The sequence below is a fragment of the Bradyrhizobium sp. NBAIM14 genome (assembly GCF_020193895.1).
Classification (GTDB): Bacteria; Pseudomonadota; Alphaproteobacteria; order Rhizobiales; family Xanthobacteraceae; genus Bradyrhizobium; species Bradyrhizobium yuanmingense.
The window spans coordinates 221,693-277,371 of record NZ_JADYVQ010000003.1; the positions used below are offsets into that span (position 1 = coordinate 221,693).

Annotated in this window: 56 protein-coding genes and 1 tRNA gene (2 of these 57 running past the window's edge); 25 read left to right on the forward strand and 32 right to left on the reverse strand. The window is 64.8% G+C overall.

Annotated elements, in window-relative coordinates:
* Positions 1-923, reverse strand: partial view of an ABC transporter permease gene (locus tag I6F28_RS09965; RefSeq protein WP_036029753.1) — the 5' portion only. Its footprint begins 19 nt before the window's first position; the window shows 923 of its 942 coding nt (coding positions 1-923); the start codon lies at positions 921-923; its stop codon lies beyond the left edge, outside the window.
* Between the two features lie 221 nt (positions 924-1,144).
* Positions 1,145-2,275, reverse strand: coding sequence for a M20/M25/M40 family metallo-hydrolase (locus tag I6F28_RS09970; protein ID WP_036015323.1), 1,131 nt, complete (start codon positions 2,273-2,275; stop codon positions 1,145-1,147).
* A gap of 267 nt (positions 2,276-2,542) precedes the next feature.
* Here I6F28_RS09970 and I6F28_RS09975 point away from each other — a divergent pair, with 267 nt between their 5' ends.
* Complete coding sequence (locus tag I6F28_RS09975) at positions 2,543-4,150, forward strand: ABC transporter substrate-binding protein (RefSeq protein ID WP_036015319.1); 1,608 nt, start codon at positions 2,543-2,545, stop codon at positions 4,148-4,150.
* A 383-nt stretch (positions 4,151-4,533) separates the two neighbouring features.
* Here I6F28_RS09975 and I6F28_RS09980 read toward each other — a convergent pair whose 3' ends face one another.
* Positions 4,534-5,784: a multidrug effflux MFS transporter gene (locus I6F28_RS09980; RefSeq protein WP_225139810.1), complete on the reverse strand. Its 1,251-nt coding sequence runs from the start codon at positions 5,782-5,784 to the stop codon at positions 4,534-4,536.
* Positions 5,785-6,109: 325 nt separating this feature from the next.
* Here I6F28_RS09980 and I6F28_RS09985 point away from each other — a divergent pair, with 325 nt between their 5' ends.
* The gene (locus I6F28_RS09985; RefSeq protein ID WP_225139811.1) at positions 6,110-7,420 is read left to right on the forward strand and encodes a hypothetical protein; all 1,311 of its coding nucleotides are present in this window, start codon (positions 6,110-6,112) and stop codon (positions 7,418-7,420) included.
* Between the two features lie 10 nt (positions 7,421-7,430).
* Here I6F28_RS09985 and I6F28_RS09990 read toward each other — a convergent pair.
* Positions 7,431-7,519, reverse strand: a tRNA-Leu gene (locus tag I6F28_RS09990).
* A 173-nt stretch (positions 7,520-7,692) separates the two neighbouring features.
* Between I6F28_RS09990 and I6F28_RS09995 the strand changes: the two genes are divergently transcribed.
* Positions 7,693-8,115 (forward strand): twin-arginine translocation pathway signal, encoded by a 423-nt coding sequence (locus I6F28_RS09995; protein ID WP_225139812.1) that lies wholly within the window; start codon positions 7,693-7,695, stop codon positions 8,113-8,115.
* 25 nt (positions 8,116-8,140) lie between these two features.
* Here the strand turns inward: I6F28_RS09995 and I6F28_RS10000 are convergent, their stop codons facing one another.
* Positions 8,141-9,343 (reverse strand): FAD-dependent monooxygenase, encoded by a 1,203-nt coding sequence (locus I6F28_RS10000; RefSeq protein ID WP_225139813.1) that lies wholly within the window; start codon positions 9,341-9,343, stop codon positions 8,141-8,143.
* A gap of 20 nt (positions 9,344-9,363) precedes the next feature.
* Positions 9,364-9,609 carry a zinc-finger domain-containing protein gene (locus tag I6F28_RS10005; RefSeq protein WP_008562814.1) on the reverse strand — a complete coding sequence of 82 codons (246 nt, stop codon included), beginning with the start codon at positions 9,607-9,609 and terminating at the stop codon, positions 9,364-9,366.
* A 307-nt stretch (positions 9,610-9,916) separates the two neighbouring features.
* Between I6F28_RS10005 and I6F28_RS10010 the strand changes: the two genes are divergently transcribed.
* A complete protein-coding gene (locus tag I6F28_RS10010) occupies positions 9,917-11,053 on the forward strand; it encodes a hypothetical protein (protein ID WP_225139814.1) in 1,137 nt (378 codons plus the stop codon).
* Between the two features lie 117 nt (positions 11,054-11,170).
* Positions 11,171-11,926 carry an alpha/beta fold hydrolase gene (locus I6F28_RS10015; RefSeq protein WP_036015305.1) on the forward strand — a complete coding sequence of 252 codons (756 nt, stop codon included), beginning with the start codon at positions 11,171-11,173 and terminating at the stop codon, positions 11,924-11,926.
* A gap of 16 nt (positions 11,927-11,942) precedes the next feature.
* Here I6F28_RS10015 and I6F28_RS10020 read toward each other — a convergent pair whose 3' ends face one another.
* The gene (locus I6F28_RS10020; protein ID WP_141697681.1) at positions 11,943-12,497 is read right to left on the reverse strand and encodes a protein-tyrosine phosphatase family protein; all 555 of its coding nucleotides are present in this window, start codon (positions 12,495-12,497) and stop codon (positions 11,943-11,945) included.
* 67 nt (positions 12,498-12,564) lie between these two features.
* Complete coding sequence (locus I6F28_RS10025; protein ID WP_225139951.1) at positions 12,565-13,500, reverse strand: LysR family transcriptional regulator; 936 nt, start codon at positions 13,498-13,500, stop codon at positions 12,565-12,567.
* 107 nt (positions 13,501-13,607) lie between these two features.
* Between I6F28_RS10025 and I6F28_RS10030 the strand changes: the two genes are divergently transcribed.
* A complete protein-coding gene (locus I6F28_RS10030; RefSeq protein WP_225139815.1) occupies positions 13,608-14,021 on the forward strand; it encodes a hypothetical protein in 414 nt (137 codons plus the stop codon).
* 55 nt (positions 14,022-14,076) lie between these two features.
* Here I6F28_RS10030 and I6F28_RS10035 read toward each other — a convergent pair whose 3' ends face one another.
* The 3 genes from I6F28_RS10035 to I6F28_RS10045 form a co-directional block, all read right to left on the reverse strand.
* Positions 14,077-14,304 carry a hypothetical protein gene (locus I6F28_RS10035; protein WP_146207712.1) on the reverse strand — a complete coding sequence of 76 codons (228 nt, stop codon included), beginning with the start codon at positions 14,302-14,304 and terminating at the stop codon, positions 14,077-14,079.
* A gap of 148 nt (positions 14,305-14,452) precedes the next feature.
* The gene (locus I6F28_RS10040) at positions 14,453-14,608 is read right to left on the reverse strand and encodes a hypothetical protein (RefSeq protein ID WP_156447197.1); all 156 of its coding nucleotides are present in this window, start codon (positions 14,606-14,608) and stop codon (positions 14,453-14,455) included.
* Positions 14,609-14,617: 9 nt separating this feature from the next.
* Positions 14,618-16,072, reverse strand: a complete 1,455-nt coding sequence (locus I6F28_RS10045; protein ID WP_225139816.1) for a hypothetical protein — start codon at positions 16,070-16,072, stop codon at positions 14,618-14,620.
* A 274-nt stretch (positions 16,073-16,346) separates the two neighbouring features.
* On the opposite strand from I6F28_RS10045, the gene cysE reads away from it, so the two are divergent.
* Both cysE and I6F28_RS10055 read left to right on the forward strand, forming a co-directional pair.
* Positions 16,347-17,171: a serine O-acetyltransferase gene (gene cysE / locus I6F28_RS10050; protein WP_036015299.1), complete on the forward strand. Its 825-nt coding sequence runs from the start codon at positions 16,347-16,349 to the stop codon at positions 17,169-17,171.
* Positions 17,172-17,303: 132 nt separating this feature from the next.
* Positions 17,304-17,522, forward strand: a complete 219-nt coding sequence (locus I6F28_RS10055; protein ID WP_007602550.1) for a DUF3126 family protein — start codon at positions 17,304-17,306, stop codon at positions 17,520-17,522.
* A gap of 314 nt (positions 17,523-17,836) precedes the next feature.
* Here I6F28_RS10055 and I6F28_RS10060 read toward each other — a convergent pair whose 3' ends face one another.
* Both I6F28_RS10060 and I6F28_RS10065 read right to left on the reverse strand, forming a co-directional pair.
* Positions 17,837-19,651 (reverse strand): caspase family protein, encoded by a 1,815-nt coding sequence (locus tag I6F28_RS10060; protein ID WP_225139817.1) that lies wholly within the window; start codon positions 19,649-19,651, stop codon positions 17,837-17,839.
* 266 nt (positions 19,652-19,917) lie between these two features.
* A complete protein-coding gene (locus tag I6F28_RS10065) occupies positions 19,918-20,625 on the reverse strand; it encodes a hypothetical protein (protein ID WP_225139818.1) in 708 nt (235 codons plus the stop codon).
* Positions 20,626-20,847: 222 nt separating this feature from the next.
* Between I6F28_RS10065 and I6F28_RS10070 the strand changes: the two genes are divergently transcribed.
* The 4 genes from I6F28_RS10070 to I6F28_RS10085 all read left to right on the forward strand — a co-directional run bounded on the left by I6F28_RS10070 (position 20,848) and on the right by I6F28_RS10085 (position 24,136).
* Positions 20,848-21,177 carry a DUF6949 family protein gene (locus tag I6F28_RS10070; protein ID WP_036015295.1) on the forward strand — a complete coding sequence of 110 codons (330 nt, stop codon included), beginning with the start codon at positions 20,848-20,850 and terminating at the stop codon, positions 21,175-21,177.
* An 85-nt stretch (positions 21,178-21,262) separates the two neighbouring features.
* Positions 21,263-21,793 carry a gamma carbonic anhydrase family protein gene (locus tag I6F28_RS10075; RefSeq protein ID WP_036044000.1) on the forward strand — a complete coding sequence of 177 codons (531 nt, stop codon included), beginning with the start codon at positions 21,263-21,265 and terminating at the stop codon, positions 21,791-21,793.
* A 132-nt stretch (positions 21,794-21,925) separates the two neighbouring features.
* Positions 21,926-23,620: a PAS-domain containing protein gene (locus I6F28_RS10080; RefSeq protein ID WP_225139819.1), complete on the forward strand. Its 1,695-nt coding sequence runs from the start codon at positions 21,926-21,928 to the stop codon at positions 23,618-23,620.
* Between the two features lie 141 nt (positions 23,621-23,761).
* Positions 23,762-24,136 (forward strand): hypothetical protein, encoded by a 375-nt coding sequence (locus I6F28_RS10085; protein ID WP_225139820.1) that lies wholly within the window; start codon positions 23,762-23,764, stop codon positions 24,134-24,136.
* A gap of 180 nt (positions 24,137-24,316) precedes the next feature.
* Here I6F28_RS10085 and I6F28_RS10090 read toward each other — a convergent pair whose 3' ends face one another.
* The 6 genes from I6F28_RS10090 to I6F28_RS10115 all read right to left on the reverse strand — a co-directional run bounded on the left by I6F28_RS10090 (position 24,317) and on the right by I6F28_RS10115 (position 29,901).
* Entirely contained in the window at positions 24,317-24,808 is a 492-nt protein-coding gene (locus I6F28_RS10090) for a hypothetical protein (RefSeq protein WP_057029563.1), read from the reverse strand.
* Positions 24,809-24,988: 180 nt separating this feature from the next.
* Positions 24,989-25,720, reverse strand: a complete 732-nt coding sequence (locus I6F28_RS10095) for an aspartate/glutamate racemase family protein (RefSeq protein WP_225139821.1) — start codon at positions 25,718-25,720, stop codon at positions 24,989-24,991.
* A gap of 21 nt (positions 25,721-25,741) precedes the next feature.
* A complete protein-coding gene (locus I6F28_RS10100) occupies positions 25,742-26,620 on the reverse strand; it encodes an ABC transporter permease (protein WP_025037151.1) in 879 nt (292 codons plus the stop codon).
* Positions 26,621-26,623: 3 nt separating this feature from the next.
* On the reverse strand, positions 26,624-27,577 hold the full coding sequence (locus I6F28_RS10105; RefSeq protein WP_036015279.1) for an ABC transporter permease: 954 nt from the start codon (positions 27,575-27,577) through the stop codon (positions 26,624-26,626).
* A gap of 5 nt (positions 27,578-27,582) precedes the next feature.
* Positions 27,583-28,872, reverse strand: coding sequence for an ABC transporter substrate-binding protein (locus I6F28_RS10110; protein WP_036044006.1), 1,290 nt, complete (start codon positions 28,870-28,872; stop codon positions 27,583-27,585).
* Positions 28,873-28,914: 42 nt separating this feature from the next.
* Positions 28,915-29,901: an ABC transporter ATP-binding protein gene (locus tag I6F28_RS10115; protein ID WP_036015276.1), complete on the reverse strand. Its 987-nt coding sequence runs from the start codon at positions 29,899-29,901 to the stop codon at positions 28,915-28,917.
* 256 nt (positions 29,902-30,157) lie between these two features.
* On the opposite strand from I6F28_RS10115, the gene I6F28_RS10120 reads away from it, so the two are divergent.
* Positions 30,158-30,865 carry a GntR family transcriptional regulator gene (locus I6F28_RS10120; protein ID WP_225124835.1) on the forward strand — a complete coding sequence of 236 codons (708 nt, stop codon included), beginning with the start codon at positions 30,158-30,160 and terminating at the stop codon, positions 30,863-30,865.
* Positions 30,866-30,905: 40 nt separating this feature from the next.
* On the opposite strand, the gene I6F28_RS10125 is transcribed toward I6F28_RS10120, so the two are convergent.
* The 3 genes from I6F28_RS10125 to I6F28_RS10135 form a co-directional block, all read right to left on the reverse strand.
* Complete coding sequence (locus I6F28_RS10125) at positions 30,906-31,883, reverse strand: Bug family tripartite tricarboxylate transporter substrate binding protein (RefSeq protein WP_036029677.1); 978 nt, start codon at positions 31,881-31,883, stop codon at positions 30,906-30,908.
* Between the two features lie 104 nt (positions 31,884-31,987).
* Positions 31,988-32,803, reverse strand: coding sequence for a helix-turn-helix domain-containing protein (locus I6F28_RS10130; protein WP_225139822.1), 816 nt, complete (start codon positions 32,801-32,803; stop codon positions 31,988-31,990).
* A 104-nt stretch (positions 32,804-32,907) separates the two neighbouring features.
* Complete coding sequence (locus I6F28_RS10135; RefSeq protein ID WP_225130870.1) at positions 32,908-33,114, reverse strand: hypothetical protein; 207 nt, start codon at positions 33,112-33,114, stop codon at positions 32,908-32,910.
* A 147-nt stretch (positions 33,115-33,261) separates the two neighbouring features.
* On the opposite strand from I6F28_RS10135, the gene I6F28_RS10140 reads away from it, so the two are divergent.
* Both I6F28_RS10140 and I6F28_RS10145 read left to right on the forward strand, forming a co-directional pair.
* On the forward strand, positions 33,262-34,809 hold the full coding sequence (locus tag I6F28_RS10140) for an FAD-dependent oxidoreductase (protein ID WP_192893165.1): 1,548 nt from the start codon (positions 33,262-33,264) through the stop codon (positions 34,807-34,809).
* 165 nt (positions 34,810-34,974) lie between these two features.
* Positions 34,975-36,735: a CYTH and CHAD domain-containing protein gene (locus I6F28_RS10145; RefSeq protein WP_225139823.1), complete on the forward strand. Its 1,761-nt coding sequence runs from the start codon at positions 34,975-34,977 to the stop codon at positions 36,733-36,735.
* Between the two features lie 122 nt (positions 36,736-36,857).
* Here I6F28_RS10145 and I6F28_RS10150 read toward each other — a convergent pair whose 3' ends face one another.
* The 5 genes from I6F28_RS10150 to I6F28_RS10170 form a co-directional block, all read right to left on the reverse strand.
* Positions 36,858-37,481, reverse strand: coding sequence for a transglutaminase-like cysteine peptidase (locus I6F28_RS10150; protein WP_036029667.1), 624 nt, complete (start codon positions 37,479-37,481; stop codon positions 36,858-36,860).
* Between the two features lie 330 nt (positions 37,482-37,811).
* On the reverse strand, positions 37,812-38,423 hold the full coding sequence (locus I6F28_RS10155; protein ID WP_026312634.1) for a PilZ domain-containing protein: 612 nt from the start codon (positions 38,421-38,423) through the stop codon (positions 37,812-37,814).
* A 124-nt stretch (positions 38,424-38,547) separates the two neighbouring features.
* A complete protein-coding gene (locus I6F28_RS10160; protein ID WP_346656735.1) occupies positions 38,548-39,798 on the reverse strand; it encodes an MFS transporter in 1,251 nt (416 codons plus the stop codon).
* A gap of 308 nt (positions 39,799-40,106) precedes the next feature.
* Entirely contained in the window at positions 40,107-40,283 is a 177-nt protein-coding gene (locus I6F28_RS10165) for a hypothetical protein (protein WP_225139825.1), read from the reverse strand.
* A gap of 5 nt (positions 40,284-40,288) precedes the next feature.
* Positions 40,289-41,200: a fatty acid desaturase family protein gene (locus I6F28_RS10170; RefSeq protein ID WP_225139826.1), complete on the reverse strand. Its 912-nt coding sequence runs from the start codon at positions 41,198-41,200 to the stop codon at positions 40,289-40,291.
* Between I6F28_RS10170 and I6F28_RS10175 the strand changes: the two genes are divergently transcribed.
* Entirely contained in the window at positions 41,199-42,350 is a 1,152-nt protein-coding gene (locus I6F28_RS10175) for a zinc-binding dehydrogenase (RefSeq protein ID WP_225139827.1), read from the forward strand. The genes I6F28_RS10170 and I6F28_RS10175 overlap by 2 nt on opposite strands.
* 25 nt (positions 42,351-42,375) lie before the next feature.
* Positions 42,376-42,798, forward strand: coding sequence for a VOC family protein (locus I6F28_RS10180; protein WP_225139828.1), 423 nt, complete (start codon positions 42,376-42,378; stop codon positions 42,796-42,798).
* A gap of 6 nt (positions 42,799-42,804) precedes the next feature.
* On the opposite strand, the gene I6F28_RS10185 is transcribed toward I6F28_RS10180, so the two are convergent.
* On the reverse strand, positions 42,805-43,545 hold the full coding sequence (locus I6F28_RS10185) for a metallophosphoesterase family protein (RefSeq protein WP_225139829.1): 741 nt from the start codon (positions 43,543-43,545) through the stop codon (positions 42,805-42,807).
* Positions 43,546-43,816: 271 nt separating this feature from the next.
* On the opposite strand from I6F28_RS10185, the gene I6F28_RS10190 reads away from it, so the two are divergent.
* From I6F28_RS10190 to I6F28_RS10200, 3 genes are all read left to right on the forward strand, one after another.
* Positions 43,817-45,742, forward strand: a complete 1,926-nt coding sequence (locus tag I6F28_RS10190; protein WP_225139830.1) for a DEAD/DEAH box helicase — start codon at positions 43,817-43,819, stop codon at positions 45,740-45,742.
* 394 nt (positions 45,743-46,136) lie between these two features.
* Positions 46,137-46,622 (forward strand): phasin, encoded by a 486-nt coding sequence (locus tag I6F28_RS10195; protein ID WP_225124845.1) that lies wholly within the window; start codon positions 46,137-46,139, stop codon positions 46,620-46,622.
* Between the two features lie 115 nt (positions 46,623-46,737).
* A complete protein-coding gene (locus I6F28_RS10200; protein ID WP_225115087.1) occupies positions 46,738-46,965 on the forward strand; it encodes a hypothetical protein in 228 nt (75 codons plus the stop codon).
* Between the two features lie 45 nt (positions 46,966-47,010).
* Here the strand turns inward: I6F28_RS10200 and I6F28_RS10205 are convergent, their stop codons facing one another.
* The 3 genes from I6F28_RS10205 to I6F28_RS10215 form a co-directional block, all read right to left on the reverse strand.
* Positions 47,011-47,517, reverse strand: coding sequence for a GNAT family N-acetyltransferase (locus tag I6F28_RS10205; protein ID WP_036015246.1), 507 nt, complete (start codon positions 47,515-47,517; stop codon positions 47,011-47,013).
* 79 nt (positions 47,518-47,596) lie between these two features.
* Positions 47,597-48,730: a DJ-1/PfpI family protein gene (locus I6F28_RS10210; protein WP_036015286.1), complete on the reverse strand. Its 1,134-nt coding sequence runs from the start codon at positions 48,728-48,730 to the stop codon at positions 47,597-47,599.
* A 135-nt stretch (positions 48,731-48,865) separates the two neighbouring features.
* A complete protein-coding gene (locus I6F28_RS10215; RefSeq protein WP_036029643.1) occupies positions 48,866-49,420 on the reverse strand; it encodes a PAS domain-containing protein in 555 nt (184 codons plus the stop codon).
* A gap of 449 nt (positions 49,421-49,869) precedes the next feature.
* On the opposite strand from I6F28_RS10215, the gene I6F28_RS10220 reads away from it, so the two are divergent.
* Together I6F28_RS10220 and I6F28_RS10225 are read left to right on the forward strand one after the other, a co-directional pair.
* Entirely contained in the window at positions 49,870-50,688 is an 819-nt protein-coding gene (locus I6F28_RS10220; RefSeq protein ID WP_036015285.1) for a rhomboid family intramembrane serine protease, read from the forward strand.
* A 188-nt stretch (positions 50,689-50,876) separates the two neighbouring features.
* Positions 50,877-51,305: a CBS domain-containing protein gene (locus tag I6F28_RS10225; protein ID WP_036015240.1), complete on the forward strand. Its 429-nt coding sequence runs from the start codon at positions 50,877-50,879 to the stop codon at positions 51,303-51,305.
* Here I6F28_RS10225 and I6F28_RS10230 read toward each other — a convergent pair whose 3' ends face one another.
* Complete coding sequence (locus I6F28_RS10230) at positions 51,306-52,379, reverse strand: patatin-like phospholipase family protein (RefSeq protein WP_225139831.1); 1,074 nt, start codon at positions 52,377-52,379, stop codon at positions 51,306-51,308.
* A 247-nt stretch (positions 52,380-52,626) separates the two neighbouring features.
* On the opposite strand from I6F28_RS10230, the gene I6F28_RS10235 reads away from it, so the two are divergent.
* The 3 genes from I6F28_RS10235 to I6F28_RS10245 all read left to right on the forward strand — a co-directional run.
* Positions 52,627-53,700: an RgsD C-terminal domain-containing protein gene (locus tag I6F28_RS10235; RefSeq protein WP_036029640.1), complete on the forward strand. Its 1,074-nt coding sequence runs from the start codon at positions 52,627-52,629 to the stop codon at positions 53,698-53,700.
* A gap of 317 nt (positions 53,701-54,017) precedes the next feature.
* Positions 54,018-54,257 (forward strand): hypothetical protein, encoded by a 240-nt coding sequence (locus I6F28_RS10240; protein WP_225115011.1) that lies wholly within the window; start codon positions 54,018-54,020, stop codon positions 54,255-54,257.
* A gap of 980 nt (positions 54,258-55,237) precedes the next feature.
* Positions 55,238-55,679, forward strand: the 5' portion of a protein-coding gene (locus I6F28_RS10245) for a putative bifunctional diguanylate cyclase/phosphodiesterase (protein WP_225139832.1). The gene runs 2,021 nt beyond the window's last position; 442 of the gene's 2,463 nt are visible here — the first part of the coding sequence; it begins with the start codon at positions 55,238-55,240; the stop codon falls past the right edge of the window.

Genomic DNA, 55,679 nt, shown 5'->3' on the forward strand with positions numbered 1-55,679 from the left:
TCGAGCAGGGTGTAGGCGACGTCGATGAGAAGATTGACGACGACGTAGATCAGCGAGGTCAGCAGGATCATCGCCTGGATCACCGGATAGTCGCGCGCCAGCACCGCATCGACGGTGAGACGCCCGATGCCGGGGATGTTGAACACGCTCTCGGTGACGACGACGCCGGAGATCAAGAGCGCAAAGCCGGTGCCGATCACGGTGATCACGGGCACGGCGGCGTTGCGCAGAGCATGGCGCATCATCACCGCAACCTCGTTGATGCCCTTCGCGCGCGCCGTTCGCACGTAGTCTTCGCCGAGCACGTCGAGCATCGCCGCACGCGTCATGCGCGCGATCAGTGCGACGTAGATGAAGGACAGCGCGCAGGTCGGCAGGATCATGCGCTCGAAGAACGGACCGAAGCCGTTGAAGATGCTACGGAAGCCCTGCACCGGCACCCAGCGCAGCTCGATCGCGAAGACCTGGATGAGGACATAGCCGACCACGAAAACCGGCACCGAGAAGCCGAGCACGGACAGACCCATCACGAAACGGTCGATCCAGGTGCCGTGCTTCCACGCCGCGATCACCCCCAAGGGAACTGCGACGATGACGGCGAGGATGATGGTGCACAGCGCGATCGAGATCGACGGCTCGACGCGCTGGCCGATCATCTTCATCACCGGCAAATTGGAGATGAGCGACGTCCCGAGGTCGCCGTGCAGCAGCTTGTTCACCCAGGTGACGAACTGCACGATCAGCGGCTCGTTGAGGCCGAGCGATTCGCGGATGCGCTCCAGCCGTTCCGGGGTCGCGTTGTCGCCGGCGAGGATCGCGGCGGGATCGCCGGGGGTGAGGCGGAGCAGGAGGAAAACGAACAGCGCGACCACGCCCATCACGGGCACGGCGGCGAGAATTCGGCGAAGGAGATATCCGAGCAAGTTGGATCCGTCAGTTTAGAGTCAAATTGGGCAGGGCTCTTCGGCCAGCCTGCCATCAGCCTAACATTTCAGCAATTCCCGTGCCACGAGGGCCACAGTTTTTGCGGTGCAGCCAATCTTCGTAGGGTGGGCAAAGCGGAGCGTGCCCACCTGCTTTCGGTCGGGAAAACGGTGGGCACGGCGCTTTGCGCCTTTTGCCCACCTACGGGATCGCTTCGCGATCACTCCAGCGTCGCCAGCAGCCCCGCCATCAGCCGTCCTCGCTCAGCGAGACTCTCGACTTCGATATACTCTTCGAGCGTGTGGACATTGCCGCCGCGCACACCGAGGCCGTCGAGCGTGGGGATTCCCATCGCGCCGGTGAAGTTGCCGTCCGAGCCGCCGCCGGAGCTTGCATGCGGTAATTCCATGCCGAGAGATTTGGCAATGCCGCGGGCCTTCTCGTACAGTGCCATGGTGCCGGCATTGGGCTCCCAGACCGGCCGCGTCACGCCGCGCGTGACCTTGAAGCTGACGTCGTTGCTGGTGCCGGACAACGCCAGCATCCGCTCGACGCCGCGGTCGAGATCGGCCTGGCGCTTGGCCATGGAGAGCGCCTCGCCCGTCGCCGTGGTAGCAACGCAATTGACCCATTGGCCGCCATGCACGACGCCGACCGAGAAGGTGCAGTCCTCCGTCGTCATGGCGTCGATCGCGAGGATCTGTCGCGCCATCTCGCGGATCGCCGAGCGTCCCGAGGACAGCGTCGCGCCGGCGTGGCTCGGCCGGCCCGTCGCTTCGAGGTTGAAGCGTGCGATGGCGTAACGTCCGGTGGTGACGCCGTTGTCGGCGCGGCCGGGCTCCGGCACCAGCACGTATTTGTTGCGCGCGGCTTCCGCCTCGATGATGTCGCGCGTGGAGGGCGTGCCGACTTCCTCATCCGGCGTGAACAGCACGGTGATTGGCAATGGGGTCGTGAACGAGGCGCGTGCCAGCTGGCGGATGGCTTCCAGCGAGAGGTAGTTGCCGCCCTTCATGTCGTAGATGCCGGGGCCATAGCACTTGTTGCCCTCGCGCCGCCATTTCAGCTTCTCGATGGTGCCGACCGGGTGGACGGTATCCATGTGCCCGGCGATCAGGATGCCGGGCTCGCCCTGCTTCGGATGGGGGAAACGCGCGCGGATGACCCCGCCGAAGCCCTGGCGGCCGGCGATGCGCTCGATCGTCGCACCCATGATCGCCATATCTCGCGCTGCGATATCGAGCATGCGGTCCACGGCACCGGCATCCCAGGTGGGGCTTTCGCATTCGATCCAGCCGCGCAGGCCTTCGAGCATGGCCTCGGAATCAAAGGGAAGATTGGCAGGATTCATCTCAATGTCTCTCAAGCTTGGAAAGATGGAACGCGCATTGCATTGGCGCGGACGGGACAAGCGGAGGGTGTTGTAGAGCCAAACCGATCTTTGTGGAGCCCGTGCGCGCGCCGCAAGGGCTTGCACCGAAACCGGATTGACGCGCTTCACCCTGTCTGCAAGTCTCGAAAGACGAAGGCATTGCATGAGGTTAGTTCGCCCAACGAACGAACCTCATGCTCAATCAATAACCTGCCTTTGAACAGTTTCACGTCAGGAGAACTTTCTATGTTCCACTTCATGCGCCGGGGGCCTCGCGCGTTCGCCTCCACACTTGCGCTGTCGGTCGTCGCGCTTTCGACCGCGCTGGCCTCGCCGGTGCTCGCGGCCGGCAAGACTCTCACGGCGGTGCTGCATTCGGATTTGCGCATCATCGATCCGATCTTCACCACGGCCTACATCACGCGTGACCACGGCTACATGGTTTACGACACGCTGGTGGCCACCGACTCGAATTTCAAGGTCCAGCCGCAGATGGCGGACTGGAAGGTCTCCGACGACAAGCTCACCTACACGTTCACGCTGCGCGACGGCCTGAAGTGGCATGACGGTGCGCCGGTGACGGCGGAGGACTGCGTCGCTTCGCTGAAGCGCTGGGCTGCGGTCGACGGCATGGGCCAGAAGCTCATGGACTTCACCGCCAGCATCGAGGCGACCGACCCCAAGACCATCACGCTGAAGCTGAAGGAGCCCTACGGCCTGGTGCTCGACTCCATCGGCAAGCCGTCCTCGCGCGTCGCCTTCATGATGCCGAAGCGCCTTGCGGAGACGCCGCCGGACAAGCAGATCCCCGAGCAGATCGGCTCTGGTCCGTTCAAGTTCGTGCAGGGCGAATTCCAGCCCGGCGTGAAGGCGGTCTACGTCAAGAACACTGACTACGTGCCGCGCAAGGAGCCGGCGAGCTGGACCTCCGGCGGCAAGGTGGTGAAGGTGGACCGCGTCGAGTGGATCACCATGCCGGACTCGCAGACCGCGGTGAACGCGCTGCAGTCGGGCGACATCGATTTCATGGAGAACCTGCCGTTCGACATGCTGCCGGTGCTGGAAGGCAACAAGGAGCTCACCATCGAGGTCCTGAACAAGTTCGGCTTCCAGACGCTCGGCCGGATGAACTTCCTGCATCCGCCGTTCGACAACGTGAAGGTGCGGCGTGCTGCCTTGCTGGCCCTGAACCAGAAGGACGTGCTCGACGCGCTGGTCGGCAACGCCAAATATCAGAAGATCTGCGGCGCGTTCTTCATTTGCGACACGCCGCTCGCAACCGATGCGGGCTCCGAGACCCTGGTCAAGGGGAACGGCATGGCGCAAGCCAAGAAGGCGCTCGCCGAGTCCGGCTATGACGGCACGCCGATCGTCATCATGGCCCCTGGCGACGTCACGACGCTGAAGGCGCAGCCGATCGTTTCGGCCCAGCTGCTGCGCGAGGCCGGCTTCAAGGTCGACCTTCAGGCGACCGACTGGCAGACGGTGGTGAGCCGCCGCGCCAGCCAGAAGCCGCCGAAGGAAGGTGGCTGGAACATGTTCTTCACCAACTGGGTCGCGGCCGACGTGTCCAACCCGATCGCCAATCTCTCGATCGGCGGCCAGGGCAAGAAGGGCTGGTTCGGCTGGGCGGAGGACGCCAAGATCGAGCAGCTCAAGGACGCTTTCGTCCGCGCGGCCTCGGTCGACGATCAGAAGAAGATCGCCGCCGACATCCAGAAGCAGGCCTATGAGCAGGTGATCTACATTCCGCTGGGGCAGTATCTCATCCCGAGCGGCTGGCGCAAATCGCTGACGGGCGTGCTCGACGGCCCCGCGACGCCAGTGTTCTGGAACATCGACAAGAAGGAATAAAGCATGATCCGGAAAAGTGCGAAGCGGTTTTCCGGAAAGATCACGCGCAAACAACAACCTAAAGCGCGATGACGATCATCCGAATCTCATCGCGCTTTACGCGCCGCGCGCCTTGCATGTGAATACGAACGGCGCCGCAGTTTCCTGCGGCGCCGTTTTTTCTATGAGGCGGTCTGTGATCGCGCTCGTCTAGCAGTGGCTGTCGCGCAGCTGCTCGAGCCCTTCACTCATGAATGCCAAGCTCGAGTCCATTCGTTCATCGGAACGAGGCTGCGAAATCGGCTGTTCGATCTCGGACGCGGGCTGATCCGATCTGTTCTCTTGTTCCATCTCGCCAATCCTCTGAATTGCTGCAGTACAACATCGCGAGGGGCGGGAAGTTCCTAGCTGATCGGGCGATGATGCGGCCTGAACAGCCGCCCTTTCTCCACCACCAGCACGATCGCGAGCGCGGCGAGGGTGGATAGGAAAAAGCCGATCGAGAACGGCAGCAGCGTGCCGTCGAAGCTCTGCCCGATTGCCATGCCGACCACGATCCCGATCAGCGTGGTGATCGAGCCGTACAGCGAGGAGGCGGTGCCGGCGATGTGGCCCTGCGGTTCCATCGCCAGCGCGGTGAAGTTGGCGACCATCATGCCGAACGAGAACATCATCAGGGCCGAGAGCACCATGAACAAGGCGAGCGACAGCACGCCGAGGCTTTCCGTCAGCAGCATCACGCCGGCCACGGCCGTGTAGAGCGTCAGCGCGCCGTGCGAGATCACGCGCATGCCGAGCCGGCCGACCAGCCTCGCATTGAGGAAGCCGGCGATGGCTGTGCCGGCGGCAATCGCGGCGAAAGCCAGCGGGAAATATTGGCCGAGATGATAGATGCCGGTGAAGACCTGCTGGGCGCAGAAGACATAGGCGAACAGCGCGCCGATGACGCTGCCGGCGGCGGTAGCATAGCCGACGGTCTGGCGATGGGTCAGGGTCTGCCGGAATGCCGAGAGCACGTCGGAGGGCGCCAGCGACCTGCGCTTCGACTCGGGAAGCGTCTCGGGCAGCCGCAGCACGCACCATGCGAGCGCGAGCAGGCCGTAGAGCATCAGCACCACGAAGATGCCGCGCCACGCCGTCACCAGCAGCACCGCCTGTCCGAACGAGGGCGCGACCACGGGCACCGCGATGAAGATCATCATGGCGAGCGACATCACGCTCGCCATGCGGCGGCCGACATAGCAGTCGCGCACGATCGAGGTCGCGATCACGCGCGTCGCCGCGGTGCCGAGCCCCTGGAGCGCACGCGCCAGCAGCAGCGTCTCGAACGAGGGGGCAATGACCGCCAGCACGCTCGCCACCGCATAGACCGCCATGCCGCCGAGCAGCACCGGTCGGCGCCCAAAACGGTCCGACAAGGGACCCATGACGAACTGACCGGCGCCGAAGCCGATCAGGAAGGTCGACAGCACCAGTTGCAGGTGGTTCTCGACGGGAATCTTGAAGGCGGCGCCGATATTGGGCAGCGCCGGCAGCATCATGTCCATCGCGAGCGGGTTCAGCGCCATGATGGACGCGATCACGATGACGAACTCCGGAAAACCCATTGGGCGGTGTCCCGCGGACACCCAACCGTCGGCATTGACGTCGGACAAGAAGCTTACCCCTGCAATCAAGCGACTTATCTAGCCCTGGTGCTGCGTTGCACAACCCATGTTTCGGGATGGCTGGCAGGCGGAGCAGGAGCGGTCAAAAACGGGTGAGGGCCCGTCGCCGGCCTGATGGGCCATCCGGGACCTCGTCGCCGCGCACATCGAAGCGTTTTCCAAGCGCGTCGCCGGAGGGCTGGGCCTGCAACCAGGGATTCACCATAAGATCGGGCGCGGCACGCCGGGGAGATGAATCGGCAACCCGTCCTGTCCATTGTGGCTGGAGCGGCTGCCGCAACGGCGCAGCGAGAAGCCAAACAGGGTATCGCCCGTGTCCGACATATCAGGTGCAGCACGATGGTTGGCGCCTGCGGCCAAGGCTGCCAGGCGCAACGTCTGGCTTGCCGGCGTGGTCACGCTGACCGCGCTGCTGGTGCTCGGTAATCTCGCCAACGATGCCTCGCTCGACCTGCCCTATGGCTGGGACGTCCGGGTCAATTGCGCGGCGGTCGATGCGCATGCCGACGGGCTCGATCCCTACTTCGTCAAGAACCTGAAGGGCACCACCTATTCTTATCCCTATCTGCCGGTGACGCTGGACGTCTTCCGTCCCCTCTGCGCGGGCGGCGTTCTGCTCGATCATTACCGAAGCATCTTTCTCGTCCTCGCCGTGCTCTGCGCGCTGCTTCTGCCCGGCCTTGGCCGGACGCGTGCCAGCGCGCGCGATGCTGGCTTGAAGGTGCTCTGCGCGCTCGGCGCGTTCGTCGGTTTCGAATTCGTGGTGGCGTCGGGGAATTTTGCGCTGCTGAGCGGAGTGCTGACCGCGATCGCGCTGAAGCTCCTGCTACGCCCGCTCGCGTCCGAACAGAATTCGAACTTTTCCTCGCGCCTCGCCGGCGCGGCGCTGCTCGGCCTCGTGACCTCGTTCAAGCTGGTGTTCGTCCCGGTGCTGGCGGCGCTCTATTTCCTGCCGCTGCCGCGTGGCCGCAAGCTGGCCTTGATCGCGGTGGCCGCGTTCGCCTTCGCGTTGCCGCTCGCGCTGTCGCGCTTGCTGTATCCCGATCTGTTCGCGAGCTGGCTGCTCGCGATCGCAGGACAAATTCCCGGTCAGCATGCCGTCGGTCTCGTGGAGAGCAATCCGTCGCTGTTGCTGCTGGCGCGCGACCTCATGGTCCAGGCCGGCTTCGGTGACGGCAAGCCGGCGATGTTGGCGGCCTACGCGTTCGCGGCACTCGCGCTCGTGCTCGTGCCGTTCGCGCTGTCCGTCCTACGCGCGGCCGCGAGCGGATCGGTGCGGGCAGGGGCATCGCTGCTGACGCAGCTCGATCGCTGGCTGATGGATCACCCGCGCACGGCGATGCGCATCACGGTGCTTGCCATGTTCGCGCTCTATCTCAGCTCGCCGCGTCTGAAGGAATATGCCTTCTTCGAGCTCGCGCTTCTTGCCGCGATCCTCATCGTCGATCTTCCGCCCCTGGCGCTCGCCGCCATCCTCGGCATCGGCCTCGCCTTCCCGGCACTGGTCTCGCTTCTGGGCGCGCCGATCGAGGGCACCTTCATCCTCCTCGTCATCGCGCTGATCTGCTTCTGGATCGTGCTGCTCGATTTCCGCGCAGAGCCCGAGCGCCTCGAGCAAGGGTGATACAAGCTAGTGGTGCGGGCAGCCGGGGTCGAACCGGCACAGCGCTTGCGCACCGAGGGATTTTAAGTCCCTTGCGTCTACCAATTCCGCCATGCCCGCTTGATCCAACGAGATCAAACACTTAAGTCCGTTCCGGCGGTCTGGAATTGGCGGCGTTTCGCGCCGGAGGGACGGTTCTTCCTTAAGCGAGCCGGGGGCACAAGGCAAAGCCTCAATCCGGACATCTGTTGCTGCTTTAGGCATTCTCAATCCACGGGGGCTATTCATCCGGCATGGCTGCTTCGTTTTCCTTTTGGCTGCGCGGCTTTGGCGCGCTGTTCGCGCTGCTTGCGGCTGGCCTCGCGCTGTCCGGCTGCGCCGGCGTGAGCGAGACGATCGCACCGGCCTTTGCCGATCCCGCCAAATACGAATTGTACGATTGCAAGCAGCTCGAGACCGAGCGCAAGGACCTCGCCAAGCGCACCGCCGATCTGCAGAGGCTGATGGAGAAGGCCGAGACCGGGGCCGGCGGCGCCGTCGTGTCCGAACTCGCTTATCGCAACGATTATATCGCCGTGCGCGGGCAGGTCCAATTGGCCGAGGATGCCTGGCGCCGCAACAGATGCCGGGAGACGCCGCCCGAGGCGCCGCCGCCTCCGGCATCGCCCGCGGCCAGCGCCAAATCCGCGTCGAAATCCGGCAAAGCGGCCCACTGAGGCATGCTGCCGGCGGCGCGCCGCATCAGGGCCGCCAGCCGTAGATCCAGTCCTGTCGCGCCAGCATGCGCTCTGGGCCGAGCGCGCGGATCGCAAGATCGCGTGCGAGCGCGAGCGGCCCATTGAGATGATAGATGCGGCCCTGCTGCCGCGCGGTCCGCTGCACCCGCCGCACCCGCGCCTGGCGGGCACGGCCGTATTGCGTCAGCGCGGCGGCAACCGCTTTGCTGCTCTCGGCGGCCTCCGGGCTCAAATGCCGGGCGAGCACGGCGGCATCCTCGATCGCCATGCCGGCCCCTTGGGCTGCGAACGGCAGCATCGCGTGCACGGCATCGCCGAGCAGCGCCACCGAACCCTTGCTCCAGGGGCAGCCGTCCGGCACGCCGAACAGCGCCCATTTGCGCCAGCTGTCGACCGCGGCGAGCAGCATCCGCGCCGCCGGCGGCCAGCGCGGGCCGGCAAAGGCGTCCATCACCTCGCTGATATCGCCGGGCGTGCTCCAGCCCGGCCGGTTCCAGGTGCCCGGCAGCACCGCGACCACGTTGATCTGGCGCCCGCCCGCAATGGGATAGGCGACCAGATGGGCGTTCGGCCCCATCCAGAGCTGCACCCGGCGCGCGGTATAGTCCTTCGGCAATTGCGTGGCATCGAGCGTGCCGCGCCAGGCGATCAGGCCGGAAAAGCGCGGCTGCACCTCGGGAAACAGATGCTGGCGCACCGTCGACCAGATGCCGTCGGCGCCGATCAGCGCGCTGGCGAGATCGCTGCGGCGGATCGTGCCGCTGCGATGGACCACGGTCAGGCCCTTGGCGTGAGGCGCGACGTCCTCGAAGGTCGCGCCCAGCTTCAGGTCGATGTCGGGATGGTCGGCGACGGCGCCGGCGAGGGCCGCTTGCAGGTCGGCACGGTGCACCACCCAATAGGGCGCTCCGGCGCGAAGCGAGGCGGCTTCGCCGAGCGGCATGCGCAGCAGCTCGCCGCCGGCGCGCGCGCTCATGATCGAGAGCGCTTCCGGGGTGACGGCGCGCAGCTTGAGGCGTTCGGTGAGGCCGAGCTCGACCAGCACGCGGCTGGCATTGGGCGAGAGCTGCAGGCCGGCGCCGACCTCCTCGAGGCGTTCGGCCTTCTCCAGCACGACGATGCGGAAGCCGCGGGCGGCGAGCGCGAGCGCGGCCGTCAGGCCACCGATGCCGGCACCGGCGACGACGATCGTTCGGGAGAGCGCCACCCCTTAACCGATGGACGCGGTCAGGCCACCTTGTCCTTCAGCACACATTCCGGCGGGCGGGCTTCGCCGGGCTTCAGGTCGGCCGCGAAGCGGTACAGCGTCGAGCAATAGGGGCAGATGATCTCGTTGTCGTTGCCGAGGTCGAGGAAGACGTGCGGATGGTCGAACGGAGGATTGGCGCCCACGCACATGAACTCTTGCGAGCCGATCTCGATGACGGGGACACCGGCATCGTTATGGAAGTGCGGGACGACATGGTCGGACATCGAAGTTCATCCTGGAGTGGCAATGGCGGCAGATACAATCACGAACTTACGCGGCATCTTTGAGGCGCTGCGGACCATACTGGCGGGTACAGGTGATTGCTAGTCCAGCGGAACCGAAAAGCTTCGCAAGCGCCCCATGCTCATTTGCTCATGCAAATTCGACACAATCTTGCGCCCCTAGAGAAGCCCTTCTTTCGTCGGGGACGTTGTGTCGCAATTTTGGCATACTATCTCTGTGGTTGCGTGAAACCGGGACGAAAGACGTAGTGTTCCGCGCAAGCGATCTCAGGGCATCCGGGCTTTCCACATGAAGTGGCTGCGAATCAGTACGGCGTTGGCGGGAATGGCCGTGTGCGGCTTCGTGCTCGCGCAGGTGGCGCCGCATGCCCGCGAGGCCGGCGCGATCCTGGCTGCCCAGGACGATCCGGTCGCGCTCTCCGAGCGGAAGCTCGATGCACTGCTCCGGCACAACGACCGCCTGGTTCAGGACAATATCGAGGCCGCGCTCGCGGCCGGCGATGCCGATCTCGCCGACAGTTTCGTCACGCTGGCGCGCGAGCGCAACATCGCGCTTCCCGACGACCTCTTGAGCCGCGTCGCTGATGCCGTGAAAGCGGAGAATTCCACCGCGCATTTCGCCAAGCGCTTCGCCACGGGTCTCGTCACCGGCAACGCGGACGATGTCGCCAGCTTGTCCGGGACCGTGGCCGGCGATCTCTTCGTGTTCGGCGACATCAGAGACGTGGTGCGCGAAGGCAAGCACCTCGCCATGGGCGAGGACACCGACCGCCTCGTGCTCTCCCTTGCGGCGGCCGGCCTTGCGGTGACGGCGGCAACCTACATCTCCGTCGGCGGTGCCGCGCCGGTGCGCGCAGGACTGACGCTGGTGAAGGATGCGCGCAAGCTCGGACGGCTCGGCGAGGGGCTCGCCGCATGGGCCGGCCGGTCCGCGCGCGAGGTCGTCGACGCGCCGATGCTGCGGAACGCGGTGGCATCGGGCTCGGTGCTGCGCCCAGGCCAGACCGTGAGCGCGATCAAGGCCGCGTTCCGGGCCGAGAAGGCCGGTGCGCTGGTCCGGCTCGGCAAGGACGTCACGCGCGTCGCCGGAAAGACCGGCACGCGCGGGGCCATGGATACGCTCCGCATCGCCGAGGGCCCCAAGGACGTCGCGCGCGCCGTGCGGCTTGCGGAAGCGCAAGGCGGCAAGACGCGCGCGATCATCAAGCTGCTCGGCCGCGGCGCGCTGCTGCTCGTCGGTGGCGCGTTCGATCTGGCGATGTGGCTGTTTGGCGCGGTCGTGACGCTGTTCGGCCTGCTCTCCTCCATCAAGGCGACGACCGAGCGCCTGACCCAGGCCTGGTGCGATCGCAGGCGGGCGCGGCGGCTGCGCCGCGCGCAGATGGCGGCCGACGCTGCTTTGGCCAACGCGGCCGCGACGGCCTGAGGCGCGATCCGCTTCGGGCTATTGTTTGAGCATGATGTTGCCGGAAAACCGCTGCACACTTTGCCGGATCGTGCTCTAAGATCGAGCTGTCCCCCACAAGATCCCACGGAACTGCTGATGCCGAGCTTTCACAACGGCGCCGTTGAAATTGCCTATCTCGACGAAGGCGAGGGCGATCCGATCATCCTGGTGCACGGCTTTGCCTCCAGCAAGAACGTGAACTGGGTCTATCCGACCTGGGTGTCGGAGCTGCGCAAGAACGGACGCCGCGTCATCGCGCTCGACAATCGCGGCCATGGCGAGAGCGCAAAGCTCTACGAACCCGCGCAATATTCTATACCCGTAATGGCCGGCGACGTGCTCGCACTGATGGATCACCTCGCCATCCCGCAGGCCGACATCATGGGCTATTCGATGGGCGGGCGGATGACGGCCTGGCTCTCCCTCAACGAGCCGCAGCGCCTGCGCTCGGCGATCCTCGGCGGCATCGGCATCGGCGGCCTGATCGAGGGCAGCGGTCCCGGCGAGAACGTCGCCAAGGCGCTGGAGGCGCCCGCGCTGGACGACGTCACCGATCCCGTCGGCCGCACGTTTCGCGCGTTCGCCGACCAGACCCGCTCCGACCGCCGTGCACTCGCCGCGTGCCTGCGCGGCACGCGCGATCTCATGACGAGGCAAGAGGCCGCGCGCATCGAGGTGCCGGTGCTGATCGCGGTCGGCAGCGCCGACGATGTCGCAGGAAGCGCCAGCGCGCTCGGCGCGATCATACCGGGTTCCGAAGTGCTCGATATTCCCAATCGCGACCACATGCGTGCAGTCGGCGACAAGGTTTACAAGACCGGCGTGCTCGACTTCCTGTCACGCCGCGGCTGAGGCGACATTGCATGGCCTATCGGGTACGTGGCGCATCGCCGCGCTCCGCCTGGCCAAAGGTCATCACCCAATCGCGCTGCTCATCCGTGTCCGGCACGATCAAGCCCCGCGAAGCTCCAATCAGCTCAAGAGCTTCCTTCGCTTGGATTCCGGAACAGATCAGTGCGCAAGCTGCAATTACCGAAGATCGGCCGATCCCCGCGCGACAATGGATCGCCATAGAACGACCATCTCGCAAGCCGCTGGCTAATAAGCGAGCGATCTGCGATGCCTCCGGTCGCGATTCTGGCAATCCCCGATCCGGAATCGGAAAAGAGATGAAGTCGATTCCGTTAGAACGACAAACCTCGTCTTCACGCTGTAACCCAAGCTCTGAAACCTCCTCGCGCTCGAGAAGGCTCACTACCAGATCGACTCGGGCGTCCTTCCACTCAATGACTTCCATCTCCAACCACTCGTCGGCGCGAGGACGCGCCATAATCGCTATTCGTCCAGCCGCTTGAATCTCGATCCAATGTAATCGGGACATCTCAAACCCTTGGTTGATGCAAGACGGGATCGCATAATCCACACCTCACCGGCAGCCGCCGCCTGGAGCTCATTTTCCTGGCGACCGAATGTCGGTGACGACTGCTGCTTCACACCACCTTGTCGCTGAACGCGGTGGGAAGCGTGTTGAGGAACGACATGACGCGCTGTGTGCGCAGGGGCGGGCGGCGGCCCGAGGTGCGCAGCATCCAAAGGGGTTCCCCAGGCGCGCGCCAGGGCGCCAGCACTTCGACCAGCCGGCCGGCGCGAAGGTCTTCGCCAACCAGCCACGCCGGCCCCCAGCCGACACCGAACCCATTCACGATCAAAGCGAGCGAAGCATGCGCGTCGTCGCAAATATGCTTGGGCTTGGGGGTGATGCGAATGGGTCCTTTGCCGCGCGGGTCGGCGAAGCGCCAGGTCAGGATCTGACCGCTCGCGGGATTGCGGAAGCCGACGTGCTCGTGCGCGGAAAGCTCAAAGGGAGTGGCCGGCGCGCCGCGCGCTTTCAGATAGGCAGGCGAGGCGCAAGCGATCCAGGAGAAGGTGCAAAGCCGCCGTGCCTGATGACCGGGCGCGCGATCGAGCGGCCCTGTGCGGATCGCGATGTCGACGCCTTCCGCCGCGAGATCGAGAATCTCGTTGCGGAATTTGACCTCGATCTCGATTTCCGGCCGTTCCCGCAGGAACGCGGGCAGTCGCGGCAGGATGCAGGCGCGCGCGAACGAGGCGGGGGCGGTCACGCGCACCCGTCCGCCATCGTCGCGCGCGACTTCGCCGAGCGCGGATTGGACACGGGCGAGGCTTTCGGCCAACGCGCGTCCCGCCGACATCAGCCGGTCGCCCTCTGCGGTCAGCGCCAACGAATGGGTGGAGCGATGCAAAAGTCGCAATCCGTGAGCCTGTTCGAAGCGGGCGACCGCCTTGGACATCGCCGATGTGGTCGTCCCCGCCCGCCGCGCGGCTTCGGCGAAGGAGCCTGCCTCGACGACGCGGACGAAGGCGAGGAGGCGCGAAAGGTCGGGAGGCAAAGTCGTTGTGGACATGAAGTCCACATAGCCATGGCCAAACGGTCACTACAAGACCCATTCGAGAACGGCTAATCGGGGAGTATCAGCACGCATTCTGCGGCGCTGGAAACGCGGGACGTCCGATGAACCCTATCGAAATTACGCTGCAAGCCCTCGACGCCGCCGAGCGGGCGATTCCATCCGGGCAGCCGGTTTATATGCTCAATGTGCTGCGCTACCGCGCGCAGGCGCGTTACGAGGACGGCTTTGACGCCGCGCCCTGCTCGGGCCGTGAAGCCTTTCATGAGCGCTACAGGCCGGCATTCCGGCGCCTTGCGGCCGGCAAGCCGATCGCGCCGATGTTTTCCGGGCCGATCCTCGCGAGCCTCGTCGGCTCGCCAAGCGAACGCTGGGACGAAGCGGCGCTCAATGAGTACGGTGACTTTGCCACCTTCCGCTCGATCGTCGACACCGAGACTTACAGGCGCGAAGTGGCGCCCCACCGGCACGCGGCGCTTGAGGATTTCCGGCTGTTCGCGCTCGCCAAGGCGATGTGAAACTATGGCGACAGTGCCAGGCGCCGTCGCTCAACGGCGTCACCGATCTCGGGCCCTATTGTTTCGGTGCTCTGATTTCCCGGACGGTGATTTCGGCCAGAGCGACAGCGTCAGTCACGCCGCGCATGTGAATGTCGATCATCCTCTTGGCGAGAAGATCACAGATCGGATCGCTTCGATCCACCAGGTCGAGCTTGCGCAAGGCATGGTTGAAGGCGAGTTCAAGAACATGTTCCTGTTCGCGGGTGAGATCGACATTCGCAATCAGCCGTAGAATCGGCATGACGCTGCTCCCTGTTGGAGTAGGGCGGGAGCACAACCGGTCTCTCTGTCACCGATTGAAGCCACGGACCGGGCCGTGATGGAACACACTGTTCCTCAACGGCTTGGCAGTCAATGCCGTCAGAGTGCCAAGCAAGCGATATTGCAACTTAATCAGCAGGGCTGCGCTTTTGAGCTTCGAGGTAGTCGGCGCGCAAACGGTATTCTTCGGCGATCTCTAGCAGCGCAGCCTTGGTGCGCCCGTCAGCCGACAGTGCTGCTTGCTCGCGGGCGGCATGTTCGAGGCGGCGGAATTCTCGGTCCATGCGAACAGCCTACCTGACCGAGACGGCTGCCGCATTAAACTGTGCAAATGTGTACACATCGTCCACTCCCTCAGGAGATTGGGAGCGATGAGGCTTCACCCCGATCTCATCCTGCTTGCCGTCCTCGCCCAGCCGCCGCCCCACGGCCATCAGCACCACGAACGTCGCGACCCACACCATGCGCGCGCCGTAGCGGTCGTGGGGCCCTGAGATCACGCCGCAGATGAAGGCGTTGCCGAGCAGCGCCAGCGTCACCGTCCCAGCCAGCAGCGTCAGATCGTCCAGCCGGCGCCTTGCCAGCGCATGGCCGAGCAGCGCGAGCAGCGCCAGCATCGAGGCCAGCGCGACCGGGACATGCAGCCAGTTCACGACATCGAAATTGACACCCCAGTTCTGCTGCCGCGCCGCGCGCATCGGCGCGGCCTGTGCGGGGATGTAGCGCTCGATGATGCCGCGGGTGTGCGGGATCCAGCCGTTGGTGCCTTCGCCGGTCGCCACGTGCAGCAATTGCTGTCCCATCGCGCGAAGCGCCGCGCCGGCCTGCCAGGCTGGATAATCCTTCAGCGACTGCACGACGATGGTGCCCATCTCCTCATTCATGCCTGCGAAACGGCCGAGCGTGTTGAACACGCTCTTGCCCCACAGGAATTCGTCGGCGCTCGCCGGCAGCTGGTTGCGGTAGGGACAAAGCTTGTAACGTTCGCGCGGGCAACGGTCGTTGAGATATTGCGCGACGATGCCGTCCTGCATCATGCGGCCGAAGGCGACGCCGTAGCCGCCGGGCGTCCAGGCCAGCTTGCCAGACAGCGCATAATTCGCCGACACCAGCATCAAGCCGCCCGCGACGATGGTGAGGCTCGCCTGCAGTAGTCCGGCCAGCGGCAGGCGCGCGCCCAGAAACGGCCGCGCCATCCAGCCCGCGGCGCACAGTCCGAGCAGCACGCCGAGCGTGGCGCTGTGGGTCGCCGCGGCAAAGGCGGTGAAGACAAACAGCGAGATCTTCTCGATCGCCGAGGTGCGGTTTGCGCCGACCACCAGGAGGAACAGCGACAGCACCGCGAGCCCGGCAAAGATGTCGGTGAGCAGCATGCTCGCAAGCCAGGGCAGCGCGGTCGACAGCATCAGGGAGAGGCTGATTGCGACGAAGCGGAAGGTCTGCATCAAACTCAACACGCGAAGAGTGAGCTGCAGCAGCCATAGCGTCGCCAGCGACTGGGCGGCGAGGTTGATCCAGAAGCCGAAACCCTCGCCATAGTGCAAATAGAGGCCGAACACCGTGGAGCGGCTGGGGACGAGATAGCCCTCGTACCAGCGCGCGAGATAGCCGCCGGTATCCCATTGCAACAGCGGATAGCCGTTCCAGACCGCCGGCGCGATCATCAGGAGGGGCAGGGCCATTGCGGCCAGCCGCAGCCAAAAAGAGCCCGCGGCGCGCGCGCGCAGTTGATCGGTGGTGATGGTCAAATCGGCTCTGCCCCCGCTCGGATCATGCCCGCAATAACGGTTGGAGGCGAATTCACCAATAGTTTGACGCCGCCCGGCTTGAATTTGGCGAAACTCTGACCACCTTGAGCCGACCTTGCCGCTCGGGGCGTCAGAAGAAAGTCTTGTTTATCAATGGTTTGGCTTGATCTCCGAGGCAGGGCACTGTTCACTCTCAGGCAAGCCCGTCAGGACTTTGTCGCCTAGACTGTGCTATAGAGCCAACAAAATCAGCCAATTCGAAAGAGCAGATCCCATGGCAGTGCATCAGGTCAATCCGGGAGGAAAGCTCGCATCGCTCGATCCGATCTGGGACCGGATCCGCAGCGAAGCGGAGGACATCGTCCGCCGCGAGCCGGAGCTTGCGACCTTCATCTATTCGGCGGTGCTGCATCACGGCCGGCTGGAGGATTCGGTGGTCCACCGCGTCGCCGACCGGCTCGATCATTCCGCGCTGTCGGGCGACCTCGTGCGCCAGGCCTATATCGAGGCGCTGCGCGACGACCCCGATCTCGGCAACGCCTTCCGCGCCGACCTCGTTGCCGTTTACGACCGCGATCCCGCGACCTCGCGCTTCATCGATCCCTTGCTCTACTTCAAGGGCTTTCATGCCATCCAGACCCATCGCCTCGCGCACTGGCTCTATCTGAGGGGCCGCAAGGATTTCGCCTATTACCTTCAGAGCCGATCCTCGGCGGTGTTCCAGACCGACATCAATCCCGCCGCGCGCATCGGCCGCGGCATCTTCCTCGACCACGCCACCGGCTTCGTCTGCGGCGAGACGGCTGTGATCGAGGACGACGTCTCGATCCTGCACGGCGTCACGCTCGGCGGTACCGGCAAGGAGAACGAGGATCGTCACCCCAAGATCCGCCACGGTGTGCTGATCGGCGCCGGCGCAAAAATTCTCGGCAATATCGAGATCGGCCATTGCGCGCGCATCGCCGCCGGTTCGGTCGTCGTCAAGCCGGTGCCGCACAACGTCACGGTTGCGGGCGTGCCGGCCAAGATCGTCGGCGAGGCCGGCTGCGCCGAGCCGTCGCGCACCATGGACCAGATGATCAACGCGATGGGGCTCTGAGCGGGCTCTTGATGCTGCGAAGGGCCGGGTTTTTCCGGCCCTTTTCGTCCCTAAATTCTTTGACAATTCGTGCTGGCGGTTCGCCGCATCTCGTCCTAAAACCCGCCGACCATTTTCGATCGGAGACTTGCCGTGGACGTCAAAGAAGTCAGAAAGTTAGATGCGTATCTGAAGCGCGTATTCGGCAATCCCAAGATCCGCGTCGTGCCGCGGCCGAAGAAGGACGATTCCGCCGAGGTCTATATCGGCGAGGAATTCATCGGCGTGCTCTTCGTCGACGACGAGGACGACGATCGCTCGTTCCAATTCCAGATGGCGATCCTCGAGGACGACCTGGTCGATCAGGAGTAGTTGGTCGCGAGCGAAGCGGAGTCTTCGCTCGCGCGCGGCGTTCTCCGTGTCCCGGACGCACTGCAACGCTCCATAAGCGCGTTCACGCGAGTCTTCGACACGCTGTGGCGTTGCAGTGCAGAGCCGGGACCCAGATAGCCACGCAGCGCATCTCGGACATGGGCCCTGGCTCAGCAGCGCACCGTCGAAGAGACGCTGCGCTGCGTCCGGGGCACGCAGCGAAGATCGCGGTGCAATTTCTCCACGCCGTCATTGCGAGCCCAGCACAGCGGCGCCAGCATTGCTTGGGCAACACCCTGACGGCCTTTACGTGCTCAATTGCAGACCTCGACGTTGCTTGAATTCTTTTGTTCAAGCCGACAGCCGGGGCGAACAGGGCGGCAACCACCAATTCCCACGCCGCAAACTATCTGACCACTTGTCTGAGGCTTCGCAGGCCTGGATTCAACTTGCTTCCGTTCGGCGTCTCGGTTCGTGGCATCCTCGCGGGTCGCGACCGGCTTCTTGTCCTGCACCTTCTCGCACTCATTGTCGTCGTTGACGCGATAGCCGGCGCGGCAGGTGATCTTGACGCAAGTATCGCCGTCCGCCTTGAAGCCGCGATTGCAGACCAGCGGACAGACACGGCCTGGCTTGGACTTGATCATGTCGAGCGCCTCGAAGCTTGCGAGCTTGGGGTCGAGCTTCGTTCCCGCATGTTGGTTGAACAGCGTCAGTGAGCGCTGTGATGACGCATTCCAGTCGCCATCGGCGGCTGCGGCCAGACAACCGACGCGACGGAGCTCGGACTGCACCAGCTTTGCCGTCTCTTGCGGAGAAAGAGAGGGCGGCGACTGAGCTGGGGTAACCGCCGCGACCTTCTGCTCGCTCTGCGCCTTGTCATTTGCCTGTCTTGCAGCGACTTCAGCAGCTGCCTTGTCGTTTACGATCTTTTCGGCCAGCGCCTTCTCGGCAGCCTGCTTGTCGGCCAGTGCCTTGGCGGCTGCTTCTGCATCTTTCCTGCGCTGCTCGGCGGCCGCCGCCTTGGCCTCTTCGATCCGTTTGGCCTTCTCCGCGGCGATCCGAGCATCTTCGGCAGCCTTGGCCGCTGCTGCGGCTTTCTCCTGCTCGGCCTTCTTGGCCCGTTCGGCGGCAAGCTTTGCCTTCTCCTCCTCGGCCGCCCGCGCCTTCTCGGCCGCTGCAGCGCGGGCGTCTTCGGCAGAAATCCGGTTGAGTTGAGCCTTGGCGAGATCGGTATAGAAGCCGCTGGGATAACGATTGAGGAATGCAGTCCAAACGTCGCGCGTGCCGAGCTGGAGCGCCAGTTCGTAGTCGCGCCGGATGTCGCTGTCCGGGTTCGCCTGCGGTCCGGTCGCGACCGGCTTGGCCGGAACCAGGGCCACGTCGTCGCCGCCGAGCGAGCCGTACACAAATGGCTCCTGCTTGTAGCCGGTATTCTTGAGCACGTCGTCGCGCACGAAGCCGAACGCCTTGCGCAGATCGAGCCCGGGCGTCGGCAGACGTTCGACGAGAGCCGCCGCGAACGGGCTATTCTTGGAGTCGCCGTCGGACGCCGTCGAGCCCGCTTTCGCCGCGAACGCGATCATCGTATTCGGGCTGGTTGGCTCGACCTTGGCGAGGCCGCGGCCGATGGCACGCGAGGCGATGGTACGCTTCATCGTCTTGGCAAACGGGTTGTCGCGACATGCATCGAGGATGATCAGGCGCAGCTGCTTTGCAGGTTCGACCGCGAACAGCGCGCGGTCCAGCGCGATCGTTTCGTCCAGCACGTCGCTGTCGGTCTCCAGCGTCGCGTCTGTCGGGATCAGATAGTTGACGCCGTCCAGTTCAATGCCATGACCGGCGTAATAAACCACCGCGACCCCAGCATCCCGCGCCTTGCCGCCGAAGTCACGCAGCGCCCGGCGCATCTCCGAACCGTTGAGGTCGAGCTTGATGTCGACGGTATCGAACCCGGCCTTCCTGAACATGCCGCCGACCAGGGTGGCATCGTTCGCGGGGTTCGCCAGCCGCGCCACGTTCTTGTAGGCCGAGTTGCCCATCACTAGCGCGACGCGCTTCTCGGCCAGCGCCGGTCCGGCTCCCACGCAGATCGCAAATATCAACAAAACAAACAGCCGAAGCCGCATTCCAGCCCCCGAATGCAATAGCGTCAGATTATTCGCAGCATGGCCAATCGCAATCTGTGCTCAGTGATATCAGTCACACATCCATGCGCCATCCGGGCAACCCCGTGCCACGCATCACGGCCATCATGCCCTGTTTTGGCCCGATGGGTCAATCGTTATTCGAAAAAAACGAAAAGACTCGATGCTGCCAACGCTTGGCTACTGTGCATGGGGTTGTTTTCGATTTTTTGGTTTGGAGGCTCCAGCCGACAGTAAGCCGACCGCCCTTAGCCCCGCGGCCCGCGCAGCTGCGCGGTCAGCCTCTCCATCGCCTCCGCCACTTCGCGCCACTGCGACAGCCAGCTGCGTGGAAAGCGGAAGGTGAGGTCGGCGCCGCCGACGCGGCGCTCGGAGAGGCACATGCCGGGGGTGGCGGCATCGCGCGTGCAGCGCGCGGTGAGCGCGGGGCTCGCAGCCGAATAGAGGTCCTCGCTGCCGTAGGGCGTGTCGGTGCGGAACATGCGCATCGTCAGGCCGTCCGCTGGGCTTGCCGCGGCCGGGTCGAGATAGCGCGGATAGATCGTGGCCGTGCGCTGCTCGGGCGAGAGCGCATCGTGATGGGCGGCGATCGACAGGAAGATGCGGTCGATCGACTGCAGCGCCGCTTCCGCCGTGTCGGAGGTGACGTGCTTGGGCGCGCCGGGCGGCTCCAGCGAGGGATAGAGGAAATCGAGATCGATGCGCTCCTGCGGCCCCGAGTGCCGCTGGATCTTCATCCGGATCGCGGTCACCGGCAGGTTGAACAACGTGCCGCCGACGCTCACCGGCAGCTTGTCCGGCGCGTTCGCGCCCCGGCTGCCCCAGGTCGGCCACAGCAGGTAGGCGACGAGCGCGACAGCTGCGACCGCCGCCGCGCCGCCGAGCACGATCGGCACGACATGCGCCCGGGTGCGCGTGCGGGGGGACCTGAGGGGAGCTGCCGAGAACAATGTCATGAATTGTGCGAGGTCGACCGGAGGTCGGCCGATGGCCGACGAATCAGCGGCGAATATGCCATGCGACGGCGCTTTCGCGCAGCGTTCCCGGCCGCTTGGATCGGGACGGCTCCTGCACGGGACGGCCGGCCGCGTTAACCTTTCCTTAAGGATAATGTAGCGTTAACGGGCTCTGTTTGTCACAGGAAGGCACGCGCGTTGTGTAAGGGCGGAGCACTTCCGATGACACCTGAAGCTCTCAACACCTTCTTCTCGATCGGCATCGGTTTCGCGCTCGCGGGCGCGCTCGTGAACGGATACCAGGCGCTGGCGCAGCGGCCCGCCGGCTTCGGCCTGCTGCAGGACGGCGTGGCCCCGAAAACCTTCGCGGCAGTTCCCTTCCTGGTGTTCGCCGCGCCCTTCATCATCATGCGCAATACGCTGCGCGGCGTGCGGGTGGAAAGCCGCCGCATGGAATTCGTGATGATGGCGACCGTCATCGCTGCCTTTTGGAGCATGATGAGCGGCACCTTCTTCCTGATGACGCTGCGCGCCGCCGGCCTTCTGGTCTGATCCGAAGTGCCTCGAGCGCGGCCGGCCCTTTGCGTCGCGGCTGCTGTTTGGCTATGCCAGTCGTCAACGCGACAGGAGACAGCCAATGGCCATCTACGAGCTCGACGGGCAGGCGCCCGACCTTCCCGCCGACGGCAATTATTTCATCGCCGAGACCGCGACCGTGATCGGCCGGGTGCGCTTGAAGCCGGGCGCGAGCGTCTGGTTCGGCGCGGTGCTGCGCGGCGACAATGAGTGGATCGAGGTCGGCGAGGGCGCCAATGTGCAGGACGGCTCGACCTGCCACACCGATCTCGGCTTTCCGCTTGTCATCGGCAGGAACTGCACGGTCGGCCACAACGTCATCCTGCACGGCTGCACCATCGAGGAGGGCGCGCTGATCGGCATGGGCTCGATCGTGATGAACGGGGCAAAGATCGGCCGCAACAGCATCGTCGGCGCGGGCTCCGTCATCACCGAGGGCAAGGAGTTCCCCGAGCGCTCGCTGATCATCGGCTCGCCCGCGCGCGTGATCCGCACCCTCGACGACGCTCAGGTGCAGAAGATGGGGAGCGCGGCCCGGTTCTATGTGGCCAACGGTCCGCGCTTCAAGCAGGGCTTGAAGCGGATCGGCTGACCTGCGCCCGGACGCGGTTCTGTCCAGCCGCGCGAACGGATCCATACCGTAAAAATACAGGCTGCCGCTTTAATCCTCTGCTAGCGCGATCACGCTTACCGTCGAGCGTTTTCAACGAGGAGGAGCGGCGCCATGGGTGCTGCGGCGCTGGAATCCGGTCTCGGGGCCGGTACCAAATTTTTGAAGAAATTGGTCCGATTCGTGCGCGGCGCCGACACGCTGACGGTCGCGGAGAAGGTCTACAGCATCGCCGCCTTCCTGGCGATCGTCACCACTTTCCTGCTGGTGATGTCGGTCCAGTCAGTGCGCCTGCAGACGACGTATCGCCACCTGCATGCCACCTCCGCCGACGCGGCGGTCGGCGTCGGGCGCATCAACGCCCTGATCTACGCCGTCGTGATGGAATCGCGCGGCATCTACATGTCCGCCGATCGTGCCGCGATGAAGCAGTTCGCGGACGGGCTGGTGCGGCGCAACCGCGAGCTCGCCGAGGCCGTGAAGAGCATGGAGCGCACGGTGGGCGACGACGACGCCGAGCTGTTCTCTTCCTTCCGCCAGCGCATCCAGCAATTCATCGACTTCCGCAAGGAGCTGGTGCGGCGCGGTGTCGAGATCAGCCCCGCCGCGGCCCGCGAGTGGGGCGACAACGACGCCAACCGCACCCTGCGCAGCAAGCTCAACAGCGATCTCGAAGCGCTCGAGCGCATCTACGAACAGCGCGCCAGCGAGGCGGACGAGCTCGCCGACAGCCACCGCTACGCAGCCGCCTATCTGTTCGCGCTGGGGCTCGCGGCGCTGATGCTCGCGGCGTTGAACGTCGTCGTCATGCGGAACTCGGTGGTCGGCGCGCTCGCCGATATCACGCAGGCGACCGACCGGATCGCGCAGGGCGACGTCAAGAGCGAGGTGCCGCATCTGCGCCGTCACGACGAGATCGGGCGCCTTGCACGCGCGGTACAGAATTTCCGTGACGCGGTGGCGCGCATCTTCGAGCTCGAGGAGCTCGAGCTCGGCACTGCGCAGGCGCGCGACGCGGCGATGACCGAGCGCGACAAGTTCAACGACAAGTACCAGGCCAAGAAGTGGCAGCTTTCGGCGGCGATCAACAACATGCCGCAGGGGCTGATCATGCTCGACGGCAAGGCCAATGTGGTCGCGATGAACGCCAATTACCGCAGGATCTACAATCTGCCTGAGACGATCCAGACCGGGTCGAGTCTCGAGGAGATCCTCCAGCACAGGGTCGAGAGCGGATTGTTCAGCGGCGACGTCACGAAATACGTCGCGGCGGTGCTCGACCGCATCGCCAAACGCCAGCCGACGTCGTACGAGATCGCGCTGAACGACGGCCGCATCATCAAGATCTACGAGCGCCCGATGGACGGCGGCGGCTGGGTGTCGGTGCAGGAGGACGTCACGGAACAGCGCCACCGCGAACGCATTCTCGAACGGATGGAGCGCTTTCTCGCCACTATCATCGAGAACGTGGCCGAGGGCATCATCGCCAAGGACGCGCGCAATCTGCGCTACGTCTTCGTCAACAAGGCCGCCGAGAAGATGATCGGCATGTCGCGCGGCGAGATCATCGGCAAGACGGCGCGGGAATTGTTCTCCGTGGAGGCTGCCGAATTGATCGAGCGGCGCGACCAGCAGTTGCTCGCACAGCGGCAGCAGCTCGAGCCGATCATCGATACCATCGATAATCCCGTCCGCGGGCGCCGCGTCATCTGCGCCCGCCGCATCCAGGTGGGGGGCGCCGGTGAGGAGTCCCACATGTTCGTGACCATGGTCGAGGATCGGACCGAACGGCCGGCAGCGGCGGCATAGCGGCCGGCGGCAGCTCGCATCTGCCGCGGGCTGCCGATGCTCGCGCGGAAGTGAGACAGTGTGGCTGTCACGAATGACCGACTGACGGTAGCTTGGTCCTGCTTTGAAGCGTGGAGCAACCTCCACGCGGAGGATCGAGTGATGTTACGCAGGATGATGATGACGGCGCTGGCCGTGGCGGCGGTCGGGCTGTCGGCGCCACAAAAGGCCGAGGCGGGCGGCGGTTTCGGACGTGGTGGAGGCTTTCACGGCGGTGGCTTCCATGGTGGCGGCTTCCATGGCTGGGGGCACCGTCATTGGCATGGCGGCGGCTTCTGGCCAGGGATCGGGATCGGGGCGGGTCTCGCCGGCGCCGGCTACTACGGCGGTTATTACGGCTACGGCTACCCCTATTACGGCGGCCCCACCTATTATGGCGTCGGCTACAACGACGGTTATGGCGGCTGCTACGTCGTGCGCAAGCGCGTCATGACCCCGTCGGGATGGCGCTACCGCCAAGTCGACGTCTGCGAGTGAGGCGAAATAGCTGTTAAAAAACAAGGTCGTTGACGCAGTATACCGTCAACGACCTTGCCAGCCCCGGATATTGAAATCGGCTCACGCCATCCGGTAACGGCGAGCATCGCGCGGAATCATACCGGCGAATGTGATCCAGTTCACAAGTGGCGAAAATAAAGTTCCCGCACCGTGACCGGCTCAGCCGCCCGAGCGCTTGCGGGCGCTGGCGTGGACGCGCCGCGCTGGTTTCCTGCGGGTAACCGATGGAGTCTCGACCTCGGTCGCCCGTGCACTGGCAAAGGACTGCCGCAAGCCGTCGATGGATTCGTTCAAGGCCGTAACCTGCTCCGACAGGCGCTTGGTGTCGGCCTGTTGCGCCGCCAGCAGCCGCTTCATCGTCTGAAGCTGGTCCTGCACCACCTGGAGCTGGTCGATCGATTCCTGCTGGGTCGCCTCCAGCCCCTTGGTCTTCTCGACCAGCTGCTCGGAGGCCTGGGCGGTGCGGGCCTGAAGCTGCCGCGAGGCCACCACCCGGTCGCTCTCGGGGGCGGCACCGGTATAGGCCCGCCAGATTGCGATCGACGTCACGCCCGCGATCAGCAGCAGGAGGGCTGCAGCAGTCAGCGCGATCGGCTGGGCGCCAAGGCGAAGGAGGGTGTTGGACGGCCTGTCCTGGGCGAGATCGATCATCGCTGACAAAACCCAAATTGAAACTTGGTGAGTGGCGAAGACCGGCAACCCAGAGGGGTCACCGGGGCGTCCCGAAAGCCTTACGTTTCGGCAAGGAATGGGACCAAAAAGAGGCTGAGCGGCAAAAAACCAGTGATCAGCGGCTCTTGCAGCCCGGGAGCGCCGCGCAGGGGGCAGGGATCAAGGCTGAAATTGCGAGAACGGCCCGGAATAGCTCTTTGCGCGCGGTGCCGCATAGGGCCCGAGCCGGGAGGTCTTCAGTCCAAGTCGCACCAGTGATTCCGCCAGCGTCACCGCGGCCGCGACGCCGTCGATCACGGGCAGGCCGTGCGCGGCGGCGAGCTCGCCTGCGAGATCGGCCATGCCGGCGCAGCCGAGCACGATCGCTTCTGCCCGGTCGTCACGGACGGCGGCGGTGATCTCCGCTGAGATCTTGCCGAGCGCATCAATGTTGCGCTCTTCCAGCGCCAGCACGGGGACCTCGGCGGCACGGACGCGGGCACAGCGTTCGGCCAGGCCGTACTTCCGCAGATTGTGCTCGATCGGCACGATGGAGACTCCGAGCGTGGTCACCACGGCAAAGCGCGCCGCGATCAGGCTCGCGAGGTGGAAGCCGGCCTCGCCGATGCCGATCACAGGCGCTTTGGCGGCGGCGCGCGCGGCATCCAGGCCGGTGTCGTCGAAGCAGGCGATGATGTGTGCGTCCGCGCCGTCGCGATCGGCCTCGCGGATGCAGCCGAGCATGCCGGGCACCGCGAAAGCTTCGTCGTAAAACCCCTCGATCGAAACCGGGCCCATCGCCGGCTGACGCGCATCGATCACGGTGCCCGCGAGGGCAACGCTGCGCGCGGCAGCGGCGATCTTCGCCGTCATCGACGCGGTTGTGTTGGGATTGACGACGTGAAGCCGCATCAGAACAGACGAGTCCTTATCTCAGACGAGTCCCTTGCCGGCGTCCGAGCCCTTGGCCGCCTGCCGCTTGTTGAGCACGTGAATGGTGCCGAGCGCAAGCGTGATGACCGTGAACGAGACCGCCGAGATCACGGTGCCGAGCGCGTAGATGTCGGGGTTGGTCACGGTGGTGGTGAGGCCTTGAAGATCCAGCGGCAACGTGTTCACGGCGCCGATCGCCTGGCTGGAGCGTGCGAGCTCGTCCCAGGACAGCGTGAAGCCGAACAGGCCGATGCCGATCACCGAGGGCAGGATGATCGGCAGCACGACATGACGAAAGGTCTGCCACGGTGTCGCGCCGAGATCGCGCGCGGCCTCTTCCAGCCGCGGATCGAAGCGGTTGAAGATCGCGAACATGATGAGCAGCCCGAACGGCAGCGTCCAGGTCAGGTGCGCGCCGAGCCCGGACGTCAGCAGGCCCATCGAGGTCTCGAAATTCTCGTTCCAATGCGCCTTGATCAGGTCGTCGATGATGCGGAACTCGAGCGAGATGCCGAGCGAGGTGATGATCGAGGGCACGATGAGGCTGGCAATCGCCGAGTAGAACAGGATGCTCTGCGCCTTGAACTTGCGCCGGAACGCCATGCCGGCGGCGACCGACAGCACGACGGTGACGATCATCACGACGATGCCGAGCAGCAGCGAGCGGCGGAAGGCGGCACCGAGATCGACGATGCCGGTGCCCTGGAACAATTTTGCGATCCAGAAGGTCGATACGCCGTTCATCGGGAAGGTGAGGCCGCCCTGCGGCCCCTGGAACGACAGCACGTAGATCGCGATCATCGGCCCATAGAGAAACAGCACATAGGCCGCGAAGAAGATCGCGAGCACGTAGAACGAGCGCGGGCGTCCTTCCTTCATGCTCTAGAGCTCCTTCTTGATGTCGACGATGCGCGACATCATGGTGATGATCAGGAAGGTGATTGCGAGGAGGATCACGGCATTGGCCGCGGCGGCGGGGAATTGCAGCGCGTTGACCCGCGTCTCGATGATCTTGCCGGCGGCGGCGATCTGCTGGCCGCCCATCACGCCGATGGTGATGAAGTCGCCCATCACGATGGTGATGACGAAGATCGAGCCGATCACGATGCCGGGCTTGGCCAGCGGAATGATGACGTTGACGAGGGTCTGGAAACCGCTGGCGCCTGCGTCATAAGCGGCCTCGATCAGCGACTTGTCGATGCGCACCATCGAGTTGAAGATCGGCACCACCATGAAGAAGGTGAAGAGGTGCACCAGTGCCAGCACCACGGAGAATTCGGAGAACAGCAGCCATTCCACGGGATGGTTGATCAGGCCCGTCTTCATCAGGCCGGTGTTCACGAGGCCGTTGCGGCCGAGCAGCGGGATCCAGGCGATCATGCGGATCACGTTGGAGGTCCAGAACGGGATCGTGCAGAGCAGCGACAAGCCCATCTGCCAGGTCTTGGACTTGACGTGGAAGGCGAGGAAGTAGGCGACCCAGAAGCCGACGAAGAGGGTGATGGCCCAGACCAGGAAGCAGAGCTTCAGCGTCTTCAGATAGGTCTTGGCGATGGTGCAGAGCTCAGGGAGCTGCGCGATGCAGCCTTCGAACGTGTCGGTGTAGCCGCGGCCGGAGAAAGCCGGCAGCAGCTGGTATTCGTTGTAGTCCCAGAACGAGACGATGACGACGAAGACGAGCGGAATGAGGAAGAACGCGAGAAACACCAGCATCATCGGCCCGGCCTGGAGCCAGGAGATGAAGGACGGCGACAGGCGCGTCGGCTTTGCGGCGCGCGCTGTGCCCGACCCCGGGATCAAGCCCGGGGCTGCCTGTTGCAGGACCTCTTCCGACATGTCCGTTACGCCGCGATGAACTCGTTCCACTTGCGGACCATGTAGTCGTTCTCGTCCATCACGGCGTTCCAGCACGCGACCCCGCCCATGCGATCCTCGTAGGAGCCGCCGTCACGCACCGCGCCGGCCTTTTCCAGCAGCGAGCCGTCGGGCGCCTTGATGTCCTTCTCGGCCGGTTTGCCTTCCATCCAGTAGGCCCATTCGTAGGGCTCCATGTGCGCCTTCGCAGTGGAGAGCACGGCGGAGTAATAGCCCTGGCGGTTGAGATAGGCGCCGGCAAAGCCCGACAGGAACCAGTTCACGAATTCATAGGCCCATTCGAGCTTGGCACCCGAGACGCCCTTCGACACGCAGAAGCCGGAAGCCCAGGACCGGTAGCCTTCCTTCAGCGGCTGGAAGGTGCAGGGGATGCCCATCGAGCGCACCTTGGTAACCGCCGGTGACCACATCGACTGAATCACGGTCTCGCCCGAGGCCATCAGGTTGACGCTCTCGTTGAAGTCCTTCCAGAAGGCGCGGAACTGGCCGGCCTTCTTGGCCTCGGTCATCACCTTCATGGTGAGATCGATCTCTTCCTTGGTCATGTTGCCCTTGTCGGCATATTTGTACTTGCCGGAGGCTTCCACGACCATGGCGGCATCCATGATGCCGATCGAGGGGATGTTGAGGATCGAGGCCTTGCCCTTGAACTCGGGGTTGAGCAGCTCGGCCCAGGTGCTGATCGGGCGCTTGATCAGGTCGGGGCGGATGCCGAGCGTGTCGGCGTTGTAGACGGTCGGGATCAGCGTGACGAATTCGGTCGCCGACGTCGCGAACTTCTTGGAGTCCTTGCCTTCGAGATAGAGCACCTTCCAGGGCGCGGTGCCCTGGCCGCCGATCTTCTTGCCGCCGGGCGTCTCGCCCTTGGTGAAGACGGGCGTGATGTTGCCGAACTCCTTGATCTTCTTGGCGTCGAGCGCAAGGATGTTGCCCGACGGCACCAGCTTCTTCAGCGAGAAATATTCGGTATCAAGCACGTCGAAGGAATTCGGCTGGGTCATCACGCGCTTGGTGACGTCGTCCGTGGTTGCGGTGATGTATTCGATCTTGATACCAGTGTCCTTCAGGCATTGCTTGGCGATGTCGTCGCCCTCGTTCACGGCCGTGCCGAGATAGCGGAGCACCTTCGCATCGGCCGACTTCACGTAAGGAAAGCCGGTGATCGCGCCGGAGCCGGCGGCGAGGCCGGCGAGACCCGCGGTGCCCTTCAATAGCGTGCGGCGGCTGACGCCGGTCTTCCTGGTCGTCTCGGTCATTTCGCTCACTCCTCTGTGTTGCGCATTCCGTGGTGAAGGGTGCTATTGCAGGCGTTGCGCCTTGGCGGGATCCCAGGTCGCCAGCACGCGATCGCCCGGACGGAACGGATGCACGTCGAAGGCGGCCTCGGGAACGTGGGAGAACAGGGCGGTGCCGTCGTCGAGCGTGAGCGAGACGGCGATGTAGGAGCCCTGGTACTCGGTCTGGGTCAGCAGCGCCGGCGCGCCGAAGGCGCCGTCGACGAACGGCACGATGCCGAGCTGATCGGCGCGAACGGCGATGAGATTGCCGGCGTCGCTGAGCACGTTGTGGCCGCCGATGAATCGGGCCACGAATTCGGTGCGGGGACGATGGAAGATGTCGCGCGCCGTGCCCTGCTGCTCGATCCTGCCGTGGTTCATCACCACGATGTGGTCGGCGAGGGCCATCGCCTCTTCCTGGCCGTGGGTAACCTGGATGAAGCTGATGCCGAGCTCGCGCTGCAGCCGCTTCAGCTCGCCGCGCATCTTGACGCGCAGGAACGGATCGAGCGCCGAGAGCGGCTCGTCGAGCAGGAGGATCTGCGGCTCGGTGATCAGCGCGCGCGCGAGCGCTACGCGCTGCTGCTGGCCGCCCGAGAGCTGCGCCGGAAGACGGCCTGCATATTGGCTCATCGCGACCAGCTCGAGCAATTCGCCGGCGCGCTTGTGCCGCGTCGGCTTGTCGATGCCGCGCATCTTCAGGGCGAAGGCGACGTTGTCGAGCACGGAGAGGTGCGGAAATAGCGCGTAGGACTGGAACATCATCGCGGTGCCGCGCTTGGCGGGCTCGAGGTCGGTGACGTTCTGCGCGCCGAGGATGATGTCGCCTTCGCTGACCGCCTCGTGACCTGCGATCATGCGCAGCGTCGAGGTCTTGCCGCAGCCGGAGGGGCCGAGCAGGCAGCAATAGGTGCCGGCCGGGATCTTCAGGTTGACGTTGTCAACGGCCAGCGTGGCGTCGTAGCGCTTGGTGACGGCGACCAGTTCGAGAGCGGCGGGAATGGCCATGGCGTGTCCGAGGAGGGCGTTGCGTCCCGCTCTCTCCGCAAGGTCCGTGCCAACAGCCCGCGACGATGCGAATTTCAAAAACTGTGCAGCGGAGTCAGATCGTTAGATCGATTCCGTCCCAATTTGTCGGGCCGTCACCCGTGCAGCCAGCTGCACACAAAACGGGCGAAGATTGTATAAAGTTTCGCCTGTGATTGGATACAGCTCGTCGACTAACATTGCAGGCCGAACGTTCGTCGATCGAGCCCTCACAATCATGGCCGCCAAGACCCGCCAGAAATCCGATGCGCCAGACGCGAGCGATCGCGTCAGCCGTATCCGGGAGGGTGTGACCGCCGCGATCCTCGAGCATCGCCTGCTGCCGGGCACCAAGCTCGGGGAGGACGAGATCGGCGACATCTACGGCGCGAGCCGGACGCTGGTGCGCTCAGCGCTGCAGCAGCTTGCGCATGAGGGCATCGTCAACATCGAGAAGAATCGCGGCGCTTTCGTTGCGCGCCCGACGCCGGCTGATGCCCGTGAGGTGTTCGAGGCGCGGCGCCTGATCGAGCCCAGCATCGTGGACCGCGCCATTGACGCGATCTCGCCGGCCTGGCTCGATCGCCTGCAGCACCATCTCACGGAAGAACGCGAGGCCGAGTTGCGCGGCGATGCCCGCGCCTCCGTCCGTCTGTCCGGCGAGTTTCATCGTCTCGTCGCCGAGATGAGCGGCCACAGCATCTATCTTGGCTTCCTGAAGGAGCTGATCGCGCGCTCCTCGCTCATCATCCTGCTGTACCGCCGTCACGACACGCCCGCGTGCGGCACCGATCATCACGCCGGGATCGCCGCCGCGATCCGCAAGCGCGACAAGGCGCGCGCCGGCGCCTTGATGCTGTCGCACCTGAACGAGATCGAGGCGGAGCTGTTCCTGAAGGATCCCGCCGCCGACGAATTGCGGCTGGCGGACGTGCTGGGGGCGTGAGAAGCGCGTCGCCAGCGCACGGGATCGGCGGGTCCGGACGCTATTGTGGCTCCAATCCGAGATTCTTGATCGACTCCAGCCAGACCGGCCCTTCTTTTTCGTAGAGGGCGACCGAGGATGCGCGGTCCATTGCCGGCGCATCGACCCCGAAGGCCTCCAGCAGCTTCTGGACACGCTCGGTCTTGCCGCCTTCGACCATCAGCTTGGCGAGCAGCTCGATCCGGTCGGTCGGCGTCGCAGCGGGCGCCACCAGGGTCGTGAAGCTGGTCAGCTGGAAGACCTTGCCGGTGACCCCCTGCTCGGTGAACGTCTTGGTGTCCGGCAGCTTCTTCATGCGAACCAGTGACGGAACAGCGATCGCGCGGCCGACGCCGGTATCAAGGACCGGAAGCGCGGCTTGGTAGCTGCCGGTCGCGGCCTGGATGACGCCGGCCGCCAAGTCCTGCCACATCGGCGCTTCGCCGCGGTAATGCACGATGGAGATGTCGAGGCCGTATTGGCGATTGAGCTCGGCGATCGCGATGTGCGCGAACGAACCGATCCCATACGACCCGGCCGTGACCTTGTTGCGGCGCGCATAGGCGACGAAATCTTCGATGGACTTTGCACCGGTAGCGGAATGGACGACCAGCGGCAGATGACCCGATGGCGTCATCGCGACGATCGTGAAATCCTTGTCCGGATCGTAGGCGAGCGACTTCAGCAGCAGTCGGTTTCCGAGCAGCGTGGACGAGATCGTGTACATCAGCGTATGGCCGTCCGCCGGCGAATCCTTGACCGATTGGGCTGCCAGCGCGCCGCTCGCTCCCGTCTTGTTTTCGACGACGACCGGCTGTCCGAGCTTCTGAGAGATGTAATCGCCATAGGCGCGGGCGAACGCATCGGTGATGCCGCCGGCGGGCGTCGACACGACGATTTTGATTGCTTTGGTCGGCCAGGCTTCGGCCGCAGCCCCATCAGCCGTGGCCAGCACCAGGCCTGCAATCGCAGCGCCCAGCATTGCGACGAATGTCCTCACTTGCCCCTCCCGTTTTGTTGCGTCTTTGGGCGCCCTTTGGCCGCCGGGCAGAGATGTCACACGAGCAGAGTCAAATAGAAACAACATTTCATTGTGTGAAATGGCTAGCTCTTGGCGGCCGCGGACGGGCCGGCCGCACCAAGCCTGGCGCTGAGCGTCTCGGCCAGTGCGGAGGCGACTTTCTTCATCTGAGGCACGAAGCGCCTGAGACCTTCCTCGGTGCTGACGGCCTCGCGCAGCATCATCACGTTCATGCTTGCGAACAGGCGGTTCGGAACAGCGACGGGAACGCCGATCGCCCAGACGGCGCCGCCGAAGATGCGGCGGCTGTAGCTCTCGTCCATCACTGCGAATCCGGCTTTCCGGATCGCGCGCAGCACCTTGGTGAGTTTGGCGGGATTGCGGGCGAGGTCGTTCCAGGGCTCCGGGCTGAGGGCAAGGCGCGCCGCGATGCGCTCCTGCTCGGCCGGTTCGCAAAACGCCAAATAGGCGCGCCCCATCGAGGTGCCCAGCACGGGAAAGCGAAAACCCGGCGGACGGTAGAAGAGCAGCGAACCGCCGATCCGGGTCGTATGTGCGATCACCATGGATTCCTCGTCGAGCACGGCCACGTCCGAGGGCCACTGAATCTGTTGGCGAAACTTGTTGAGCATCGGTTCGGCGATACCGCCGATCCAATTGGGTTCGTCGTAGCCGGCGCTGAGCAGGAGCGCCCGTCCGGTCGGGGCATAGCTGGGCGGCTCGGCGCGCCGCACCACATATCCTTCATGCTCCAGCGTTTCGAGCATGCGGACGATTGTTGCCTTGTTGAGGCCCGTCGCCTTATGCAGCGAGCCTACGGTCGATTGCCGTTCCTGGTTGATGACGCGCAGGACCTCGAGGCCTCTCGACAACGCGATAACGGGACGGAACGAGGGCATGGCAGCTCTTTGTGAGGACCGTGCCGCTAGTCAATGATGTAATCGCCGGATCAGTCAACAGGCCCGACTCCCGGCCGGGAATTGGACGGTGCCGCATCGGCTCCTCAGCGACCGAGTTCGCTTTCGGCGGCAAGCTGCCCCTCTGCCGTGATCTCGTATTCGCCGTCGTGCTTGGTCATCCATCCTGACCTGACCATCTCTCGTGCAAGCTGTATCGAGCAGATCGGATGATTGCCGCCCGGGTGATACAGCCTGTCGTTGCGGACGAGCAGGTGCCCGTACAATCGCGCCTGGCGCAGCGCCCTGCGCATCCCCGGTGATGGACTTTTCATGCCGGTTCAAGCGCGAGCACGATGAAGGTTCCTAATGAATGCGGCCATCTCATCGGCGTTTCGTTCGATAACGCACATAGGAACCGTCATTCTGCTGCATCGTTTGCTCTTCCGAGGAGTAGCGCCATGAATGTACGGGATGAGCACACGTGGTCCCTCTGGATGGACGTATCTGTCGCCGAAGCTCCGGTGCTGTCGAGTACGGTCGGCGTGGACGTTGCCGTGGTCGGCTCCGGAATAGCCGGGCTTTCGGTCGCATATGAACTTGCTTGCCATGGACGTTCGGTCGCAGTGATCGATCGCGGCCGCATCGGCAGCGGGATGACGGCGCGCACCACGGCGCATCTGGCGACCGCGCTTGATGATGGTTATGATGCGTTTGTGCGAGTCCGCGGCCCTGACTGTGCGCGGCGTTACTATCAGAGCGTCGCTGCCGCGATCGATCGCGTCGAGGCCATCCAAGGCGCCGAGCACATCGATTGCGGTTTTAAGCGCGTCGATGGCTATTGGGTACTGGCATCCGAAACGTCCGCATCCGAGCTGGATAGTGAATTGGACTGCTGTCGCAAGCTGCAGATTCCGGTCGAAAATTGCATCGAGCGGACACCATTCCATGACAGCGGTCAGACGCGTTCGCTGCGCTTTCCGCGCCAGGCGCGCCTGCATCCGACTAAATATCTCGCCGGTCTGGCGAGCGCACTGCAGCGCCGGGGCGCCCAGCTCTATGCTGACACCTGCGTCGAGAGCATCCAGCAACGCCAGGGTAGCATGGTCGTCACCACCGCCTCAGGCTACGAGGTTCACGCCGCCGACGTGGTGGTTGCGACCAACTCGCCCGTCAATGTTCAGGTGGCGATCCACACCAAGCAGGCGCCTTACCGCACTTATGCACTCGCCGCGAAGATTGCGGCCGGCGCCGTGGAGGATGCGCTCTATTGGGACACGCTCGATCCTTATCATTATGTCCGCCTCCACCCGTTATCTGCCGACGAGGACATCGTGATCATCGGCGGCGAAGATCACAAGTCGGGTGAGGCGAATGATGGCGCACAGCGCCTTGACGCGCTCGAGCGCTGGGCGCGCGAGCGATTGCCGGATTTGCGCGAGGTCACCCATCGGTGGTCGGGTCAGGTGCTGGAGCCGGTCGATTTCGCCGGCTTCATCGGCCGCAGCCCCGGCGAGGAGCATGTATTCGTTGTCAGCGGCGACTCCGGGCAGGGGATCACCAACGGGCTCGTGGCCGGCATGCTGATCGCGGATCTCATCACCAGCGGCGCAAGTGCCTGGGAGGACGTCTACGCTCCGTCGCGGAAGATTCAAAGGAACATCGGCGAGTTCATCAGCGAGAACATCACCCCTATCAAGAATTTCGCGGAGTATCTCACCGCAAGTGAAATCGCGAGCGCTGAACAACTGCGGCCCGGCGAGGGGCGCCTCTTCCGAAGCGGCCTGAAGAAGATCGCGGCGTGCCGGGACCGAAGCGGACATTTGCATTTGCATTCGGCGAGCTGCACCCATTTGGGCTGCGTCGTGCACTGGAACTCACTCGAACAGTGCTGGGACTGCCCATGTCACGGATCGCAGTTTGCACCCGATGGCACCGCGCTCAACGGCCCGGCGGTTTCCCCGCTCGGCGAGGCTGAAAAGCCGGCCAATCTTGAAGCGGCAGAATGAGCGGCATCTCTCGGCGTGTCGTAGGGGGCTTGGGCCGGCGGCTGCAGCTTTTACCTGGCGAGCTACATGTGAATCATGATGCGCGCCGATCTGATGTGACTATTCCTCGCAGGCTGTACAGGCTATATCCCTGTCGCCTGTCATTGAACTGTCATGTTACCGCAAATGCTAAAGTCAGATGCTGCGCCGGCTCGCAAGACTCCGGGCGCGCCGGAAGCCGATCCTGCTGTTGGGAACACCAAGAGAACGCAGCTCCTCACTGGCTTGCCGGGGCAACGCGAGGACGTCAGCGTGGAACCCGCGACGGTCGAGGAGCGCACTGCCATTGAGCAGACGCCATCGCAGGACGTGACGCCCGCGCCGAGCCCAACCCAGCCCGCATCTCCCGTTGGCGAAATCGAGCTCAAGCTGCTCGTCGGTGCCGATCGCATGGCGCATTTCGGCGCAGCGCCCGTGATCGCGGCGAACGCACGCAACAAGGGCACGCGCAAACGTCTCAAGTCCGTCTACTACGACACGCCCGAGCGGGCGCTTCGTCGTGCCGGCCTGAGCTTGCGCGTCCGCCAGAGCGGCACGCGTTTCGTGCAGACCGTGAAGACCGAGGTTGCGGACGATCCGTTGCGTCGCGGCGAATGGGAAGCAAGCGTGCCTTCGCTTGCGCCCGATCTCGCTTTGGCGATGCCGTTCATTCCGGAGAAGCTTCGCGAGCGACTCAAAGCGCAGCCGCTCGAAGCGGTGTTCACGGCCGATGTGCATCGTCACACGCGCATCATCGACCTGCCATCCGGCACGGTCGAGGTCGCCTGCGACCAGGGCGAGCTGACGGCCGGCGACCGGTCGGTTCCTGTCAGCGAGATCGAGCTGGAGCTGAAGAGCGGCAGCGCGAGCGCGATCTACGAGATCGCTCTGCGCCTTGCGGAGCACGGAACGGTGAAGCCGTCCATCCGCAGCAAGTCTGCGCGCGGCTTCGACCTTGCCGCGGACCTGCCGCCGTCGGCACGCCGGCCGCGCAAGCTTCGCCTCGATCCCTCCGTGACGCTCGACGAAGCCTTCGCGACCATCCTGCGCACCTGCTTCCTTCACCTGCTGCAATCGCTGCCGGCGGCCGAGGACGGCCGCAATCCGGAAGGCGTGCATCAGCTGCGCGTCTCGCTGCGCCGGCTGCGATCCGCGCTCGACCTGATGCGTTCGGTCGGCGCGCTCAGCAATCTCGAGGCGCTGCGTTCGGAGGCCAAATGGCTGGCGCAAGGCCTGTCCGCCGCGCGCGACTGGGACGTGTTCCAGCTCGACACCTTGCCGGCGATCGCAAGAGCCTGTCCGTCGGTCGCGGGCTTCGATGCGCTTGGGCGGGCCGCGGCTCAGCGTCAGGCGGAAGCCTATCGCAGCGCCCGCCACGCGCTCGATGATCGCCGCTGCGCGCTCTTCCTGATCGGCCTCGGCGGCTGGATCGAGGCGCGCGGCTGGCGCAACGGCGTCGCGCCCGAGGATCTCGGCCGGCTCGCCGAGCCCGCCGTCAATTTCGCGCAGCGCGTCCTGTCGGAACAGCACGCGAAGGTGCTCAAGCGCGGCCGCCGCTTCAAGTCGCTGACGGTCGACGAGCTGCACCGCGTGCGGCTCGCCACCAAGCGGCTGCGCTATCTCAGCGAGTTCCTGCTGCCGCTGTACGAGGATCGCAAGTCCGCACGAAAATTCGCACGCCGGCTCGCCGGCTTGCAGGAGGAGCTCGGCGTCTTCAATGACATGGCGGTGACGGCCTCGTTGCTCGATGGGCTCGGCGCTGACGATCGCGACAGCGCCATTGCGGCGGCCGCGATCGCCGGCTGGCAGGCGCGGGCATCGATCGGCATGCAGCAGGGCTTGCAGGATAGCTGGCGGGATTTTGCCGCCGCACGCGTACCCTGGTCGCGCCAAGGCGAGCAGAGCTGATCGCGCTTTCCCAAAAAGTTGCGCCCAGCCATTGGGGGATGGCTGGGCGCGCGCGAACCGGTCTGGGACGGGGAGGGGTGGGGATGTGACCGGGTCGCGTAACCTGTTGTCTCTCGTTCCTACTAATCTTTGGCGCTGGCGGTGGAGACCGCCGGCTTGGTATCGCCCAGCGAGACCCAGACGTTGGGATCGCTCTGCGACTGGCGCTTGACGAAGCGGTAGCCGGTCTCCGTCCAGGCGAGGACGTTCTCGTTCTGATTGTCGAGAATGAACTCGCCCTTGTCGGTCTTCACCGTCAGCACCGCGTGGCCTTCGCCTTTCTTGTCGCGCACCACGGTGATGAGCAGGGCCTGGCGCGGCCAGCCGGCATCCATCAGCATCTTGCGCTTCAACAGCACGTAGTCTTCACAGTCGCCGTAACCGTCTGACGGCAGCGACCACTTCTCGATCACGCCCCAGTGCTCCTGGTCGGTCAGAGGCTTGACGGTCTCGTTGACCCAGCGATTGACCTTGACGAGGTCGCGCCATGCGGCCTGCGACATCACGATGTCGCGCGGCTGCAGCGGTGCGCCCTGGCACTGGGCAGCATTGTCCGCGCAGAACTCGACCCAGCCGATCGGCGCACGCGTGGTGTCGCCGAGGCTCGCGTAGAGCAGACGGCCTTCGCCGGCCTGCGCTGCCGCGCTGATCCCGAAGAGCATGGCGGCCAGCGCCAGTCCCTTCCCCCGTCCCCTGAAGTCAAACATTGCGGCCCCCGTTTCTTGTTGGGACCACATTTCGCACGGAGCTTTTGAGTTGCCGCTAAGTCGACCAAGTCAAGTCGAGACGAATGCAAGTAAAAGGCGCGGCGAATTCGATCTATACTTGAATAGAATTCGCGTAAAATTGGATATGACTGCAATTGATTCAAATTTTATCTATTAACGCGGAAGCGCTGGGAGGAGCGTTGTTTGCGCTCATCTGCAGCCCCTCCGTTAACCGCTGGCCATTCGCCGCGGGACATGAAAAAGGCGGCGTCCGCATCGCGGAAGCCGCCTTCGAGCCTGGAAATATGGAGGTTTTCGCGTCCTTGCGCTTTACCGCGCGGTAACGCTCTCTTCGAGTGTCTCTGCCGGCTGCTCGTGCATGAACTCCAGCGCGAAGCCGTCCTCGAGGTTTCGGACCACGCGGCCCTGGACCCGGCCGAGCAGAACCGTCGATTTTAGCGGTGGCCGGTTCTCGGCAGCGATCGCCGCGCCCGACAGCGAGAGGTCGATGATGCGGCAGGTCATCTTGGTGCCGTCCTCGAGCGTCAGCACCGCGATCGGGTTGCGCGGCACGATACGGTCGTGGCGGCGGTCCTCCGGCAGATTGAGGATGTCGCGGTTGGCGAGCCAGGTCAGCTGCGCGGCGAGCTTGTCGCGCTTGCGCGGCGTCGCACCGATGGTCATGGCGAAGCCGTTGTCGATGATCCGGGTGATCTTGCCCTCGACGCGGCCGATATGGTCGAGATAGGCGACCACGCGGTCGCCGACATTGCCGATGCCGGGGGCGAGCAAGGCGAGGCCGCCCGGCGACATGTTGATCACCTGGCAGGGGAATTCCCGGCGGTCCGGCAGCATGTAGCGGCCGAGCAGGTGCACCTTCACCCGCTGGAAGCGCCTGCGCTCCTCGGCGGCCGGAAGAAATTTTTTGTTCGCCAACGCCATTTCCAACACCCGACCCCCCGCCCGGGCGGAGTCCTTGCGACCCTAAGGTGCACAGGGTTAATGCCGCGTTAGGATCGGGCGCGCTGGACACGGACAGACACGATGCGCTCGAAAAGCCACACCTTCAGGCGGGGCTCGGCTTCCTCGCGGCGCGCCCATAAAGCAGGCACAGCAGCGCCAGCAGCACGGCGGCTGACAATCCAAGCGACCAGTGAATGCCGATCGCCGCGCCTGCTACTCCGACCGTGATGCCGCTGAAGGCCCGCATGCCGAGGCCGGCCATGTTGTAGAGGCCGACGACGCGGCCGCGGATGTCGTGCGGCGCGTTCAGCTGCACCAGCGCCTGCGCCATGGTGTTGAACGAGAGCTCGAAGAAGCCCGCGAAGAACAATAGCGCGATCGCGACCGGATAGACCGGCACCAGCGCGAAGCCGAGCAGCGCCACGCTCCACAGCATTGCCAGCGTGATCGCGGTGCGCGGGGTGCCCTTCAGCCGTCCCCAGGATTCCAGCGCGATGCCGGCCAGCACTGCGCCGGCCGCGTCCGCGGCGAGCAGCACGCTGTAGGAGACGCCGGGATCGCCATGGCCGAGATCGCCGGCATAGCCCGGCATCTGGGCGTGATAGGCGTTGCCGATCATGAAGGAGGTGAGGCCGGCGAGCCACGTCATCGCCGACAACACGGGCTGGGTGCCGATCGCGCGGATGGTGAGCACGATGTCGGCAAGGCCGCGCACGGCAAAACGCCTTGCCGCCACGCTCTTATCCCTGATCGGGGCCCAGAACAGCCACAGCAGCATCGGCAGATAGAACAGCGTGTTGAAGATGATGCCGTGCGAGGGACCGAGCGTCAGCATGATGAGCCCGCCCACCGCAGGTCCGACCAGGATGCCGAGATAGCGCGCCATCGCGTTCAGCCGCACCGCGCTCGGCAGGTCGGCCGGGCCGACCAGGTCGTAGAGCAAGAGCTGGTTCGGCGTCTGCCAGAGCACGCCGGCGCAGCCATGGATCACCAGAAGCAGCATCGCGTGCCACATCTGGATCGTATCGGTCAGGAAGAAGAAGCCCCAACCGGCGGAGGCGACGATGAACAGCAGCATGCCGCACTGGATGATGCGGCGCGGATCGAACCGGTCGGCGAGGCCGCCGACCGCGACGGAGAACAGCAGGAACGGCAGCCAGTGCGACAGCACGGCAAACCCGCCCAGCGTCGGCGAATGGAATTTCTGGAACACCACCCAATAGCTGATCACATGCTCGATGTTGTCCGCCATCATCGCCAGCACGTAAGAGGCGAACTGGAGACGGTAGGGCACGGACCTCATCGCCGCGAACGATCCGGACGCGGCCACGGGATTTTGGGGAAGGGGATTCACGGGATGACCTGAGGTGAGACTCGTGGCGAGTTACACGCTCGCCGGCCGGCGCTCAAGACAATTGGGCGTGCTGGAACAGCAGCCATGCACTCTTGCCACGAGGCTCCGTGATCTCAGGTGCAAGCCTTGCGAGCTCCGGCCCGCTCTCGTCGAGCCGGAGCAGCGACGCAATCCAGACTGCCCTGTTGAGGGATTCTGGATTGCTTCGTCGCAAGAGCTCCTCGCAATGACGGCGCCTGTAGTGCATCGACGTCACCATCGCGATCATCATGCAGCATCGGGGACCCCATCGTCCCGTTTCGCGTCGGTCAATCGCCGCAAGCCGGGCCGCTCCGGTAGTTGTGCGGCGTCCTGACATTCCAGACCAACCCGATCGCTTCGAGTGATCGGATCAGCCACCAGCCGGGATCGACCTGTCCCGGCAAAAGTCCGAGCTTCGCCGAGCCCGGATAGGCGTGATGGTTGTTGTGCCAGTTCTCGCCCATGCTGATCAGCGCGGCGAGGCGGACATGTAGCCTTGGGCCGCGACGCCATCGACGCTCCAGATCTGATCGCCGCTTGTGTGGGAGAAGTGGCCGACCAGCCAGTGGCCGGTGACGCAGACGCTGACGCGCACGCAAATGCCCCAGACCAGCCAGTCCAGCCCGCCGATTGCAAAGAAGAGGAGGGCCCAGGGCAATTGCTGCAACATCCATGTGCGTTCGATGAAGGCATAGAACCGGTCACTGGCAAGCGGCGGCTCGAGCCGGAATCTTGGCGGATGGCGCAGCACCAGCCGGCAATGCAATTGCCACCAGGCATCGCGCCAGAAGCCGGCGCCGTGGCGGGAATATTCATGGCACGCGGGCTGGCGCTGCGCCCAGTCGCGGAAATCGTGCAGGCGGATCATGCCGAACGGCCCGGCCATGCCGACGAGCGTGCCGAGATAGACGAAGAGATGTTCCAGCCAGAGTGGGCAGTCGTAGCTCGCATGGATCAGCTTGCGGTGCATGCCGACGGAGTGCCCTGCGCAGAGCGTGACGGCGCTCGCTGCGAGGAAGAGTGCGAATGCCGACCAGGAGAAGCAGAGCGGCGCGAGCGCGATGGCGGCCGTCGTCATGCCCGCGAGCCACAGCGACTTCTGCGGCGCCCATTGCACATATCCGTCTACCGGATCGGTGTCAGAGGCGACAAAAATTCGTTCCGAACCCGGTCGCAAATCCATCTGATGATCCCGGCTGACCGCGGCGCGAGGAGCCGCGCAGGTCCGAAGCAGGCATCGCTCCGGCACACGCAGCCTGCTCACACAACTGCGGCGTGTCAACGCGCCGCGTTGGTATTTCCAATGTCGCAGGGCTGTCATAGGTTGATCGCAGGCCCGCACGATCAAAACACAACAAGCGGGCAGCGAGGAAACAGCCATGCAACAAATCCGCGTCTGCACCCACGCAGGTCCCGGCTCGGAGCCCGTGATCCGCACCGTGCCGTGGCCGAAGGTCGGCCGCAAGGCTGCGCTGATCAAGGTCGGCGCCTGCGGGGTTTGCGGCACCGATCTCCATATCCTCAAGGGGCACTGGCCGAAGCCGCTGCCCTGGCCGTTCACGCTGGGACACGAGCTCGGCGGCGTCATCGTCGAATGCGGCGACGAGTTCACCGAAGATTTCATGAGCAAGCCGCTCAAAGTTGGATCGAAAGTGATGATCCCGCCCTTGATGCCGTGCGGCCGCTGCTACTATTGCATCCACTATCCGCAAACCGCGAACAAATGCCTGACGCCGGTCTATTACGGCCGCTATCTCGGCTTCGACAAGGCGCCGCATTTGTGGGGCGGCTGGGCCGAATATGTCTATGTCGATCTCGACATGCTGCCGGGCACCAAGATCTACAAGCTGCCGGACGACATGTCGTTGCGCCTGGGTGCGCTGTCGGAGCCGCTGACCTCCTGCATTCGGGCCTTCAATCGTGCGACCCGCGCCGGCGGATTCAGTTGGGGCGACACCGTGGTGATCCAGGGCTCCGGCCCGATCGGCATTCTGGCGGTCGCGGCCGCCAGGGAGATGGGGGCGGGGCGCATCATCTGCGTCGGCGCGCCGGAGGAGCCGCGGCTCAAGCTGGCGCGTGAGTTCGGCGCCGAGACGACCGTGAACATCGAGGAGCTGAAATCACCGCAGGATCGCATTGCGCGCGTCCGCGAGATCGTCGGCGGCTTCGGCGCCGATCTCGTGATGGACTGCTCGGGTCATCCAACCGCCGGCCCCGAGGGCATCGAGATGCTGCGCGACGGCGGCACCTATGTCGAGATGGGCCAGTTCACCGACGCCGGCTCGATCGACACCTCCTGGCACCGCATCTGCACCAAGGACCTCAACGTGCTGGGATCCTGGGGCTTCACCGGCAATGACCTCCCGCTCGGCGTCGACATGCTCTACCGCACCCGTGACAAATACCCGTGGCTGAAAATGCAGACGATCTACCCGTTCACGGAAGCGGGCGTCGCGCAGGCCGTGCAGGACGCAATGGCGATGAAGACGGTGAAGTCGACGATCGTGCCGTGGCCGGAGCTGGTGGAGTAAGAACGTAGCCGAGATGAGCGACCAAATGAAAAACGAAGAGACGGCCGACCCAAACCGGAGCTCCCCCTTCAACGCCATCCGCGCGATCGACTACACCGTCATCTTCGTGCGCGACCTGACAGCGATGCGGCGCTTCTACGAGGACGTCCTCGCCTTTCCACTCTCGCGCGAGCTGTCGCCGAATTGGATCGAGTACGGCCTCGGCAGCAACACGTTGGTGCTGGCAAGGCCGAGCCGCACCGCCAGCGATGCACCGACGCCAGCGGGCAGCGCCTCGCTGCAGCTGGCCTTCAAGGTCTCTGCTGCAGAGGTCGACGCGTGCGCCGATGAACTCGTGCGGCAAGGCGTGGCGCTGCTGTCACCGCCGACCAACCAGCCCTTCGGCCATCGCACGCTGTTCTTCCGCGATCCCGACGGGAATCTGCTGGAGGTGTACGCCGAGATCTGAGAAATTCTATTTGACGTATCCCGACAACATGGCGTGCGCCCAGTCCGGACGGTTGTTGGCGAGCGCGCGCGCCGAGGCGGCCTCCCAGTCGTATTCGAGGGCCAGCAGCTCGACCTGCCAGCCCCTTTTGCCCTTGGTGAGGATCGCGTAGCGGGCGTGAGGCGAGCGGTGTTCCAGTTTCGCGGCAAAGGGAATGTCAGCGAAAACAGGGCATCCGACGCTGCCGGGATTGAGGACCAGACATTCGCGCGGCCCGTGAACGACGGCCGGGCGGTGGCTATGGCCACACAGCACCACGCGCGCCGCCGGCTCGCTCGCAAGGCGTGCTTCCAGCACGTCGCGGCGTGCCGGCACGAAGCGGCCGTCGTCGAGTGCGTCCTCCAGCAGGCACGCCGTATCGCTCTCGGGCGTGCCATGGCAGGCCAGGATGCCGTCGTCCAGTCGCAGCTGGGAGGGCAGGTTGTGAAGTGCACGACGCTGCTCTGCAGTCAGTGCGTTTCGCGCAAACAGACCTGCCGGCGAGAGCTTGTCGTCCGGAAACTCCTCGATCCAGCGATCATGATTTCCGCGCACGGTCGGCAACGACAGCGATTGGAGGAATTCGAACGTTTCCCTCGGCCACAACGGGCTGGTGACGCAGTCGCCGAGGTTGACTATCCGATCGACGCCCCGCGTCTTGATATCCGCCAGCACCGCCTCCAGCGCGGCGAGATTGCCGTGGATGTCGGAAATGACCGCCAATCGCATCTTTATTCCCCATATCGCCAGACGTGAGCGTGGCTCGGCTATAGGCCGATCCCGCCGCGCCAAGGTTAATCGAGCTGGCCGCAAAAATCCGCTGCAAGCTTCAGGCGCGGCTCGCCGTCAAGCCATGCATCACGGCTATGGTGATTTCCGGGCGCTTGGCGTAAAGAGCGCCCAGATCAAATCAGCGTGCGGTCGGGCCGTTTGCCGCGCACGCAGCTCGGGGCGCCGGTTCACCGTTTGCGCGCCTGAATCAAACAAGGTTTCCCATCTCGTGTCTCTTCCGGCCCTGACCCCGCCGCTCGCCCGCGCTTTGGCCGAGCGGAACTATGATTCACTGACGCCCGTCCAGCTCGCGGTGCTCGCCCATGAAGCCACCAGCCGCGACCTCCTGGTCTCGGCCCAGACCGGTTCCGGCAAGACCGTCGCTTACGGCTTGGCCATCGCAAAGAACATCCTCGATGACGCCGAGCAGTTCGCACCAGCGGCCGCGCCGCTCGCCTTGATCGTGGCGCCGACCCGCGAACTCGCGCTCCAGGTTCAGCGCGAGCTGGCCTGGCTCTATGGGCATGCCGGCGGGCGTGTCGTCTCTTGCGTTGGCGGCATGGATCCGCGGCGCGAGCAGCGCGAGCTCGCCGCCGGCGCGCATATCGTCGTCGGCACCCCCGGGCGTCTGTGCGATCATCTGCGGCGCGGCCGTCTCGACATTTCCGAGCTCGCCGCGGTTGTGCTCGACGAAGCCGACGAGATGCTCAATCTCGGCTTTCGCGAGGACATGGAATTCATCCTCGAGACCACGCCGCAGACGCGCCGCACCCTGTTGTTCTCGGCGACGTTTCCCCGTGGCATCGTCGCGCTGGCGCGGCAATATCAGCGCGACGCCTTCCGGATCGAGGTCGCCGGCGACGAGGGCGGCCACGCCGATATCGAATACCGCGCGATCCGCATCGCGCCCGCCGACGTCGAGCATGCCGTCGTCAACGTGCTGCGCTTCTACGAGGCGCCGAGCGCGCTGGTGTTCTGCAGCACGCGCGATGCCGTCAGGCATTTGCAAGCCGCGCTCCTGGAGCGCGGCTTCTCTGTGGTCGCGCTGTCGGGTGAATTGACGCAGAACGAACGCACCCTGGCGCTGCAGTCGCTACGCGACGGCCGCGCCCGCGTCTGCGTCGCGACCGACGTTGCCGCCCGCGGCATCGACCTGCCGAGCCTCGACCTCGTCATTCATGCCGATTTGCCCAACGACGCCGAGGTCCTGCAGCATCGCTCGGGCCGCACCGGGCGCGCGGGCCGGAAGGGGACGAGCGTCCTGCTGGTGCCGCCCGCGCGGCGGCGGCGCGCCGAGCTGCTGCTCGATCTCGCAGGGGTCGACGCGGTCTGGGGCACGGCGCCGCAGGCGGAAGACATCCGCAAGCTCGATCATGCGCGCATGAAGGACGTGCTGTTCACGGAGGAGACTGGTCCCGACGATCTGGCTTTGGCGCAATCGCTATTGGCCGAGCGCTCGGCCGAGGACATCGCCGCCGCGCTCGCGCGGCTTTATCGCGCGCGCCTGCCGTCGCCAGAGGACATCATCGATCCCGGCGAGCGAAGCGGCAGGCCGGAACGCGGGCGTGATAGGTCCGAACAGGGCGAGGACCGCGCCAAGCCGCGGTCGAAGGCTGGGAAATCCTCGAAGCACGCCATGGCGGATGGCAGCGTCTGGTTCCGCGCCGCCATCGGGCGCCGCAAGAACGCGGAAGCGCGCTGGCTGCTGCCGATGATCTGTCGCCGCGGCGGCATCGACAAGCGCGACATCGGCGCCATCAGGATCATGGAGACCACCACCGAGTTCGAGATCTCCCAGCGGGTCGCCGAATCCTTTGCGGCGAAGATCAAGCGTCCCGACAAGGAAGACAGCATCCGGATCGAGCCGATGACGGATGCGCCTCACCGGCAAGACGCTCCTCAGGAGCGCCCCCGCGCGCCGCAGCGCGAGGCCGGCGCTCATCATGAACGGCGCGAGAATCGCCCGCGCGAGGCGAGTGGATTCAAGTCGCGCAGCAAGCCTCAGGGCGAGCGCGCGTCGAAATTCGGTGATGCGCGTTCTTTCGCAAAGAAAAAGAAGCACAAGAACAAGCCCGGCCATGCAGAGCCTTCGGTCACGCCGTGGCCTGCGAGGGGCGCGCCCGAGAAAAACGCGAAGAAGAAGCGTCGGGGCTGATCTGCCGCTTTCCGGCCCCGGCCAGACTAACGCCGCCGAAGGCTCGCGCGGTGCGCTATGGCGCAATCAATCAGTAACATGGTGCCATCCGGACGCGCCTGCGAGCCCGCGCCTTCTCGAGTTGGCAGAATCCTTTTCGGCAAACTCAAAGCGGCAAGAGCGGCGCCTGCGGCGAGGCGTCGCTTGAATCGAATTTAATCAAGTCGAGAGTCTGAAAGCGAACTGAAGGTCCGATCCTGGTTGGTCATAGTTGGCATCGGCAGGGGGGCGAGAGCAGCTCATCAGCAGCATCCCTCCATTTTGAGAGTAGGGGCACTGGTTTCCCGGTGCGGCCCGCACCCGGGAGCTTCTGAGAGTCTTCAATCCAACATCTGGTTTCGCGTGAAAGGATGGAATGACGATGCATGATGCCAATGTGAAAGCCGAGACGAATGCCACTCCCGCGGGTGGGAATGGTGGTGCAAGGCTCAAGTTCGACGTGCCGTTTTTCAATATCCAGGAGATCTTCGGTGATCTTGCCGAGCAGGGCGCCGCGCGGGCCAAGGCAAATCTCGAGCAGATGAAGGCGGCTTCCGAGGAGATCACCGACGCTTTCCGCGAAGTCTGTGCGACCAATGCCACGCGTGCCGCCGACTACGGCACCAAGGTCATCGAAATATCGAAAATCAATACCAGCTCCACCCTGGAATTCCTGTCCCAACTGGCCGATGCGAGGTCGTTTGCGGATGTCGTGAACCTCTCCACCACCCACAGCCGCAGGACCTTTGAAATGGCTTCCGGGCATAACCGGGAGCTTTGGGACCTTGCTCAGAAGGTTGCGACCGAGACGGCCGAGCCGATCAAGAAGAGCTTCAACCGGGTTCTGCACAGGGCAGCTTGAATCGAGGCTATCGGCCGCGTGAATCGGCGGACGAGCGTCTTCGCCAGAAGAGACGCCGTCCGGCTGATGGCGGCGACGCCCTTCCGTGAAGGGATGCCGAGCTGGAGGAAATCAGATGGGTATGGTGATGATCAAGTGCCCGGAAACGGGCCGAGCCATTTCGACCGGCATCGAGATGGACCGCGAACGATTTCGGTGCAGTGCAGTGTTCTTCTCTCGCACCTATTGCGAGATGTGTGCGGCAACGCACGAGTGGTTTGCCAAGGAGGCCTGGGTCTACGAAACGGGAAGTCCGGGGGTAGGCAGTCGTTCCGCGCGGGGGCGGCGTGAAGAAGCAGCCTGACGGCGTCCTGCGAAGCAATCCGATCAATTTGCCCGGGGACGGGCATTACGTCGCGGCGAGGTCGCGCAGCATGTAGGTCGCGCCGTCGCCGTAGGATGCGAGCTTTGCGTGCAACTCGGCGTCCGCCGTCACGGTCCGAAAGCCGACGCGTTCCCATAACGGCGGCGTGCCGTAGACCGAGACCAGCGCGAGCGTTCTGATGCGTGATGCACGCGCCAGCTTCTCGATATCACCGACATAAGCGCGCACGCCGCCGCCGCGGAACTCCGGCAATACGGCGACGTCGTGGATGTAGAGACAGTCGGCGCGATCGGGCAATGCTTGCAGAAAGCCGTCGAGCGGCGGAATTCGGTACCGCATCCAGGGATGTGCCAGTCCGTAGCCGATGATGCCCTGGTCCGTATCGAGCACGCCGCAGCCCTCCGGGCAAAGCCTGATCTTCTCCGCCAGCACCTCTTCGCGTTCGGGCAACGCCGGATGGATGCGTGCCGCAATCGCGCTTATCGCAGGAAGGTCGGAGGCGCGCGCGGGACGCCAATGCGGCTTGCTCATGTCGATCCGTCGTTCCGTGGTGTCCTTACAATCTATTCCGCCGCGGCGCTGCGCGCAGCGGGAAAGATCCTGGCGGTCGTTATCGCGGATATTCCAGCTGCATCGCCACGAAGTCGGCCGTGCGTGCTCCATAGCGCGTCTCGATCGCGCGCAGCGTTTCGTCCAGCGCCCGCGCCGGCGGCGAGGCGCCGGAATCCGGCACAGCCTGCTCCGCCGGCCAGCTCCCGGCAATGCGGTCCGGCAGGATGCGAAGACCGCTGCGGCTGGTCCGCGCCTCTGCCGTGGCGGCGAAGGTGAGGGCGCGCGAGCGGTAGGTGCGCGACCACGCATCGGCGATCAGGGCGAGCGAGACCTCGTCGACATCAGGCGTCAACGCGATGCCGAGTTGCTCGCGCTTCCAGAATGCGAGCGTGTTTGCGATCGCCGTCAGCGCGAAGGGGCGTGTGAAGCTGAACGCGTCGCTGCGGTGGCGTGCGTCCCATCGCGCAAGGCCGATGTCGCCGGCGACCGCCTCGGCCTTGGCGCGGCCGGCGATCGCCTCGATCAAGGTGAGGGCCATCGGCATGGATGCGGTGATGCCAGTGGTCGTCGCGACGCCCTGGTCGACGACCAGCCTGCGGTCCGCCGCGTAGCGGATCGTCGAATGCTTCTTCAGATCGCCCACGGAATACCAATGCGTCGTGGCCCGCTTGCCGTCGAGCAGCCCGGTGTTGGCAACAACCGTGGCACCGACGCACACGCCGATCACAATCGCGCCCTTGCCGGCTTGGCTCCTGATCCAGTGCAAGACCGTTGCGTCGTCGTCGCGGCTCATCGCCGGCACGATGACGTAGTCGGCGCCATCGGGGTGCGCGGCATCGAACTCGGCGATGGTCGCATGCGGCTGCACCTTGAGGGCGGGATAGAGCGTGACGGGCCCTGGCTGCGTCGACAAGGTGAGGACGTCGGCAATGTCGGCGCGGGCGAGAATGCCGTAGGGCATCAGGTAATCGGTGGTCTCGCTCATGTCGTTGATGCCGACGATGGCGATCAAGGGTCGCTTGCGTTTCGGCGGTTTCAGCGCCGCCAGGGTCGATTCGGTTTCGTCTCTGGAAATCGCAGGCGCGGTTCCCGAGGCTGGCGCGGCTGGCAGCAGGAGCAGCCAGGTCGCGCCGATCCCTGCCAGCAATGTCATGCCGCCGAGGGCAGTCCACGCCAGATTGCGCCAGCTCATCATGATGTCACCCGCTCGTCTCACGCGGCGCGGAAGCTATCCGGTCGCATCGACGTCAGGAATGACGCAAATCCGGCAAAAACGGTCACGCTGCGCGACGATCCATCGCAGGATCGCCGCACGTCTGCAGGGGCTCTATCGCAGCCCCTCATACACCATCAGCCCGCGCGCGATCTGCAATTTGCGGATGGCGCGCGGCAGGAGTTTCTCCGGCTGGTGCAGGTAGCGCCAGGAAGTGAGGGTGAAGGCGGACAACGTGCCGCATTCGTCGTCGAACGGCGCGAGCACGCCGGTGACGCTGACCGGCGTATGCGGGCGGGCGTTGAAGGGCAGCAGCAGGAGCTCCAGATGCGCCTTGCTGCCGTCCTCGCGCGCGGCGGTGACGCCGGCGATCGCGCCCAGCGTCTCGTCGGCGACGATCGTCGTGATCTCCTCGATCTCGCTGCGGCTTGCTTCTGTGAACAGCGCCGCAAAGCTGCGGTCCTTGAGGTCGGTTCCTGCGAGCGCGCAGACGCGCGTGCCGGCGACGCGGAACGGGAAGCCGAGGTTCGGCTCGCAGGACAACACGAAGATGTCGCCGAGCAGGCCGCGGACCGCGGCCGGGTCGATGTCGGCCCGGTCAGGAGCCCGTGCAGTGCCGCGCTTCTTGTCCCAATACGCGAAGAACGCGCGGCTCGACGGATGTTTCATGACTGAACGCTCGCCCCGGGGTGCAACCTCGAAGGGACAGACTTGTCCCGCTTCAGTGCACCCGCGATCCCTTCTGTTGTTGTGCAGGAGGGGATTTGCAGCGTCCATGCCGCCGGCGCGTTTTCAGGCTTCTTGGGCCGGCCTTTACGTCGTTAACGTTAAATTAACTATGCGCTTCGTGCCGGCCGCGCGCCTGCTATGGTGACCGCGGTCGCAAGCCTCGCCGCTTTTCTCCAGGTTCTCGGCGGGGCCTGTACAGGGCGTCAAACAGTTTGGTCACGGGCCGCGGGGAGGGGTGGGGATACGCCTTGTCTCTCCGGCCACCGGAAGACCGACACGGACAGGCAGGGCTTCGGCCCTGCCTTTTCCTTTTGTGCACTTGCGCAGGGACGGCAAAGGCGCCTATCTCCAAGTCTGTCGCCCCGATGTCGCCCGAAAGCGAAGCTGCCTTGGATTCCCCGCAAGATTCGTCGCCGCAAGGTCCTGAGCCGGGCCCGCCGGCCGTCGTGGAGGCTCCGCGCGAGCCGATCCTGACGCTGCCTCCGGCGCTGACCGCCTATATCCTGCTGCTGGCGGTGATCCATCTGCACGTGCTGCTACCGCCCGAGCTCGAGAACTGGACCATCGACGTCTTCGGCTTCATCCCAAAGCGCTACGATTCCTCGCTGCTCAATCTGCAGATCCCGGGCGGGGCGGGGGCGAAGGTCTGGACCTTCGTCACCTATTCGCTGCTGCACGCCAATCTCACCCATCTCGGCTTCAACGTGCTGTGGCTCTTGCCGTTCGGCAGCGCGTTGGCGCGGCGTTTCGGCACCGTCAGGTTCTTCGTCTTCCTGGCCGTGACGGCGGCGGCCGGCGCGCTCGCCCATCTCATCACCCATGAGCATGCGGTGGCGCCGATGATCGGCGCCTCGGCCTCGGTGTCGGGCGCGATGGCAGCCGCAATCCGCTTTGCCTTCGTCCGCGGCAGCTTCCTGTCGTTCAGCCGATCGGATGCCGATACCGCCGCGAAAGTTCCGGCGCTGCCGCTGTCCCGCGCGCTCCGCGACGGGCGGGTGGTCGGCTTCCTCGCCGTCTGGTTCGGCATCAACATCATATTCGGCGTGGGCGCGATCGGGGTCGATGCGGAAACCACGAGCGTGGCCTGGCAGGCGCATATCGGCGGCTTCTTCGCCGGCCTGTTGTTGTTCGCGCTGTTCGATCCCGTGCCGCGCGTGCGAAGCGATGCTGCGGATGCGTCATCACGGGACGTTTCAGACCGTATCTGAAGCGGCGCTTGCGACGCGGCCCGAATTCATCCATCATTCCCGCGAAGAATGTTCCGAAGCGACACGTCCTTAGCGACGATGCTTCGCAAAGCGCACGAGCGTGAAACCGGCGCTGTAACTGTTAGTTGAAGACTCGCGAACAAGTCCGAACCGCCAAAGGCGGACGGCTCGGATTCAGGGAGGCGACGATGACGGTACGTTCCATTCTGAACACCAAGGGCCACCAGATCATGAGCGTCGAGCCCGATGCCAAGCTGGCGGACGCGATCAAGCTGCTCGGCGAGAAGAAGATCGGCGCGGTGCTGGTGATGAGCCAGAGCCGGCTCGAGGGCATCCTGTCGGAGCGCGACATTGTGCGCGTGCTCGGCGAGCGCGGCGCCGGCGTGCTGGAGGCGCCGGTCTCGGAGGTGATGACCCGTAAGGTCGTGACCTGCAAGGAGACCGACACCGTCGCCGAGCTCATGGAGATGATGACGACCGGCAAGTTCCGTCATCTGCCCGTGATCGACAACGGCAAGGTGGTCGGCCTGATCTCGATCGGCGACATCGTCAAGCGCCGCGTCCAGGAATACGAGAGCGAGCAGGAAGCCCTGCGCGACTACATCAAGACTGCCTGATCAGGCCAAGTCTCCCGCTTTCGGCTCGTCCGCTTTCGGCGCGATGCCCGCGGGCGTCGGCGCCAGCACGTGGATCGCCTCCTGGATGGACTCCAGTGCACGCTCCGCAGCGCGCGTGCCATGTGCGATCAGGTCTTCGGAGCGGTGGAAGTCGAACCAGCCGAACTGACCGACCCGCGGCGTGATCAGCATGTCGGGCGGATCGCCGGCGAGACGGGCGCGGGTGATGCGGTCCTGCATGATGTTGAAGGCGTCCACCATCACCGAGGAGATGCCGGGCCGGCCGTTACCGCCGAAGAACTCGCGCTTCATCGTCTTCTCGGGCGAGAACAGGCGCGGGAAGCGCCGCTTCGCCGTCGGCTCCTCGGCCACCGGTACGACCGGGGCGGGCACTGCGCCGTGCGAATAGATCGTGGTGGAATGGGTGAAGATGTCGCTGGAAAGATTTGCGGCGATGACGATTTCGGCGCCGAGCGCGCGGGCGGCCGAGACCGGCACCGGGTTCACCAGCGCGCCGTCGACCAGCCAGCGGTCGCCGATCAGCACGGGCGCGAAGATGCCGGGCAGGGCGTATGAGGCGCGCATGGCATCGACCACGCGGCCGCGCGTCAGCCAGATCTCGTGGCCGGTGCGAACCTCGGTCGCGACGCTCGCGAACTTGATGGGCAGGTCCTCGATCAGGATCTGCCCGATCGCCTCCTCGAGCCGGGTCGCGAGCTTCTCGCCACCGAGCAGGCCGGAGCCGTTGAGACGGATATCGAGATAGCCGAGAATGTTGCGCATCCCTTGCAGGCTGCGCCCCCATTCCTCGAACGTATCGAGCCGGCCGGCCGCGTGGAGGCCGCCGACCACGGCGCCGATTGACGTGCCGACCACGACATCGGGCACGATTCCATTGGCAATCAGGGTCCTCAGGATTCCGATATGGGCAAAGCCGCGCGCCGCGCCGCCGCCGAGGGCAAGGCCGATCACCGGCCGGCGGATGCTGCCCAGGCCAACTTTTTCGCCGACTTTTTCGCCCACTTTCTCGCCGTTCGAGCCGTTCGCGCCCCGGCCTTTCAATCTGTCCAGCACCGAAACTCTCCTACGCCGGGCCAGCCCGCATCGTCAGACTAGGCATCGCACTTGCGCTCCGCCATATCAGGCGCGAAGCATGGTTTATGCCGCTTTGGAAAGGGCACGGGGCAGGAATATGGCGAGGGCCGGTTGCCACGGGGCTAATCACGCAACCGTCAAGCCGGTTCCACCGAAGGTCCAGGGCCGTATTCCCTGGGGTTTCAGAGGCTTGAATTTGCCGCGTTTTCGGTGAAAAGCAGGGACCATGACACGCGGGGGTGACGGCATCAGCGGATGGCGGCGCAGCAGCAGGCTGCTGCCGGCGCTCGTCCTTGCCGCATGCCTCTTTACTTCCGGCCGAAATGCCGCCCAGGCGCAGCTTTTCTCGGATCGTCCGCCGCCGGTACCGCCGGCCTCGGTGCCCGACCCAGGCAACGCTGTCAGCCTGGCGCCGCCCTCCGGGCTGGGCGCGGGACCGCCAAGCCTGCCGCCGACCCTGATGCAGCCGGCGACCCCGAGCATGCCACCGCCCGCTGTCTCGACCGTGCCGCCCGCCGCCCCGCTGAATGCGGCCGTGCCCGGACAGGGCGTGCTGTCGCTGACGGCGAAGTACGGCAAGGACTCGGCCCCGATCACCAGCGGCCTGGTCTGGCGCGTGTTTGCCGACCGGCCCGACGAGAACGGCACCTTCAAGCTGATCCGCGAGGACCGCAGCGGGACGCCGAACATCGTGCTGCCGCCCGGCAATTATGTCGTCCACGTCGCCTTCGGCCTCGTCAGCGCGGTGCGCACCGTCAGCCTGAAGTCCGAGACCAATCGCGAATCCTTCGTGCTGCCGGCCGGCGGCCTGCGCATCGAGGGCCGCGTCGGCACCAGCCGCATTCCGCAGAACCAGATCTCATTCGCGATCTACAAGGGCAGCCAGTTCGAATCCGGCGAGCGCGCTTCCCTGGTGCCGAACGTCGCCGCCGGCGACGTCGTGCTGATCCCGGAGGGCACCTATTACATCGTCTCCAACTACGGCGATGCCAATTCGGTGGTGCGCTCGGACATCCGCGTCCAGGCCGGCAAGCTCACCGACGTCACCATCACCCACCGCGCCGCCGTCATCACGCTCAAGCTGGTCAGCGACAGGGGCGGCGAGGCGCTCGCCAACACCGCCTGGTCGGTGCTGACCCCCGGCGGCGACGTCATCAAGGAATCGATCGGCGCGTTCCCGCGCGTCGTGCTGTCCGAAGGCGAGTACCGCGCCATCGCCAAGAACGAGGGCAAGGTCTACGAGCGCGGATTCAACGTCGTCAACGGCGTCGACGGCGAAGTCGAGGTCATCGCGCGCTAAGGGCAGCCGGCGGCGAGAGGCTCCGGCACGACGATTCTCATCGCGCGCACGGATGTGCATCTTCTGTTACCGTCACCGTCAGTGGGTTTCTGCCAGGTAACCTCGGACCCCTCTCTGTGTTCTGTTGTGAACACTGGTAGCGTCATCATTACGTGCAGGGGCCAGCAAACACCGGCGGCATCGGCTTATTCCAGCAGCAGCGCGTCTTGCTTACGATCGTGGACGGTACGTATTTCCGATAATCAATTTTATTCTCTTTCCATCCTGCTGCGCTATATGTCTGGCGTCCGTCCAACGGGGGAAGCCGGAGCAGGCTCATGCCTTGCAGGACCGGCATGGAGCAGGGGACCAGGCTTGTCGACATGTTCGAAGTGATCCTCACCAGGCGCAAGCGGTTCGGCTGGCGGTGGCAGGTGTGCGACCAGTCCGGCAAGATATTTGCCGACGGCTTCGAGCGCACGCGCCCGTCCGCCAAATATCAGGGCGAACGCGCGTTGTTCTTCCTGCTGTCCCAGGCCTATTTGCGCAACCGCTCGGCGGCCTCCAGCGAGGATTAGCGGGGTAGGCCACCATCCCTTGCGTTGCCCGACGGGCAAAACACGCGAGCGCTAGGTCAACGCACGCGGCCCTAAATATTCCGCTTTACCGAAATTCGGAAATCGCGTATGTCTCGCGCAACCCGGCCCAAGGAAGAGGGGCGTATCGCGATCGTCACGAACGCGGGCCGGGGGGCGGTGGACGCTGATGGCGTTGGCGCGAAAGGGTTTGCAGGGCGGAGAGCCGTGAGCAAAGACCTCGCGCATACGACCAGTGTCATCGGCGTACGGCAAAATCGTGTGGTCCTGGCGCCCGGGGTCTGTGCGCCAAGTCTTGCGGTGATGTGGTTGCCCGACCGGGCGATGCGCGTCAGCCATCCGCAAGGCGACGGGGGCAATAGTGCATCGCTCCCCGGGGAGAGCACGACATAAGCCGTAAAGCCACTGCGCAGGGAAGGCCGGATGTTTGGCTTCACCTGTATGCCGCTGTGCAAATTCTTCGTTGCCACCTTTCGCACAGTGGACCGTGGGTGCCCGGCCGGCACCCGGTCTTCCCTGCGCCCTCTTTCAATTATGAGGGTGAGCGAGAAGCAAAGCTCGGGCGAAATGCGCCGCGAGGATGCGGCAGCGTGCCTGCGAGTCACGCGAATTGGAGAGACGCGGTGTCGCAACTTGCTCCGTCATTGCGAGCACAGCGAAGCAATCCAGGAATGCATCCGCGGAAGATTCTGGATTGCTTCGCTGCGCTCGCAATGACGGTGTTGAGGCAGGTGCGCGCCAAAGCTCCGCTCTCGTGCCCCGGCTCTGCGCCGCACCGCTTACGCGTCACGTCCGGGACACGAGAGCAGCTTCGCGCAACCGTCACAGTCTCTAACGCCCACTAACCAACACCTGACTTAAAACTGTCATAATCGCTGAATGGAACCCGCGCCTGCGCGCTTTTTACACGTCGTTAAGCGCGCCTGCATTGGATGCGGCGGGAAAGTGCGTTGGGGACTGCAATGACTGCCGCGAAGAAGATGCCGGGAAAACCGGCCGCCGAAATGTTCGACGACATCCCGGTGCTTCAGCGCAAATGGCGTGCGGCGTTGAAGCCGGGCGAGCGGTTGCCGCGTTACGAGGACGTCATGCTCGGCAGTCTCGGACGGCTCGCCGACCACATCGCGCTCTTAAAGAACGATGGCGTGCTCGAACTGTCGCGCAGCGGACGCTACGTGCAGAAATGGCTCGGCGAGGAGCGCTGGGACATTCCCCTAGCCGAGCTGTCGCCCGATTGCGCCACGGCGCTGTCGGAAGCGGCGGCGAGCGCGCTGGCGGCCGGACGGCCGCACCGGGCGAGCGCGCATTGCGTGCGCGACGGCATGGTCAGGACCTACGACGTGCTGGCGCTGCCGACGTCCTCGCGCTGGGGCGCGACGCTGATCGGCGCCTATGTCAACGAGC

Excerpts from the sequence above, each read along its gene's own strand:
- I6F28_RS10175 (WP_225139827.1), top strand. The coding sequence starts at position 41,199 with ATGCAACAAATCCGCGTCTGCACCCACGCAGGTCCCGGCTCGGAGCCC.
- I6F28_RS10205 (WP_036015246.1), bottom strand. The coding sequence starts at position 47,517 with ATGAGCAAGCCGCATTGGCGTCCCGCGCGCGCCTCCGACCTTCCTGCG.
- I6F28_RS10235 (WP_036029640.1), top strand. The coding sequence starts at position 52,627 with ATGACACGCGGGGGTGACGGCATCAGCGGATGGCGGCGCAGCAGCAGG.
- I6F28_RS10085 (WP_225139820.1), top strand. The coding sequence starts at position 23,762 with ATGTTACGCAGGATGATGATGACGGCGCTGGCCGTGGCGGCGGTCGGG.
- I6F28_RS10100 (WP_025037151.1), bottom strand. The coding sequence starts at position 26,620 with ATGAAGGAAGGACGCCCGCGCTCGTTCTACGTGCTCGCGATCTTCTTC.
- I6F28_RS09995 (WP_225139812.1), top strand. The coding sequence starts at position 7,693 with ATGGCTGCTTCGTTTTCCTTTTGGCTGCGCGGCTTTGGCGCGCTGTTC.
- I6F28_RS10165 (WP_225139825.1), bottom strand. The coding sequence starts at position 40,283 with ATGGGCGAGAACTGGCACAACAACCATCACGCCTATCCGGGCTCGGCG.
- I6F28_RS10185 (WP_225139829.1), bottom strand. The coding sequence starts at position 43,545 with ATGCGATTGGCGGTCATTTCCGACATCCACGGCAATCTCGCCGCGCTG.
- I6F28_RS10130 (WP_225139822.1), bottom strand. The coding sequence starts at position 32,803 with ATGCCCTCGTTCCGTCCCGTTATCGCGTTGTCGAGAGGCCTCGAGGTC.
- cysE (WP_036015299.1), top strand. The coding sequence starts at position 16,347 with ATGGCAGTGCATCAGGTCAATCCGGGAGGAAAGCTCGCATCGCTCGAT.
- I6F28_RS10090 (WP_057029563.1), bottom strand. The coding sequence starts at position 24,808 with ATGATCGATCTCGCCCAGGACAGGCCGTCCAACACCCTCCTTCGCCTT.
- I6F28_RS10150 (WP_036029667.1), bottom strand. The coding sequence starts at position 37,481 with ATGTTTGACTTCAGGGGACGGGGGAAGGGACTGGCGCTGGCCGCCATG.
- I6F28_RS10180 (WP_225139828.1), top strand. The coding sequence starts at position 42,376 with ATGAAAAACGAAGAGACGGCCGACCCAAACCGGAGCTCCCCCTTCAAC.
- I6F28_RS10010 (WP_225139814.1), top strand. The coding sequence starts at position 9,917 with ATGAAGTGGCTGCGAATCAGTACGGCGTTGGCGGGAATGGCCGTGTGC.
- I6F28_RS10035 (WP_146207712.1), bottom strand. The coding sequence starts at position 14,304 with ATGCCGATTCTACGGCTGATTGCGAATGTCGATCTCACCCGCGAACAG.
- I6F28_RS10195 (WP_225124845.1), top strand. The coding sequence starts at position 46,137 with ATGACGATGCATGATGCCAATGTGAAAGCCGAGACGAATGCCACTCCC.
- I6F28_RS10030 (WP_225139815.1), top strand. The coding sequence starts at position 13,608 with ATGAACCCTATCGAAATTACGCTGCAAGCCCTCGACGCCGCCGAGCGG.
- I6F28_RS10215 (WP_036029643.1), bottom strand. The coding sequence starts at position 49,420 with ATGAAACATCCGTCGAGCCGCGCGTTCTTCGCGTATTGGGACAAGAAG.
- I6F28_RS10095 (WP_225139821.1), bottom strand. The coding sequence starts at position 25,720 with ATGCGGCTTCACGTCGTCAATCCCAACACAACCGCGTCGATGACGGCG.
- I6F28_RS10040 (WP_156447197.1), bottom strand. The coding sequence starts at position 14,608 with ATGGACCGAGAATTCCGCCGCCTCGAACATGCCGCCCGCGAGCAAGCA.
- I6F28_RS10075 (WP_036044000.1), top strand. The coding sequence starts at position 21,263 with ATGGCCATCTACGAGCTCGACGGGCAGGCGCCCGACCTTCCCGCCGAC.
- I6F28_RS10240 (WP_225115011.1), top strand. The coding sequence starts at position 54,018 with ATGCCTTGCAGGACCGGCATGGAGCAGGGGACCAGGCTTGTCGACATG.
- I6F28_RS10145 (WP_225139823.1), top strand. The coding sequence starts at position 34,975 with ATGCTAAAGTCAGATGCTGCGCCGGCTCGCAAGACTCCGGGCGCGCCG.
- I6F28_RS10060 (WP_225139817.1), bottom strand. The coding sequence starts at position 19,651 with ATGCGGCTTCGGCTGTTTGTTTTGTTGATATTTGCGATCTGCGTGGGA.
- I6F28_RS10170 (WP_225139826.1), bottom strand. The coding sequence starts at position 41,200 with ATGGCTGTTTCCTCGCTGCCCGCTTGTTGTGTTTTGATCGTGCGGGCC.
- I6F28_RS10105 (WP_036015279.1), bottom strand. The coding sequence starts at position 27,577 with ATGTCGGAAGAGGTCCTGCAACAGGCAGCCCCGGGCTTGATCCCGGGG.
- I6F28_RS09970 (WP_036015323.1), bottom strand. The coding sequence starts at position 2,275 with ATGAATCCTGCCAATCTTCCCTTTGATTCCGAGGCCATGCTCGAAGGC.
- I6F28_RS10200 (WP_225115087.1), top strand. The coding sequence starts at position 46,738 with ATGGGTATGGTGATGATCAAGTGCCCGGAAACGGGCCGAGCCATTTCG.
- I6F28_RS09975 (WP_036015319.1), top strand. The coding sequence starts at position 2,543 with ATGTTCCACTTCATGCGCCGGGGGCCTCGCGCGTTCGCCTCCACACTT.
- I6F28_RS10155 (WP_026312634.1), bottom strand. The coding sequence starts at position 38,423 with ATGGCGTTGGCGAACAAAAAATTTCTTCCGGCCGCCGAGGAGCGCAGG.
- I6F28_RS10015 (WP_036015305.1), top strand. The coding sequence starts at position 11,171 with ATGCCGAGCTTTCACAACGGCGCCGTTGAAATTGCCTATCTCGACGAA.
- I6F28_RS10025 (WP_225139951.1), bottom strand. The coding sequence starts at position 13,500 with ATGTCCACAACGACTTTGCCTCCCGACCTTTCGCGCCTCCTCGCCTTC.
- I6F28_RS10120 (WP_225124835.1), top strand. The coding sequence starts at position 30,158 with ATGGCCGCCAAGACCCGCCAGAAATCCGATGCGCCAGACGCGAGCGAT.
- I6F28_RS10225 (WP_036015240.1), top strand. The coding sequence starts at position 50,877 with ATGACGGTACGTTCCATTCTGAACACCAAGGGCCACCAGATCATGAGC.
- I6F28_RS10065 (WP_225139818.1), bottom strand. The coding sequence starts at position 20,625 with ATGACATTGTTCTCGGCAGCTCCCCTCAGGTCCCCCCGCACGCGCACC.
- I6F28_RS10005 (WP_008562814.1), bottom strand. The coding sequence starts at position 9,609 with ATGTCCGACCATGTCGTCCCGCACTTCCATAACGATGCCGGTGTCCCC.
- I6F28_RS10135 (WP_225130870.1), bottom strand. The coding sequence starts at position 33,114 with ATGCGCAGGGCGCTGCGCCAGGCGCGATTGTACGGGCACCTGCTCGTC.
- I6F28_RS10115 (WP_036015276.1), bottom strand. The coding sequence starts at position 29,901 with ATGGCCATTCCCGCCGCTCTCGAACTGGTCGCCGTCACCAAGCGCTAC.
- I6F28_RS10070 (WP_036015295.1), top strand. The coding sequence starts at position 20,848 with ATGACACCTGAAGCTCTCAACACCTTCTTCTCGATCGGCATCGGTTTC.
- I6F28_RS10210 (WP_036015286.1), bottom strand. The coding sequence starts at position 48,730 with ATGAGCTGGCGCAATCTGGCGTGGACTGCCCTCGGCGGCATGACATTG.
- I6F28_RS10140 (WP_192893165.1), top strand. The coding sequence starts at position 33,262 with ATGAATGTACGGGATGAGCACACGTGGTCCCTCTGGATGGACGTATCT.
- I6F28_RS10110 (WP_036044006.1), bottom strand. The coding sequence starts at position 28,872 with ATGACCGAGACGACCAGGAAGACCGGCGTCAGCCGCCGCACGCTATTG.
- I6F28_RS10080 (WP_225139819.1), top strand. The coding sequence starts at position 21,926 with ATGGGTGCTGCGGCGCTGGAATCCGGTCTCGGGGCCGGTACCAAATTT.